At 43.0% G+C, this 57671-nt stretch carries 49 protein-coding genes and 5 pseudogenes (1 of these 54 running past the window's edge); 33 read left to right on the top strand and 21 right to left on the bottom strand.

The window, feature by feature from the left end; genetic code table 11:
* The 3 genes from HXY43_RS11860 to HXY43_RS11850 form a co-directional block, all read right to left on the bottom strand.
* Positions 1-29, bottom strand: the beginning of a protein-coding gene (locus tag HXY43_RS11860) for a hypothetical protein (protein ID WP_290883421.1). Its footprint begins 859 nt before the window's first position; 29 of the gene's 888 nt are visible here — the first part of the coding sequence; the start codon lies at positions 27-29; the stop codon falls past the left edge of the window.
* A 73-nt stretch (positions 30-102) separates the two neighbouring features.
* Positions 103-615, bottom strand: a complete 513-nt coding sequence (locus tag HXY43_RS11855; RefSeq protein WP_026731755.1) for a hypothetical protein — start codon at positions 613-615, stop codon at positions 103-105.
* Positions 616-823: 208 nt separating this feature from the next.
* Positions 824-1474, bottom strand: a complete 651-nt coding sequence (locus tag HXY43_RS11850) for a class I SAM-dependent methyltransferase (protein WP_290883420.1) — start codon at positions 1472-1474, stop codon at positions 824-826.
* 133 nt (positions 1475-1607) lie between these two features.
* On the opposite strand from HXY43_RS11850, the gene HXY43_RS11845 reads away from it, so the two are divergent.
* Entirely contained in the window at positions 1608-3275 is a 1668-nt protein-coding gene (locus HXY43_RS11845; RefSeq protein WP_290883429.1) for a glycosyltransferase family 39 protein, read from the top strand.
* A 334-nt stretch (positions 3276-3609) separates the two neighbouring features.
* On the opposite strand, the pseudogene HXY43_RS11840 reads toward HXY43_RS11845, so the two are convergent.
* Positions 3610-4026: pseudogene (locus HXY43_RS11840) on the bottom strand (catalase); the annotation flags it as partial.
* Between the two features lie 495 nt (positions 4027-4521).
* Here HXY43_RS11840 and HXY43_RS11835 point away from each other — a divergent pair.
* Complete coding sequence (locus tag HXY43_RS11835) at positions 4522-7035, top strand: tetratricopeptide repeat protein (RefSeq protein WP_290883419.1); 2514 nt, start codon at positions 4522-4524, stop codon at positions 7033-7035.
* Positions 7036-7390: 355 nt separating this feature from the next.
* Here HXY43_RS11835 and HXY43_RS11830 read toward each other — a convergent pair whose 3' ends face one another.
* The gene (locus tag HXY43_RS11830) at positions 7391-8779 is read right to left on the bottom strand and encodes a hypothetical protein (protein WP_290883417.1); all 1389 of its coding nucleotides are present in this window, start codon (positions 8777-8779) and stop codon (positions 7391-7393) included.
* Between the two features lie 231 nt (positions 8780-9010).
* Between HXY43_RS11830 and HXY43_RS11825 the strand changes: the two genes are divergently transcribed.
* The 4 genes from HXY43_RS11825 to HXY43_RS11810 all read left to right on the top strand — a co-directional run bounded on the left by HXY43_RS11825 (position 9011) and on the right by HXY43_RS11810 (position 13861).
* Positions 9011-10018 carry a zinc-dependent alcohol dehydrogenase family protein gene (locus HXY43_RS11825; protein WP_290883415.1) on the top strand — a complete coding sequence of 336 codons (1008 nt, stop codon included), beginning with the start codon at positions 9011-9013 and terminating at the stop codon, positions 10016-10018.
* A gap of 135 nt (positions 10019-10153) precedes the next feature.
* Positions 10154-12298 (top strand): pentapeptide repeat-containing protein, encoded by a 2145-nt coding sequence (locus HXY43_RS11820; RefSeq protein WP_290883413.1) that lies wholly within the window; start codon positions 10154-10156, stop codon positions 12296-12298.
* A 206-nt stretch (positions 12299-12504) separates the two neighbouring features.
* Positions 12505-13287 carry an ABC transporter permease gene (locus tag HXY43_RS11815; protein WP_290883412.1) on the top strand — a complete coding sequence of 261 codons (783 nt, stop codon included), beginning with the start codon at positions 12505-12507 and terminating at the stop codon, positions 13285-13287.
* Between the two features lie 211 nt (positions 13288-13498).
* Positions 13499-13861 carry a toll/interleukin-1 receptor domain-containing protein gene (locus HXY43_RS11810; protein WP_290883410.1) on the top strand — a complete coding sequence of 121 codons (363 nt, stop codon included), beginning with the start codon at positions 13499-13501 and terminating at the stop codon, positions 13859-13861.
* Here the strand turns inward: HXY43_RS11810 and HXY43_RS11805 are convergent.
* A complete protein-coding gene (locus tag HXY43_RS11805) occupies positions 13858-13992 on the bottom strand; it encodes a hypothetical protein (RefSeq protein ID WP_290883409.1) in 135 nt (44 codons plus the stop codon). The genes HXY43_RS11810 and HXY43_RS11805 overlap by 4 nt on opposite strands.
* 63 nt (positions 13993-14055) lie before the next feature.
* Here HXY43_RS11805 and HXY43_RS11800 point away from each other — a divergent pair, with 63 nt between their 5' ends.
* The 4 genes from HXY43_RS11800 to HXY43_RS11785 all read left to right on the top strand — a co-directional run bounded on the left by HXY43_RS11800 (position 14056) and on the right by HXY43_RS11785 (position 17173).
* Positions 14056-14778, top strand: a complete 723-nt coding sequence (locus HXY43_RS11800; protein WP_290883428.1) for a pyridoxine 5'-phosphate synthase — start codon at positions 14056-14058, stop codon at positions 14776-14778.
* A gap of 196 nt (positions 14779-14974) precedes the next feature.
* A complete protein-coding gene (locus HXY43_RS11795) occupies positions 14975-15766 on the top strand; it encodes an ester cyclase (RefSeq protein WP_290883407.1) in 792 nt (263 codons plus the stop codon).
* 81 nt (positions 15767-15847) lie between these two features.
* Complete coding sequence (locus tag HXY43_RS11790; RefSeq protein ID WP_290883406.1) at positions 15848-16177, top strand: MgPME-cyclase complex family protein; 330 nt, start codon at positions 15848-15850, stop codon at positions 16175-16177.
* A gap of 312 nt (positions 16178-16489) precedes the next feature.
* Positions 16490-17173 (top strand): hypothetical protein, encoded by a 684-nt coding sequence (locus HXY43_RS11785; protein WP_290883405.1) that lies wholly within the window; start codon positions 16490-16492, stop codon positions 17171-17173.
* A gap of 77 nt (positions 17174-17250) precedes the next feature.
* Here HXY43_RS11785 and HXY43_RS11780 read toward each other — a convergent pair whose 3' ends face one another.
* From HXY43_RS11780 to HXY43_RS11770, 3 genes are all read right to left on the bottom strand, one after another.
* On the bottom strand, positions 17251-17709 hold the full coding sequence (locus HXY43_RS11780; protein ID WP_026731738.1) for a divergent PAP2 family protein: 459 nt from the start codon (positions 17707-17709) through the stop codon (positions 17251-17253).
* Positions 17710-18160: 451 nt separating this feature from the next.
* Positions 18161-19087, bottom strand: a complete 927-nt coding sequence (crtE, locus tag HXY43_RS11775; RefSeq protein ID WP_290883404.1) for a geranylgeranyl diphosphate synthase CrtE — start codon at positions 19085-19087, stop codon at positions 18161-18163.
* Between the two features lie 109 nt (positions 19088-19196).
* Positions 19197-19406, bottom strand: a complete 210-nt coding sequence (locus HXY43_RS11770; protein ID WP_290883403.1) for a hypothetical protein — start codon at positions 19404-19406, stop codon at positions 19197-19199.
* 373 nt (positions 19407-19779) lie between these two features.
* Here HXY43_RS11770 and HXY43_RS11765 point away from each other — a divergent pair, with 373 nt between their 5' ends.
* The 3 genes from HXY43_RS11765 to HXY43_RS11755 all read left to right on the top strand — a co-directional run bounded on the left by HXY43_RS11765 (position 19780) and on the right by HXY43_RS11755 (position 21920).
* Positions 19780-20166 (top strand): hypothetical protein, encoded by a 387-nt coding sequence (locus HXY43_RS11765; RefSeq protein WP_051469935.1) that lies wholly within the window; start codon positions 19780-19782, stop codon positions 20164-20166.
* Between the two features lie 33 nt (positions 20167-20199).
* Entirely contained in the window at positions 20200-20670 is a 471-nt protein-coding gene (locus tag HXY43_RS11760; protein WP_290883402.1) for an NUDIX hydrolase, read from the top strand.
* 149 nt (positions 20671-20819) lie between these two features.
* Positions 20820-21920, top strand: a complete 1101-nt coding sequence (locus HXY43_RS11755) for an AI-2E family transporter (protein ID WP_026731734.1) — start codon at positions 20820-20822, stop codon at positions 21918-21920.
* Between the two features lie 248 nt (positions 21921-22168).
* Here the strand turns inward: HXY43_RS11755 and HXY43_RS11750 are convergent, their stop codons facing one another.
* Complete coding sequence (locus tag HXY43_RS11750; RefSeq protein ID WP_026731733.1) at positions 22169-23098, bottom strand: energy-coupling factor transporter transmembrane protein EcfT; 930 nt, start codon at positions 23096-23098, stop codon at positions 22169-22171.
* A 120-nt stretch (positions 23099-23218) separates the two neighbouring features.
* Positions 23219-24580, bottom strand: coding sequence for a ribosome biogenesis GTPase Der (gene der / locus HXY43_RS11745; protein ID WP_290883401.1), 1362 nt, complete (start codon positions 24578-24580; stop codon positions 23219-23221).
* 470 nt (positions 24581-25050) lie between these two features.
* On the opposite strand from der, the gene HXY43_RS11740 reads away from it, so the two are divergent.
* Complete coding sequence (locus tag HXY43_RS11740; protein ID WP_290883400.1) at positions 25051-25815, top strand: PIG-L deacetylase family protein; 765 nt, start codon at positions 25051-25053, stop codon at positions 25813-25815.
* Between the two features lie 95 nt (positions 25816-25910).
* Here HXY43_RS11740 and HXY43_RS11735 read toward each other — a convergent pair whose 3' ends face one another.
* The gene (locus HXY43_RS11735; RefSeq protein WP_026731729.1) at positions 25911-26195 is read right to left on the bottom strand and encodes a DUF427 domain-containing protein; all 285 of its coding nucleotides are present in this window, start codon (positions 26193-26195) and stop codon (positions 25911-25913) included.
* An 82-nt stretch (positions 26196-26277) separates the two neighbouring features.
* On the opposite strand from HXY43_RS11735, the gene HXY43_RS11730 reads away from it, so the two are divergent.
* From HXY43_RS11730 to lpdA, 6 genes and pseudogenes are all read left to right on the top strand, one after another.
* Positions 26278-26829: a HEAT repeat domain-containing protein gene (locus HXY43_RS11730; RefSeq protein ID WP_290883399.1), complete on the top strand. Its 552-nt coding sequence runs from the start codon at positions 26278-26280 to the stop codon at positions 26827-26829.
* A 485-nt stretch (positions 26830-27314) separates the two neighbouring features.
* Positions 27315-27554, top strand: coding sequence for a hypothetical protein (locus HXY43_RS11725; protein ID WP_290883397.1), 240 nt, complete (start codon positions 27315-27317; stop codon positions 27552-27554).
* Positions 27544-27792 (top strand): annotated as a pseudogene (locus HXY43_RS11720) (type II toxin-antitoxin system RelE/ParE family toxin); the annotation flags it as partial. The gene HXY43_RS11725 and the pseudogene HXY43_RS11720, both read left to right, overlap by 11 nt.
* 87 nt (positions 27793-27879) lie before the next feature.
* The gene (gene recQ / locus HXY43_RS11715) at positions 27880-30036 is read left to right on the top strand and encodes a DNA helicase RecQ (RefSeq protein WP_290883396.1); all 2157 of its coding nucleotides are present in this window, start codon (positions 27880-27882) and stop codon (positions 30034-30036) included.
* Positions 30037-30856: 820 nt separating this feature from the next.
* Positions 30857-30964, top strand: a pseudogene (locus tag HXY43_RS11710) (DUF1499 domain-containing protein); the annotation flags it as partial.
* Positions 30965-31029: 65 nt separating this feature from the next.
* Positions 31030-32589, top strand: a complete 1560-nt coding sequence (gene lpdA, locus HXY43_RS11705) for a dihydrolipoyl dehydrogenase (protein ID WP_290883395.1) — start codon at positions 31030-31032, stop codon at positions 32587-32589.
* Positions 32590-32681: 92 nt separating this feature from the next.
* Here lpdA and HXY43_RS11700 read toward each other — a convergent pair.
* Positions 32682-32801: pseudogene (locus HXY43_RS11700) on the bottom strand (gfo/Idh/MocA family oxidoreductase); the annotation flags it as partial.
* Between the two features lie 101 nt (positions 32802-32902).
* Positions 32903-33820 (bottom strand): tRNA (adenosine(37)-N6)-dimethylallyltransferase MiaA, encoded by a 918-nt coding sequence (miaA, locus tag HXY43_RS11695; RefSeq protein ID WP_290883394.1) that lies wholly within the window; start codon positions 33818-33820, stop codon positions 32903-32905.
* 210 nt (positions 33821-34030) lie between these two features.
* On the opposite strand from miaA, the gene gyrB reads away from it, so the two are divergent.
* The 4 genes from gyrB to rpoD all read left to right on the top strand — a co-directional run bounded on the left by gyrB (position 34031) and on the right by rpoD (position 39480).
* Positions 34031-35968, top strand: coding sequence for a DNA topoisomerase (ATP-hydrolyzing) subunit B (gene gyrB / locus HXY43_RS11690; RefSeq protein WP_290883393.1), 1938 nt, complete (start codon positions 34031-34033; stop codon positions 35966-35968).
* A gap of 947 nt (positions 35969-36915) precedes the next feature.
* On the top strand, positions 36916-37041 hold the full coding sequence (locus HXY43_RS11685) for a hypothetical protein (RefSeq protein ID WP_290883391.1): 126 nt from the start codon (positions 36916-36918) through the stop codon (positions 37039-37041).
* A 1050-nt stretch (positions 37042-38091) separates the two neighbouring features.
* Entirely contained in the window at positions 38092-38271 is a 180-nt protein-coding gene (locus tag HXY43_RS11680) for a hypothetical protein (RefSeq protein ID WP_290883389.1), read from the top strand.
* 27 nt (positions 38272-38298) lie between these two features.
* Complete coding sequence (gene rpoD, locus HXY43_RS11675; protein WP_290883388.1) at positions 38299-39480, top strand: RNA polymerase sigma factor RpoD; 1182 nt, start codon at positions 38299-38301, stop codon at positions 39478-39480.
* A gap of 161 nt (positions 39481-39641) precedes the next feature.
* Here rpoD and HXY43_RS11670 read toward each other — a convergent pair whose 3' ends face one another.
* Together HXY43_RS11670 and gyrA are read right to left on the bottom strand one after the other, a co-directional pair.
* Complete coding sequence (locus HXY43_RS11670; RefSeq protein WP_026732608.1) at positions 39642-39824, bottom strand: chlorophyll a/b-binding protein; 183 nt, start codon at positions 39822-39824, stop codon at positions 39642-39644.
* 735 nt (positions 39825-40559) lie between these two features.
* Positions 40560-43070: a DNA gyrase subunit A gene (gyrA, locus tag HXY43_RS11665; protein WP_290883386.1), complete on the bottom strand. Its 2511-nt coding sequence runs from the start codon at positions 43068-43070 to the stop codon at positions 40560-40562.
* A 449-nt stretch (positions 43071-43519) separates the two neighbouring features.
* Between gyrA and HXY43_RS11660 the strand changes: the two genes are divergently transcribed.
* Positions 43520-43927 (top strand): response regulator, encoded by a 408-nt coding sequence (locus tag HXY43_RS11660; RefSeq protein WP_290883384.1) that lies wholly within the window; start codon positions 43520-43522, stop codon positions 43925-43927.
* Positions 43928-44374: 447 nt separating this feature from the next.
* Here the strand turns inward: HXY43_RS11660 and HXY43_RS11655 are convergent, their stop codons facing one another.
* On the bottom strand, positions 44375-45262 hold the full coding sequence (locus HXY43_RS11655) for a tetratricopeptide repeat protein (protein WP_290883383.1): 888 nt from the start codon (positions 45260-45262) through the stop codon (positions 44375-44377).
* Positions 45263-45726: 464 nt separating this feature from the next.
* Between HXY43_RS11655 and HXY43_RS11650 the strand changes: the two genes are divergently transcribed.
* From HXY43_RS11650 to HXY43_RS11640, 3 genes are all read left to right on the top strand, one after another.
* Positions 45727-47193, top strand: coding sequence for an efflux RND transporter periplasmic adaptor subunit (locus HXY43_RS11650; RefSeq protein WP_290883381.1), 1467 nt, complete (start codon positions 45727-45729; stop codon positions 47191-47193).
* A complete protein-coding gene (locus tag HXY43_RS11645) occupies positions 47190-48407 on the top strand; it encodes an ABC transporter permease (protein WP_290883379.1) in 1218 nt (405 codons plus the stop codon). The genes HXY43_RS11650 and HXY43_RS11645 overlap by 4 nt, the downstream gene beginning before the upstream one ends.
* Positions 48408-48915: 508 nt before the next feature.
* Positions 48916-49281, top strand: a complete 366-nt coding sequence (locus HXY43_RS11640) for a M20/M25/M40 family metallo-hydrolase (protein ID WP_290883378.1) — start codon at positions 48916-48918, stop codon at positions 49279-49281.
* A 100-nt stretch (positions 49282-49381) separates the two neighbouring features.
* Here HXY43_RS11640 and HXY43_RS11635 read toward each other — a convergent pair whose 3' ends face one another.
* Together HXY43_RS11635 and HXY43_RS11630 are read right to left on the bottom strand one after the other, a co-directional pair.
* On the bottom strand, positions 49382-49735 hold the full coding sequence (locus HXY43_RS11635; protein ID WP_026736492.1) for a circadian clock KaiB family protein: 354 nt from the start codon (positions 49733-49735) through the stop codon (positions 49382-49384).
* An 810-nt stretch (positions 49736-50545) separates the two neighbouring features.
* Complete coding sequence (locus tag HXY43_RS11630; RefSeq protein ID WP_026736493.1) at positions 50546-51139, bottom strand: hypothetical protein; 594 nt, start codon at positions 51137-51139, stop codon at positions 50546-50548.
* A gap of 199 nt (positions 51140-51338) precedes the next feature.
* On the opposite strand from HXY43_RS11630, the gene HXY43_RS11625 reads away from it, so the two are divergent.
* The 4 genes from HXY43_RS11625 to HXY43_RS11610 all read left to right on the top strand — a co-directional run bounded on the left by HXY43_RS11625 (position 51339) and on the right by HXY43_RS11610 (position 54444).
* The gene (locus HXY43_RS11625) at positions 51339-51977 is read left to right on the top strand and encodes a hypothetical protein (RefSeq protein WP_026736494.1); all 639 of its coding nucleotides are present in this window, start codon (positions 51339-51341) and stop codon (positions 51975-51977) included.
* A gap of 88 nt (positions 51978-52065) precedes the next feature.
* Positions 52066-53139 (top strand): tetratricopeptide repeat protein, encoded by a 1074-nt coding sequence (locus HXY43_RS11620; protein WP_290883375.1) that lies wholly within the window; start codon positions 52066-52068, stop codon positions 53137-53139.
* 169 nt (positions 53140-53308) lie between these two features.
* On the top strand, positions 53309-54193 hold the full coding sequence (locus HXY43_RS11615; protein WP_290883373.1) for a prohibitin family protein: 885 nt from the start codon (positions 53309-53311) through the stop codon (positions 54191-54193).
* Between the two features lie 62 nt (positions 54194-54255).
* The gene (locus tag HXY43_RS11610) at positions 54256-54444 is read left to right on the top strand and encodes a DDE transposase family protein (protein WP_290883372.1); all 189 of its coding nucleotides are present in this window, start codon (positions 54256-54258) and stop codon (positions 54442-54444) included.
* An 84-nt stretch (positions 54445-54528) separates the two neighbouring features.
* Here HXY43_RS11610 and ctpC read toward each other — a convergent pair whose 3' ends face one another.
* Entirely contained in the window at positions 54529-55812 is a 1284-nt protein-coding gene (ctpC, locus tag HXY43_RS11605) for a carboxyl-terminal processing protease CtpC (protein WP_290883371.1), read from the bottom strand.
* A gap of 245 nt (positions 55813-56057) precedes the next feature.
* The gene (ispG, locus tag HXY43_RS11600; RefSeq protein WP_290883369.1) at positions 56058-57284 is read right to left on the bottom strand and encodes a (E)-4-hydroxy-3-methylbut-2-enyl-diphosphate synthase; all 1227 of its coding nucleotides are present in this window, start codon (positions 57282-57284) and stop codon (positions 56058-56060) included.
* A gap of 163 nt (positions 57285-57447) precedes the next feature.
* Here ispG and HXY43_RS11595 point away from each other — a divergent pair.
* Positions 57448-57671 (top strand): annotated as a pseudogene (locus HXY43_RS11595) (transposase); the annotation flags it as partial.

Here is a 57671-nt window from a genome sequence, read left to right as displayed (position 1 = left end):
TCAACCAACTCAAAAATCGGTTTGCTCACAAAAATCTCCTTATTTTATTTGTTGTTTGTTGCTTGAACTAACTATCAACTAACAACTAACAACCAACAACTTTTATTTCAGTTTGGCGAGTCCATCCAGGTTAAATTTTTTGAGCCAAGCTTCGCGATCGCTAGCTGTAAATGACGGTGAACGAGAAAGCACTTTCACTTGATAGCGATCGTTAACCAATATAGAAGTTTGAGTAGTGCCAACTTCTACTGCTGGATAACCGGCGATTTGTTTGGTGCTATTAGCATATTTTGCTGCTGATCCAGGTATGCTGGTGGTATCGGAAATAGCTAGCATAGCTAATTCTTTACCGTCTTTTTTCAACTTAGCTTCAGCAAAACCCTTTTTTTCTTGGGTATATACCCGTTCGTAGCCATCTTCAGCAGCAGGAAAAAATTTGTTAAATTCGCTACCCTGAGTCGCGTCTTTAGCAACGGCTTGACCACTTTTTTGACGGCTGCTTTCTTGTTGCACCTGGTCAAAACGTCCAGGTTGTTTGGGAGTACACGCTGTTGTCAGTAGCAATACTGATAACAGTACAACTGCTAAAATCCTGCGGACACGAGGGAAATTCATGTTTGATTCCTCATTTATCTAAAGGAATAAGGAAGAGAGAAGAAGGCTGCGATGCTGTAGAAGTATAACTTCGTACTCTACTGCATTCTTGAGATGGCCTTCAAGTTAATTATCTGTCCTTGTGCGGGCTTGTAGCAGAAAATTTAGTTTTTGGTCATGTTAAGTGTCTGGAATTACATCTTTATGTGCGTAGGATGAACAGCATTGCTCACCCTACTTCACGGTAAGCGATTACGGCGTAAAACGGATCTCCTCCCGCAGCACCCAACCACTGTAGAAAAGTCGGTATTGGTGACTGACGGGCTATGACTTCTGGAGTAGTAAATCCTGATACAGAAGAGAAATAGCTTTGGACTAATTCAACTCTGGTTGCTTCCGAAGCATCCCGCCATGCTTGAATAGCCTTTTGGAAAAACATGCGGTTAGAAAAGCTGATAATTGCCACACCACCCGGTTTGAGAACACGGTGAATTTCGGAAAATACTGCCTCTGGATATTGCAAATATTGCACCGACACACAGTTGAGAACGGCATCAAAATCTTGATCCGGAAGCGGTAAACGAGGATTTTCGTTGAGATCCTGCACGAAATAACGATCCAACCGGGGATTGCGTGCTAGTTCCTCAGCGTTGAGTCCGTGTCCCTCCACATGGGCAAACTGCATTTCTTCTGGTAGATGAGATACCCAACTACTCATCATGTCTAAAATACGCATGTTGGGTTGGAGGCGATCGCGGTATAAATCCGTTAATTGTTGAATAAAACCTTCGTCTACATGGGTGACAAAGCGCGGAAAGGAATAAAATTCCTTGTCGTCGGTTGCGTCTAGTTTATTACGTTGCTCTGGTCTCAGCGGCATAAAACCCTAATTAGGAGAAGTGTTGCCTAAATTTGTATATCACCATACATATATTAGAAACAGTCTGAAAAATAGGCGAGTCTATCAAACATCTACCAATCAACAACCACCAATCACCAACCAACCAACATCAATGTCATTCAAGCTACTACATTCTCAATCAACTTGGCAGCGTTTGCGCCTTTGGGCAGGTTTTCCCTATCTCAGTTTGTTATTTTGGATACTGCCATTATTGCTATTCAATTCTGGTGATAGTAGCTTGATGGCCCATGATGAAGGGCTTTACGCTTGGCGATCGCGCCGGATGTTTGAGTCTGGAGACTGGATTAATCCTTGGTCAGAACCCCATCATAAAACTCCAGGCCCTTATTGGTTAATTGCCAGTTCTTACAGGTTGTTTGGCATTAGTGAAACTAGCGTGCGCTTGCCAAGTATGATTTTGGGGATCTTCAGCGTCATACTTCTCTATGAAATCGGGAAAATTCTACTTAATCAAAAAATTGCTTGGCTAGCAGGTGCAATTCTGAGCTTGGAATTTCTCTGGTTACAATATTGTCGTTTAGGCACACCTGATGTACCAATGATTTTTTTGGTACTTTTAGCGATTTTTTGTTTATTAAAAGCAGAATTAAATCCTAAATCTCGCTATTTTTATAGCTTTATTGTCGGTGTTTGTTTCGGTTTAGGTTTCTTAGTTAGAAGCTTTATGATTTTTTTGCCAATGATGGCTTTGTCACCTTATCTAATTTGGGAACATCGCCGTCATCGTCATCTCACAAACCTTATGTTGTATATCGGGTTTTTAGTAGGTTTAATTCCCACCTTTGTCTGGCTTTGGCTGAACTTTTCGCGCTACGGCGATGATAGTGTTGCAGAATTACTCAATTTTGTATTTCGCTTAGGTTCTCACGATCGCGGTGACAAGGGAATTGTATTCTATTTATGGAATGTCCCAATCAAAGCCTTTCCTTGGTTTTTTTTCAGTCTTTTAGGTTTATTTTTAGCTTGCCGTCGTCCCATTCCTCGCTACCAGCTTATATTAGTTGGCTTTCCACTCATTTTATTTGTCGAACTTAGTCTTTTCTCGACTCGTTTACCTCACTACAGTCTTTTACTGTATCCCTTCATTGCCATGCTTGCAGCTGTGGGGTTAGATTGGCTGGGTAAAATTTTTAGGTGGGGAGGTGGGGAGGTAGGGAGGTGGGGAGATGGGGAGTTGGGAAGAACCATCACCCCATCACCCCATCTTAGGAAAATTCCTCGGAATCTCAGCTATATTTTTGGTCTGCTAGGTATTTTATTATTGCTAGCGGGTGCGATCGCTCTTATTTGGCCTAGTGGTGACATCCGCAGATATGCAACTCTAGCCTTGGCTTTAGGTAGTGGTTGGTTAATATTGCCTTTAGTGTGGATCGGTCGTTACCGCTTTGGTAAAAATTTTCTCACCTCTAATTATTGGTTAGCTGGTTGGTTGATCCCGGCATGGTTGGCTTTAGCTGTGGCTGGTAGTAACGGCTTGCTGAGTGACTACAATCCAGATGTCAGAACTTTTTTAGCACAGCCTGCGATTGCCCAAGTTTTGCAAAATAACCCTATCTACTTTGTCAAAGTTGGGGGCAAAACCGGAGTGTTACTTGATTTCTACACTCCTCACCACGGAAAGGACGTAGACACAATTTCCGAAGTGCCAGCTTCTAGCTACGCTTGGATCTCTGCAAAACAAGAAACTGATTTATCTAGACCCCATCGCGTTCTCGGTACAGTGCAAAAATACCAATTGATTCAAGTTTTGCCATACTAGCCTGCTAAATACAACATACATAAGTTCAGAACGAAATTTGGCGTTGCATAAATGCGGGATGAATTGGCGGTTGAAACCATTGAAAATTCGTCCCAAATTGGGCGAAATCATCCCATGATTCAGCAACGCCCGAAATTTTTGCACCAAGACTCTGGGCCCCTTTGCGCTTACCTCTGCGTTGGGGATCTTACATCAATAAACTGGGCGGGCGAGACGCCCACCCCACAAATTTATATCAAATCCGTTTGATTAGTGATCGTATTTACCCTCACCCCTGCCCCTCTCCCAACTTGGGAGAGGGGTGTCCGACAGGATGGGGTGAGGGTTGATATTACTAGACTTTTGTAGGTGCTTGTGTTTGCTTCGGTGAAAGACCGAGTGCCTTAGCAACGCCTTCACCATATGCGGGATCGGCTTTAGCAAAGTGTGCAAGTTGCAGCATCTTGTCTGGACTGAATGAAATTCCTGGTACAACATTGGAAGGAGCAAAGGCTGATTGCTCGATCTCTGCAAAATAGTTTTCTGGATTGCGATTGAGTTCGAGAATGCCTACCTCAATGAGTGGGTAATGTTTGTGCGGCCACACCTTGGTTAAATCGAAGGGATTGTAAGGTGTTTTCTCAGCATCTGCTTCCGGCATAATCTGAACCATGAAGCGCCACTTGGGATAGTCACCACCTTCAATTGCATAGAACAGATCGCGCTGGAAACTTTCGCGATCTTCACCCACGACTTTAGCACCTTCTTCATTTGCTCAGCTCGCTGCTTATTACAGTGTTGATTTTCAACAAAGGTTTTGACAAGGTGAAATAGATGAGTTTAACTGCAACTTAAGTTTTTTTTAAGATGTAAGAACTTTTTTGGCACAGATGGCGTGCGATCGCTCAAATTTTGTAACGAATATGTTTTAGCCAATATCAAGCAGTTATCTCGCTCTAATTTAGTTAATCTAAGTTAACTTTGTGTTCATTGAGTTATGGGATAATAGTTCTAGTAACTCGCTCAAATTTTAAAAAACAGAATGTAAATACGCCAATTGAATGTTGTTTGGCTTAGACCTTCAAGCCAAAGGGTGGGCGATTGAGAAATTCCATCAAGACCACGAGGAATTAATATTCTCTCGACGGTTCTCATGTCTTGAATTACTGCTGTTGTTAGACTCTTGTGGTGATACATGCAACAGAGGCGGATTAGGCAAGTTCCTCCTTCAACTTTTCCCTTTGAGGTCATAAAACCCAATGGAAACGTGCTGTCCGTAGTTTTCGGTACGGATGACAAAGATCCCCTAAAAGACTCATGCATTCCTTATCAGATGCGACAAGCTCATCGAAACATCCGGCGGGAATTAGAAAATAAATTAGAAGAATTCCGCTGGCTTTTAATTGTTGGGCGAACAGGATTGGGGAAGACACGAGAAGCAGCAGAATTAGTCCAAATTTATAACCGAGAAGGCTGGACAGTTCTGTGGCTAAAATCAGACGGATGGATAGATGAACCAACGAAAGAACAGCTGCAAAAGATTGGTACTAATCGCAAGTTGCTGTTTTTTCTTGACGATATTAATCAGAGGATGCATAGCCTATACCCAAGACTTGTGAAATCTGAATTAGCCCCTTTAATGCTACCCTTACAAGAACGACTGGGGCGAGTTTTAGAGGTTTATGAAAAGTTCTACGGTCAAGCAAAAGTGCGAGTCATTGCCACCGCGCGGAATGAAAGAGACTCAGAAATATTAGGAGAACCAAGCGAATGGGAAAAACTGGAATGGGAGAGATTCTATCAGCAGTGGTGGCAGCGCTTTGAGGTTTATGAATTACCAGAACCAGAAAAAGAAGCAATAGTTCAGTTATTGAGTGATACTGCCTCCCGATCCCAAATAGATGTTAAGGAAGAGGACTATTCACTCATCGCTGAGAAAAATGACAGCACATTTACAAATGTGGTTGAGAATCTGCGTCGATTGAGAAACAGAGGTTTGCCCTTAACATCTAGTAATTACATTGAATCTTGTAAGGGTATCTGGGAAAAGTGTTATGGAGATGCAGTCAAAAAATATTCTGCTAGCCGATATATTTACGACGCAGTAGACTTGCTGCAACAACTTCATATCTCGCTTGAGCGATTCATCCTAGAACCAACTACTCTATTGATGTTACAAGGGAACTCTTCACAGGAGTTGTGGCATCGCTGGCGAATTCCCAAAGCACTAAATTATTTGATTGAAACTGAACGCATTCTCAGTCCCCGCAAAGGGCAGATTGAAGCTAAAGGCAGGCAAGTAGAGACGGGTGAATATATCCGTCCTCTATCCTCTTTGGTTTTGGAAATTGCAGATAGATACCCTCAGAAAATTTTGGGTTCGCTCTTTGATTTTGGCAGGCAACTGTTAAATTTAAATTGCTCACAAGCAGCCTTAACTTGTTTCAACAAGCTCATCAATTTTTACCCTGAAATCTCTGAAATTTGGTTTTACAGAGGTGTCGCACTATACTTATTAGGACGCCACGCGGAAGCAGTTGCCTCCTATGAAAAAGCACTGGCAATCAAACCTGAGCTAGATCAAGCTTGGTATAACCGCAGCTTAGGGCTGTATTTTTTAGGACGCTACGAGGAAGCAGTTACCTCCTATGACAAAGCACTAGCAATTAAGCCTGACCAAGAGCCAGCCTACTACAACCGAGGTGTCGCGTTGTACGTTTTGGGACGCTATGAGGAAGCAATTGCCTCCTACAACAAAGGGCTGGTAATTAAGCCTGACTATTACCAAGCCTGGTATAGTCGGGGTCTAGCACTAGGAAACTTAGGACGCTACGAGGAAGCAGTTGCCTCCTATGACAAAGCGCTGGCAATCAAGCCTGACTATTACCAAGCTTGGTATAGTCGGGGTCTAGTACTGGCGAACTTAGGGTGCTATGAGAAAGCGGTTGCCTCCTATGACAAAGTTCTGCTGATCAAGCCTGACTATTACCAAGCCTGGTATAGCCGGGGTGTGGCACTTGGTAACTTGAAGCGTTACGAGGAAGTATTTGCTTCTTGCAACAAAGCACTGGCAATCAAACCCGACTATTACCAAGCTTGGTACAACCGGGGCAATGCGCTGTATTTTTTGGGGCGCTACGAGGAGACAGTTGCTTCCTATGACAAAGTTCTGCTGATCAAGCCTGACCTAGAGCAAGTTTGGTACAATCGCAGCGTAGCGCTGTACTTGTTAGGTCTTTATAAAGAGGCGATCGCATCTTGTGACAAAGCGCTGGCAATTAAGCCTGATTATCATCAAGTTTGGTACAACCGAGGCAATGCGCTGTACCTGTTGGGGTACTACAAGGAAGCTGTAGCCTCTTACGATCAAGCAGTGGCACTCAAGCCTGACTATTACCAAGCCTGGTATAATTGGGGTCTAGCACTGGCAAGCTTGGGGTGCTACGAGGAAGCAATTGCTTCCTACGACAAAGCACTGGCAATCAAACCTGACTATCATCAAGCTTGGTATAACCGAGGCAATGCACTGAATCAGTTAGGTTGTTATGAACAGGCACTTCTCAGCCTGAACAAAGCCATTGAACTTGCTCCTGATTCCTTTAGCGCTCATTACGACAAGGCTTGCTGCTATGCCTTGCAAGAAAATATTGACTTGACACTTGAGAACTTGAAACAAGCCATTAACCTCAATCCTGAATGCCGAGAGATGGCAAAAACCGACTCAGATTTTGAAAGAATTCTCCCAGATAAGCGGTTTCAGGCGTTGATTGCTAATGGATAGTTGCAGTTAGCTACAGCTATTCTTATGCCACAAATTTCGTTAAGTAGATGGACGTAATTAAACATAAAGTGCTTATTTTTTGACAAGGCGGGCAGGATGCTCCGAAGTTTGCCGGAAAGAACATCTCCCCGGCAACTTCTCTCCACCCTACAAGAGATTTGTTGTTCTTGTGGGGTGGGCGTCTCGCCCGCCCTATTTTTACTTTATTTATGTCTTGTCTATCTACTTATCTAGTTTTTAGTGTTTGCGATCTAACGACAGCTTGTTGCAATCGGGGTCAGGGATTAGATTTCATTTCGCCAACGAAACTTTTTTTATACCATCATTAGCATTTACCAGGTGGCTATGTCAACCGCTAGTTGGCGGGACTATGCCAGCCATACCAATGACGAACCGCTAACCAAATCGCTGAAAGCAAGCCTGCTAGGCTGAGAGTAAGGCCACTATACGGTACTAATAATCCGAAAACAGGTAGCACTGCCCCTGCAATCGTGCAGATAACAGCAGCAAGGGAAGCACAAACGTTTGATCCTAACCCCCACGTCAGCGCTAGTAAAACGAGTGAAATCAAAGTCCAAGCAAACTGGGCATTCATGACACGACTTATATAAGTCAAAGCCAACAAACATGCGAAGAATATACCGCCAGCAACAGCTATATTTTTCAGACTCATCGGTATGGATAAGTACAGTAACAATATCCACCACAGAAATAACGCTGGTGCTAGCAATAAAAGCCGGGGAAGAATGCCAGTGTGACGAATAGGGTTAGTGTTTGTAAACACTCCAAATGGATTTTTAACTGAAACATTGTCATCAAATACCCAAGTAAAACGGGTGCTTTGTCCTTCGCCTGCGATCTCATTTGGTACAATACCGCTAGCAAAATCCGCTCCTGGAAAGTTAGCATTTGCTACTAAGCGGAAATTTTGCAGTAACTGTCCATCTGCACTATAAACCCAGCGCGATCCCCCTTGAGCCTTGTAGGTGACTCGAAAGCTGGTTTCTTCCCCTGGTTGCAAGCGGAAGGGAAAACCGTAGTCACCTGGATTAGTTTGTTGTAGCCTAGTGCGATCGCGTTCTACTTTGTAGCTAGAAAGTAGTGAGTAGCCGTTAGGTGGTGGTACTTCAAAGAAAAACCTATCAATATCTTGAAGCTGATTGACAACTTTGTAGTCAGCCGCATAATCTACACGATACACTGCACGGCGATTTTGAACATCTGAGGTTTGGTCAATTTTTACCTGTATTTGCGAACCAGCCAGCGTCAGGTAGCGGTTTTCTTCTCGCGTCTCGTTGACATTGACAATCTTGCCATTAACTTGAGTGGTGTAGGTGTATGGTACTTTAACTACATAACGTACTTGCGGCGCAATTTGTTCTAGCCTGTCACCAGCAACACTTTCTGCCACTTGTGCCACCTTTGCCTGTTCCCAATGATGATATCTATTGGCTAAAGTTGAGCAAAGAAAAAATCCTCCCACCAACAGAATTAATATCAGAGCTACATGCTGCAATCCTGCTAATATTTGCGAGTAACGAATTGCCCATTCGTCAGTAAAAATGGCTTGTTCCGGCTGATGGCGACGTAGGGAAAAGTTGATGAGAGCGATCGCAATTCCCAAGGCTACGACTAAAAATACCAATAACAGCGATGCTTTGAGTGCATGAGTTCCAAATTGGACAAGTTCGGTAGGATGCGTAAGGTCAGGTATTCCTGGAATACCTTGATCTGGTTCAGACATAGGGGAATTCTCGTAGAATTATGCATAACCAGACAGATAAATTCTCTCAAAAGTTTCTTGTAAAGGTGTTTTGCTGGGATAGAAGCAAAATCACCTACATTGTCAAGAAGTTTAACTTAACATAGCTGGTTTTTTTGGTAGTTAGTTTTTCCAAACAACAAACAACACACAACAAACAACGAAACTCCTTTGCGGTAAATTGACAAATGCAAGCACGCAGAGGAATAAGTCATGAAAGCAGTATTAATGACAGCCGCTGGCAATCCTGATGTTCTGCAAGTGCAGGATGTACCAAATCCTGGTGTTCCCATTGGTGAAACTGAACTTTTGGTACGTTTAAAAGCAGCTGGTGTTAACCCGATTGATACCAAACTTCGCAAACGCGGTACTTTCTACCCCGATCGCATGCCTGCGATTTTAGGATGTGACGGTGCAGGGGTAGTTGAGGCAGTTGGTGCTGCTGTACAGAAATTTCACGTGGGCGATGAAGTATATTTTTGCAATGGTGGCTTGGGCGCACACCAAGGTAACTATGCTGAATACACAACCGTCGATGAAAGGTTTGTTGCCCGTAAGCCTAGATCTGTATCCTTTGCAGAAGCAGCAGCAGCACCTTTGGTGTTAATCACCGCTTGGGAAGCTTTATACGAACGCGGACGATTGGAACCAGGAGAAAGTGTATTAATTCATGCTGGTGCTGGTGGTGTTGGACATGTGGCGATTCAGCTAGCCAAACTCAAAGGTGCTAATGTCTGCACAACGGTAAGTTCTCAAGACAAGGCAAACTTTGTCAAACAACTCGGTGCTGATTATCCCATTTTGTACAAACAAACAGATTTTGTTCAAGCGGTGTTAGATTGGACGGGTGGGGAAGGTGTAGACTTAGCTTTTGATACTGTGGGTGGAGAAACTTTTCACAAAACTTTCCCAGGCGTGCGAGTATATGGCGATATTGTCACGATTTTAGAACCAGATGCCAATACAGTTTGGAAAGCTGCAAGAAACCGTAATCTCCGCATCGGCTTAGAGTTAATGCTTACACCGATGTTGCAAGGAATGGTGGAAGCACAGCAGCACCAAGCGGAAATTTTAGCAGAGTGCGCGAAATATATTGATGCAGGCAAGTTGAAGATTCATGTGAGTCATCAGTTTCTACTGGCAGAGGCGGCTAAAGCTCACCAGTTACTTGAAAGTGGCTCGATGATGGGTAAAATTGTTCTGCTGATTGGTGAGGAGTGATACACGGTAGGATTGAAGAGATTATTTTTGAAACGCGGAGGTACGCAGAGGTTAAACGCAGAGGCACGCAGAGTTTTTTCTTTGCGTTCCTCCGCGCTTTCCTTTGCGTTCCTTTGCGTTAAAGGTTTTTTATTAGTGAGTCTGTGTGTCCTGTTTATCTTTTTCTTTGCCTTACCTACGTCTGCACAACCAGAACGTACACCCTTGACTTTAGAATTGTTGCAAGAGCGAGTGCGTACGCCTACCCTGCGCGAAGGTAATTTGACCGTGGATTTACGGCAGATGGTGATAGATTTACGACCAGAAAATGCTGCTTTCCGCGATGCTTTTTACCAACTGTTGCGAAAAGAACTACAAAAAACTGGTTCTAAACCTTTGGGTTTGGATTTGAGCAATTCTCTCATTCAAGGCGATTTTATCGGTAGCGATTTGGGTTTAAGAACTCCCCTTTATGCCCAAGCGATCGCACCTATTTTCACTACTGCTGAACAAGAACAACTCGAACGCCTGCGGGTAGTTTGCTTGCGATCGCTTGCTGTCTCTTTACCGACTTCCAAAGACTGCCGATCGCTTTTAGCAACTCCAGCGACTGCATCCAGTGAAATCAGTGTTTTCCGTGGTTCGTTAGTTTTAGAGCAAACTCATTTTACTGGCGTTGTGCAGTTTGCCAATACATTTTTTCTGCAATCTGTAAATGCCCAAGGTACTATTTTTAACCAACAATCTAATTGGCATGAAACGCGATTTAGTCGTTCTGTTAGCTTTGCAAATACCACTTTTCGAGGTGAGAGTCAGTGGCAAGGTAGTATTTTCTTTGACAAGGCTAATTTTAAGCAAACACAGTTTCAGAAAAATGCATATTTTCAGGATAGTTTTTTTGCGGACGTTGCCAACTTTAACCAAGCAAATTTTAAACAGTTGGCTAAATTTAATCGCGTGCAGTGGCAAGAAAATGCTGATTTTTCTGGTGTGCGCTTTGTCGATCCTGCCCAGTTTACCAAAGCTATTTTTAATCAGTTTTTACTCCTGACAGAAGCGATTTTTGAGCAAGTCGTTACCTTCCGGGAAGCGCTGTTTAATCAACCTGTGAATCTGCGGGGTGCCAGCATTCTCAATCAAGCAGATTTTAGCGATGCTGGATTTACAAAGGAGGCTGATTTGAATGTAACTGGATTAAATTTTAACTCTAACCAAGCGAAAATATTAGGTAATTCCGGTCAAATTGGCAAAAAGCTGGTTGTGTCTACACTGCAAGGTAATCAAAACGTCTTGCGGAATTTGGGGCAAAATTTCCGGCAGTTGCAGCAAATTGCTGATGCCAATCAGTTGGAATATACAAAACAACAACTGCGACTAGCAGAGTTAAGCCACCGTCTGGTTGGTATAAATATCAATAGTGCTTCTCAAAAACGTTTGATTAATATTGGTTTTTCGCCAACTCAAGCAGAAGCGATCGCCCATCGCCGATTGATACAACCTTTTCGCAACACCAGCGAGTTACTCACTTTAGCAGACATTGATTTTGAAACTTATACTCAAGTGAGTTCACAGGTGGTGGTTGGCGAACCTCTGTTTTTGGGTGGGTGGTTGTTGCAGGCGTGGAAGTGGTTGACATTAAGTTTACTGCTGCTGCTTTCTGGATATGGTACAGATTTTTACTTAGTGTTTGGTGTGGGAACAATTGCGATCGCCTTTTTCGGCTTGCTATTTTGGCTAATTGATCGTTGCCGTCGTCTGTATCCAGTCGCGATTATTCCTACAACCGATGAAACCATGTGGATGCTGAGTAGTTTTAGCCTGTTGGTGTTGTTCGGTATCTTTGCTATTTTTCGCACTGCCGAACAGCCTTGGTTGACACTGGGATGTCTGGTGATAATTGTTGTTCCCGTACCAATAATTTTATTATTGCGACTATATCAGCAAGGGCGCTATCACGATTTGATGGATGTCTCTTACTTCACAGAAGACGGTAGTATGCGGCAGTTGAGATTGCTGATTGGGCGGTTGCCAGTGATACCAAGGTATGAAATATTTCGCGATCGCTATATGCCGCTATTGTGGAATCGTCGCTGGAATTGGCTTAACTACTACGACTTTAGCCTCAACAACCTCTTGAGATTAGGGTTTAATGATATCCGCCTGCGAGATCGACATCTCCCAGGAATTATTACCACATTGGCATGGTATCAGTGGAGTTTAGGCATACTTTACATCACCCTACTTTTATGGACTCTTTCCCGCACAATTCCGGGATTGAACTTGCTAATTTATTTGAAGTAGAAGGCCGAGAGACGGACGACTAACCACTGTACGGGCGGGTTTAGCCATGATACTTTTGAGCTTCGATGACAAAATGTCTATCAAAACCCGCCCCTACTAACCACTAACTACTAACCACTAACCACTAACCACTAACCACTAACCACCAACCACTAACCACTAACCACCAACCACTAACTACTAACCACTAACCACTAACAAATATAATGTCAAGATACTTGAAATTAATCAGATTGTTTTGGAGTACAGCCATAGCAGCTGAGATGGAGTATCGTGTCAACTTTCTGTTAGCCGCCCTCAGCAGTATAGGCAATTTAGCAGGTAGTCTTTTTGGATTATTTTTATTTTATGGAAAAGGTTACACTTTCGCTGGCTGGTCATGGGAAGCAGCTTTGCTAGTGTTGGGAATTTTTACTCTGTTGCAAGGTTTTTCAGCAACATTTCTCGCCCCTAATCTGAATCGCATTGTCCGTCATGTCCAGGAAGGAACACTAGACTTTGTTTTATTAAAACCTATCCGCAGCCAATTTTGGCTTTCTACCCATATTCTTTCACCTTGGGGACTGCCAGATTTAGTTTTTGGCGGAATACTTATTGGTTATGCAGGTACAAAACTCGGTTTAGGAATAGATGACTATTTGTTAAGTGCAATTCCCTTGGTTTTTGGTTTAGTAATACTTTACAGCCTGTGGTTTATGCTAGGAGCCACTAGCATTTGGTTTGTCAAAATTTACAACGTCACCGAGGTGTTAAGGGGTTTGTTGGAAGCTGGCAGATATCCGATGGTTGCTTATCCTGCTGCTTACAGATTTTTCTTCACCTTTGTAGTACCTGTGGCGTTTTTAACTACAATACCAGCGGAAGCAATGCTGGGTAGAAGTGAAATTACTTGGGTGTTAGGTGCGGGTGTGTTGGCACTGATGTTGTTTTTTGCTTCAACGTGGTTTTGGCGGTTTGCGTTGCGGTTTTATACTAGTGCTTCGAGTTAGGGTGAGGAGCGATCGCGATTTGGGTAACAATTTATAACTTTTTCCTGAAGTCAAGTGTAAAAATACATATTTACAATTAGCACATTACACATTGAAAATGAGGAATCCAAATTGCATAGTGAACTGAAATCGCTCACAAAGGGCTTGGAGCAATATGCCAATGCTGTGGCAACCATCACTGAAGTAAAGGAATAAAAGGAGAAACTCCTGTATGATCAATCAACCGGAGTTCGATGTTTTCCTAGCTCATAATAGTGAGGACAAGCCACAGGTTAGAGCGATCGCTCAGAAACTTAGGCAGCGTGGATTAAATCCGTGGTTAGACGAAGAGCAAATTCGACCAGGACGATCATTTCAGGATGAAATTCAACAGGTAATTCCAAAAGTCAAATCTGCCGCTATCTTCATCGGTCTAAAGGGATTAGGCAAGTGGCAGATGATGGAACTGCGAAGCTTCACCAGCCTATTAGTAGAAGCAAATATCCCTGTGATTCCCGTCTTGCTGCCAGGTGTGAACAAAATTCCAGAAGATTTGCGCTTTTTCAGCGAACTAAATTGGGCAATTTCATATTAATCCAAGTTAAACCAAGCACTCAAAATCCAACAGGCTATAGCTTTTTCTTGCTTTCTCCAGATAGTGCGATCGCACCTCCATTTAGAAATGGCGGCAACAGATAAAATGGTGGCGATCGCATTCTCACTCACCTTGCTACCAGTATTTCCGCTACAATCAACTCCTGTGGACTCGTGGATAGAGAGGGATTAGGGTTGCCTACACTTGGTGTAAATATTGACCATATCGCTACCATCCGGCAAGCGCGACGGACGGTAGAACCAGATCCGATAGCAGCGGCGGTACTGGCAGAATTAGGTGGTGCAGATGGTATTACCGTGCATCTGCGAGAAGATAGGCGGCATATTCAAGAACGGGATGTGCGTTTGTTGCGGCAGACGGTAAGGACGCACCTAAATTTAGAAATGGCAGCTACAGATGAAATGGTAGCGATCGCCCTCGATATTAAACCTGACTATGTGACTTTGGTTCCCGAACGACGGGAAGAAGTGACCACGGAAGGTGGATTGGATATCATGGGTCAAATTGCTAGAATCGGAGAGGTTGTTGATAAATTACAGAGCGCTGGCATTCCAGTAAGCTTGTTTATCGATGCGGAAGCAGCACAAATCAAAGCGTCTCAAACTGTGCAGGCGAAATTTATTGAACTGCACACCGGACGATATGCTGAAGCTAAAGATGAAACAAGTCGCCAGCAGGAATTAGACGTGTTAGCAGCTGGGTGCAAGCAAGCGATTCAAGCTGGATTGCGAGTCAATGCCGGTCATGGACTCACCTACTGGAATGTTTATCCCGTGGCTTGTCTTCCAGGTATGGAAGAACTCAATATAGGTCATACCATTGTTAGCCGGGCAGTCTTAGTAGGTATGGAAAGAGCAGTCCGGGAGATGAAACTAGCTATGCGCGGGGAATTTTAAAGGGTAATGGGTAATGGGTAGTGGTTAGTGGTTAGTGGTTATTAACCATCCTCGATCTCCAATGCCCGATCCCCAATGCCCAATGCCCAATGCCCCATGCCCCATGCCCAATACCCAGAGGGGAAGTCATCTGCGAAATCTAGAAATTTATTGGTAGTTGCTGATACTACAAGTCAAATCTGAAGCCAAAAATTCTATGAACGCAACACAATCTCAAGACCTTCCGCTTTGGGTACAAGATAGAGACAAAGTTCTTGAAAGTTTTACGGATGTCGAATGGCGCTATGGCAAGCCTCCTGATTATACCCTCTCAAAGGAAAACCTAGCAAAGGAAAGTATCTGCAAGCACGTTGAGGGTTCGCTAGAAGCAATAGTGCAAAATCTCGTGAGAACCTTTGATATTGAGGCTAACTTCAAAGTCAACCCGCAGCAGTGGGTGTCTGTTGTGCAGGACAAGTTTCGTATGAGTACCAATGGGGGTTCTGGCTACGAACTATCAAAATTGGTGGAGTCAGGAACTTACAAGTTATTGATAGGCGATACACAACATTACAAAGCTTCTGAGGAGAATTTTGAAACATCGACAAATCTCTTCCACACAGCATTTCCTAATGGGTTTTTGTGGGAGGTTTTAGAGGTTTTCTCTAGCCCACCAACTATTGCCTTTAAGTGGCGGCATTGGGGGCATTTTAACGGTTCGTACAAAGACTATACACCTACAGGAGAGACAGTGGAGATTATCGGTATGAGCGTTGTACGTGTAACCGATGACTTGAAAATTCTTTCCTTGGAACACTACTTTGACAACACTAAGTTTTTAGCAAAGCTGACAGCAGGCGGAAAACAAGGAACCAGTCAACGGCAAAGGACGTCTTTTTGGGGGATTGTTAAGCGACTTTGGAGTGGTGGCGGAAAACAAGAAACCGATGAACAGCAAGCAACTGGTTGTCCCTTCAAGAAAATTTTTGTCCCTTCTACTTCCAGATAAGGTACTTTAATTTTTGTTAGTTAGTGGGAACACAGTGAATAGTTCTGTGTTCTCATATTAGTCGTTTAGCAAAGGAAGAAAATGCAAACATACTACTATATTTTGGCAAGCCAACACTTTCTGTTGGAAGAGGAACCAATGGAAGAAGTGCTGCGGGAACGTACCCGTTACTACCACGAACAAGAAAAGGAAATTGATTTTTGGGTGGTGAAGCAACCAGCTTTCTTGGAAGCGCCCCAGATGGCACAGTTGAAGGCGAAGTGTCCACAACCAGCAGCGGCAATTATTTCCACGAATCAGCAATTTATTACTTGGTTAAAACTACGCTTGGAGTTTGTCTTCGCAGGAGAATTTCAAGCACCTTCTGAAGATATCCCCGATCCCCTGGCTTCTCTTGCGGCTGTGTCCTAAGTATAGCTTTGCATAAAAAAGTAGCGATTTAAAACGCAGAGGGACGCGGAGTAGGCGCAGAGGGGCGCAGAGTCTTTGTGTAAAAATTTCGCTATGAACTTACGAAATGCTGTACTAAGTCGTTGTGCATTTTTAATGTGCTGCAGGGTAAAGGGGAAAGGGTAAAAGGGACTGGGGCATGGGGCATGGGGCATCGGTAAGAAAACCAATGCCCAATTCCCAATGCCCAATGCCCAATCACCAATACCCTTTTCCCCAATCCCCAGTCCCTAATCCCTTTTACCCAAAAATAGCAGATCGTACGGGCAATTTATGTATAAACCTGTGGTGCTTCAACTTCCGAATTTACGTAACACTTTACGAAGTAGTTTAATACTAGCGATCGCTCCTTTAATAGCTGGTATAAATACTGCCTTTGCTCAACAACAAAATCTTCCGGTTTGTCAACCACCAAATCCTGGCGAATATCTTTTATTGATAATTAGTCCGAGTACCAATAGTCAAAAGCAATTGCGTCGCGCTTTACCGCCTGAACTTAAAACTACAACCTGTAGATATCTTAACGATACAGTCACGCGGATTGGCGGATTTAAAAAGATAGATGATGCCAATCGTTGGGCGAGGTATGTTAATAGTATTGTCGGCTTATCTGCTATTATCACTACTCGACCAACAGCTGTGGCTTCGACTCCCACAGCTAACAATCAGACTCCAACAGCTAATTATAAACCCCAACGTTTAGGAAGTGGTTTCGCTGTCTTGGTTGATTATTTTAATCGGCCGGAACTAGCCAATCAAGTTAAGCAAGTGGTAGGAGGTGACGTGGGTTTTGTTGCCTACGGACAACGCCCTTACTTGCTGGCAACTTACACGACTAATCAAAAGGATGCATATAAGATATTGCAGAAGCTCTCGGAAAAAGGTTTTTTTGCTGTAATTGTAGATAGTAGTAAGGTAATGTTATTGCGATCGGTGGTAAATTTACCATCAAATTAAGTTTTTGTTATTTGTTGTTTGATGGTAGTTGATTGGAAGCAACAAACAACCAACAACTAACAACTAACAACAGACTCTTAATTATAAGCATAACTAGCTAACCAAGAAATGGTGATACCCAAAGCCGATCCAGCTATCACCTGAAAGGGTGTATGTCCTAACAATTCCTTAAGGCGATCGCCAGAGAACTCTGGATGTTCGTGAAACAGTTCATCAATCATTTGATTGAGAATGCGAGCTTGCTTGCCAGCAGCCTGACGAACTCCAGCCGCATCATACATGACGATGATCGCAAAAACCGTAGCAAGCGCAAATTCAGCAGACGCCCAACCATGAGTTTGTCCCACACCAGCCGCTAAAGCTGTAACTAAAGCTGAATGGGCACTGGGCATACCTCCAGTGGTGACTAAAACACGCACATTCAGTTTACGATTTTTGACTAGTTCGATGATGAGCTTCAAAGCTTGAGCCATAAAACAAGCTACCAGAGCAACCACTAGCACCTGGTTATCTAAAATATTGCCTATGTCCTGCATGGTATTTTGGTTAGGTTAATAAAAATGAGTAGCGGTTGTTATGTGTGAGGAGGCAATAGATGCAACCCAAAACCAACCTAGTGCAGTGCAGCAGAAATAACTAGATAGTTAAAAATAAGTCAAAAAGCATTGGTGTAAGCATTATATTATTCCCTTGTGCCCTACTCTACGAGAAGCCGAGAGAGGGGGGTCTGCGCAGTCGCACCCTGCCTTAAGCCCTCCGGGTACTCTACCTTGAGCCGCCCACAAGGGGCGTCTACGCCAGTCCCCCATCCTGACGGAGACCGCCTTTGGTGGTGGGCTGGTCTCACCGCGCTGCGCGCGTCTACATGGGGTAAACCACGGCAGGTGTTCATGGGGGAACCCCCTATAAGTGCGCACTGCATCCCCTTTGGAGCGCGCTGTCTCACCAAAGCACTACTTCCCCAACGCACTGGCTTTTCTGCCTTTACTAGTGACTGCGACTGGTAATAAAGTGTGCTAATGCCACTAATGGTTCTGCCTCCTTGCCAAAAGGCTCTAATTCTGCACAAGCTTCCTCGATTAGCTGTTGAGCTTGTTTACGTGATTTTTCAATTCCCCAAAGGCTTGGATAAGTTACTTTCTGTGCTTTTTGGTCTTTGCCTGCACTTTTGCCCAATTGCTCTTGGGTAGCAGTGATATCTAGGATGTCATCAATAATCTGAAATGCCAGCCCAATATTCTTAGCATAGCGAGACAGCCGTTGTAAATCTTCCTCAGATGCCCCTGCTAAAACACCACCACAAACTACACAGGCTTCTAAAAGTGCACCGGTTTTGTGGTTGTGAATAAAATTTAACGTTTCCAAAGAAATATCTGACTTTCCTTCAGATTCTAAATCGAGTACTTGACCACCAACCAAGCCAGCAGCTCCCACTGCACGTCCCAGATGGGCAACAACTCGCAATACTCGTTCTGTTGGCACATCTTTGGTATTAAGGGCTACATATTCAAAAGCATAGGCTAATAAGCCATCCCCAGCCAAAATTGCGACATCTTCACCATAGACTTTGTGGTTCGTCAGCTTACCACGACGATAATCATCATTATCCATCGCAGGCAAGTCATCGTGAATCAAAGACATGGTGTGGATCATCTCCAAAGCACAGCCAGTTGGCATTGCCATGGCGATGGTGCCGCCGGTCATTTCACAAGTAGCCAAGCAAATTATGGGACGCAGACGCTTGCCTCCAGCTAAGAGCGAGTAGCGCATTGCTTCGTAAATCTTTTCTGGATAACGCACGGGAATAGCCTGCTCCAAGGCTGCTTCACAAAGCTTTTGTCGTTCTTTTAAATAGCTGATCAGGTCAAAAGTTGTTTTTTCTGGAGTTTGTTTCAGGTTATCCGCTGCTACCATCCTTGATTTCCTTAAATTTATGTTATTTACGTAACAATTTTAAAGGTCTTTGGAACTGAAAAAATCATGAACGATGAATGATGAATGATGAACGATGATTTACAACAATTCATAATTCATAATTTCTTTTGCGATTCATCCCCACATCTACCACAACAGCGCCTGTTTTAATCATTTGGGATGTAATTAGTTTTGAATGATCTACTGCTTTGGCGATCGCAGGAGCTAGCAGCGATCGCGAATATGTTCCTGTTACTGTTGAATCAGCTTCCAGCAGTAAGGCTTTACCATTGAGTCGCTTGGCAGTTTTTGTTTCCATCAAATTCACAGAAGTATACTAGCCTTGGTGTTGCTGCCTGATGCCGTAGCCTTTTTGAGGAGCATTCACCATATCCTATCTTCTCAGATTGGTTGCTTCAGTTGAGAGTGTATTTTTAGTTGCCCAGAACATAGTTATAAATGGGTTATAAATAGACCACTTGCAAAACAAAAAATACTTTTGCACTTTTGTAGGGGAAGGGCAAAGGCTAAAGGGGCAAGGTATTTTTCCTTTCTTTTCCCCTTACCCTTTACCCCTTTCCCCACCGAAGGCTTTCCCCCGACAACTTCTACGAAGTCTAATCGGAACCGATCCATTTTCAATTGCGACAAGCCAACCACTGATGCCAAAATTCTCTTAAAGTGTATCTATTATGCTACAGGTGAAAAAAATCTACCGTGTTTTTCCAGTGATGCACATGGGATTGACCTGTGTGTTGATGGCAGGATTAGTCAGTTGCAGTAACTTTAGTTTTTCGGGAATGAATGCGATTGGTGCAAATATTACTCCAATTCAGGAACTGCGATCGCAGCCAGACAGCAATACAACAGTATATATCCAAGGTAAGGTCGAAAAAAAAGCTCCTCTGCTCAAGCGCCAAGCTTATCTCATCAATGACGAAACTGGGCAAATATGGGCGATCGCCAATCAAACTAATTTGCAAGTCGGAGACCAAATAGTAATTAAGGGTAAAATTCGCTACCGCAGTATTCCTTTGGCTGGTAAAGAGTATGGGGAAGTATATCTAGAAGAAGAGTAATAATGAGAACGTAAAACTCCCTCATCATAGTTTATGAACAAGCAACCGGTGCATGTAGCGATCGCTATTCTCTACCAAGAAAACAAGTTTCTACTACAATTGCGGGACAATAACCCTAATATTCCTTACCCCGGTCACTGGGCGTTTTTTGGCGGACACATCGAACCCGGTGAGACTCCAGATGTAGCGGTAAAGCGAGAGATTTTAGAAGAAATTGGCTATAGTTTGCCACCAACAGTTTCTAAGTTTGGCTGTTATGGCGATGATAAGGTAGTACGTCACGTCTTCCATGCACCGCTGTTGGTGGAATTAAATCAACTGGTTCTCAACGAAGGTTGGGATCTGGGCTTGGTAACATCAGAAGACATTCGCTTAGGTGCGAGTTACTCAGCAGTAGCAGGCGAAGTCCGACCTTTGGGGCCAGTGCATCAGCGAATTTTGCTAGATTTTATGGAGAAGGGAATGGCAAATGGGGGAATTCTGGAGTGGGGGATGGGGAGATAGGGAATTGGGAATTGGGAATTGGGCATTGGGAATTGAAGTACTAATTTTTCCTATGCCCATTGCCCATTGCCCCTTGCCCACTAACTACTAACCACCAACCACTAACCACTAACAATCAACAACTAACAAATTCCTATCCCCGAATGATGATGGAATCAGCAAACAAACTGCCCAGATGGTTAACTTTAGCCTTAGCATTTCCCCTTACCATCCTCAATGGTTGGGTATTGCTTCAGGTAATTAATTATTTTCAACCTTTGGTAAGCATTTTTGTTGCCGCCGTCCTCTTAGCTTTTATTCTGGATTATCCCATCCGCTTTTTCCAGAAACAAGGCGTGCAACGTAACGTAGCTATTTCGGGAGTCTTGTTGTTAGCTGTATTAATATTGGCAGCTGTAGGTATCACCTTAGTACCGCTAATCATCCAACAACTCAATGAACTGGCTAACATTTTGCCCACATGGATTGATTCTGGCAGACAACAATTGCAAGCGTTCCAAAATTGGGCAACCACAGAACAGTTACCAGTTCATTTAAGTGGCTTAATACCTCAACTTCTCGATAGAATATCCAACCAAATTCAAAATTTCACCGGTCGGATACTAACTCTAGCTCTAGATACCATCGGTAGTCTAGTCAATGTCTTGCTGACAGTAGTGCTGACTTTCTACTTAGTTTTTAACGGAGAACGTCTCTGGGATGGTATGTTTCTGTGGTTGCCATCGCGTGTCGGATCACAAGTGCGCCAGTCATTGCAGGAAGATTTTCAAAATTATTTTATTGGTCAGGTGACATTGGCTACTATCCTGGCATCAGGAATTACACTAGCGTTTTTAGCGTTGCGGGTTCCTTTAAGCCTACTGTTTGGGCTAGTGATTGGTTTTTTTGCTTTGTTTCCCTTTGGTACGGGAATTGGTATCAGTATTGTGAGCTCGTTAGTGGCATTAAATAATTTTTGGTTGGGAGTAGAGGTTTTAGTTGTAGCGGTGGCGATCGACCAATTTAATTATAATTTTGTGGCTCCTCGTATTCTTAGTAATTTAACTGGTTTAAATCCCGTTTGGGTAGTGATTTCATTATTAATAGGGGCAAAATTGGGAGGATTACTAGGGCTATTAGTTGCTATACCTTTGGCGAGTTTTATTAAAAGTGTTGGCGATAATTGGCGTGAGGGGAGATTTAGTGAAGCACCTGAGGAGGAGAAGCAACAAGATAATATCAAGCTTGAAAAAAGCCAAATGTTATCGTAGAGCAATAATAGAATATACGAGTAGAGACGCGAAATTACCCTGCGGGAACGCCTGTGGCGTACGCGTCTCTACAAAGGATTGTGGGCTTATCACCAAGCGTATTGCTTTATATTCCCACTGCGATGCTCCGAAGGAGCGGTCTTTGACCATCGCAACTATTAGGTAATATCCCAATTACCAATTACCAATCACCAATTACCGACACAGGCGGATAATATAAGTGTTCAAGCGGACATGATAGGAGAGTGTCAAACTTCAGTACCTATTGCCAACCGCACTCCCCAAAATAATATTAAAGTTGCGATCGCCAACCAGTCACGTTTTTTGAGCCGTAAATCGTGCCACCTGACCTGATGTTCGCTAGGGCTGGTAAAACCCCGCACCATCATTGCATTTGCCATTTGTTCTGCCCTTAATAGCAGATTTTCTAATAGTCTCTCTGCTACTAGCAGCCAAACTTTAACTGCTCCTTTGAATCCTAACTTTTTCCAATTAATTGCTCTCGTCATAATCGAGCGAATTAAATTCTGTACTTCTTCTAAAACTAAAGGTATAAACCGCAAAGATAAAGTCAAAGTTAGTGTAAGTTCGGTGACAGGTAATTTAAACCTTCGCAAAGGTTGCATTAAGCTTTCGATCCCGGCTGTAATTTCTTCAGGTGCGGTTGTGAGCAGATATAAGTTAGTGCTGTAAATAACAGTAAATAATATCGTACTCAAACTGATCGCTAAATCTAGCGAACGGCGAGTAACTTTGACTGCCCCTTTTTCAAATAGTACGTAACTGTAGTTTTGTTGGTTTTTTGCTGGTAAAGGTGCAACAGTTTTTGAAGTATTTGGGTTTGATGTTGCTGTTAAGACTGCTTCATTAGCTGGCAATCTGGGTTGATATTTTATACCAAGCCCATCAGGGCTAATAGCGGCGATCGCTAACACAAAAAAGCACAGCATCAACAGCCAGCCCATCTGTTGTTGCCAAACTCGCTTGGGAATTCTGGCGACTAAGGTAGCAATAATCAACAGTACCACTAGCAGCACTCGCCACAAGTTGTTAGCAAAAACGTAGGTTGTCAGAAAACTCATCAACCAGATGAATTTGACTCGTGGATCGAGTTTATGCAACCAAGTTTGGGGTTGTTCTAAGTAAAGACCAATTGGTAGCGATCGCAGTAAATCCATGCTTCAATTTTAGATTTTAGATTTTAGATTTTGGATTATTGAGTTGCTTGTAACTCTCAAGGTTTTTGGTTTTAAATTGGTTTACTCCAATCTAAAATCCAAAATCCAAAATCCAAAATTTTAAACGCGGGCAGCTCTATTAACATTAGCATTTTCCACTTCCCGAGCTTTTTTACTCCGCCACAACAACCGGATAGGAGTACCCTTAAACCCTAGTTGTTGCCGGAATTGTCGCTCGATGTAGCGGCGGTAGTTGTCGTTAAAGCGTTTAGCTTCGTTGACAAATAATGCTATTGTAGGCGGCTGGGTGCTAACTTGCGTACCGTAATAAATTTTGCCCTGTTTTCCACTTCGACTGACTGGCGGCGAATGCCAACGAGTAGCTTCTTCTAAAACTTCGTTAATTACCGATGTGCTTACCCGACGTTTGTGTTCCTCTGCTGCCTGATTTACCAATTCCAAAATCTTTTCTACCCTTTGTCCAGTCAAGGCACTGACAAAGATTGTTTCTGCCCATTCAGTAAAATGCAGTCGTTCTTGCAGATGTTTTTCGTAATCGTAAATCGTGTAAGAGTCTTTTTCGACTGCATCCCATTTATTTACCACAAGAATGCAGGCTCGACCTTCTTCTATCACTCGTCCAGCTAATTTTTGGTCTTGTTCGGTGACACCATCAAGGGCATCTATCACTAATAAAACTACATCAGCGCGGCGAATTGCTTTGAAAGCCCGGTTGATACTAAAGAATTCGGGGCCATATTCCACATTTTTCTTTTTCCGAATTCCCGCTGTATCAATCAAGCGGTAAGTTTGCCCGTTGCGTTCAACAATTGTATCAATAGCATCGCGGGTAGTACCAGAAATTGGGCTAACTATCGCCCTCTCTTCGCCAACAAGAGCATTCAAGAGACTCGATTTCCCAACATTTGGGCGTCCCACAATTGCCACATTAATTTCATGAGTTTCTGGAACTTCTGTTACGGGTGGTAGGTAAGCAATCAGTGCGTCAAGTAATTCTCCTGTACCGCTACCATGAATGGCAGAGATGGGGAAAGGTTCGCTCAATCCTAAGTTCCAGAATTCGGCAGCTTGAATTAAACCTTGTTGTGGAGATTCACATTTATTTACAGCCAACAGCATAGGTACGGGTTGTTGTCGCAACCATGCAGCGATTTCTTCATCAGCTGCGGTTGGGCCTGTGGTACCATCGACTACAAAAATAGCAGCACTGGCTTCTGATAGGGCTGCCATTACCTGTTGGCGAATCAGTGGTAAAAATTCGGTGTCATCATTGAATACTAAACCACCAGTATCGACAACTAAAAATTCGCGATCGCCCCAGAAAGCAGGTAGATAAGTGCGATCGCGCGTTACTCCCGGTTCATCAAAAACAATAGCAGATTGCTCGCCCGCCAAACGATTGACGAGGGTAGATTTGCCCACATTTGGGCGACCAATAATAGCAACAATAGGAAGTTTCATCACTAGATGCAGAATACTGCAAATCTTTATTGTAGCGATTTGAGCTTACACTATTGTTTGCCTGCGAATAAAAGGTACTGGGGATTGGGTATCAGGGATCGGGGATTGGGAATTGGGAATTGGTTTTCTTACCTATGCCCGATGCCCATTGCCCATTGCCCATTGCCCATTGCCCATTGCCCCAGTCCCTATTCCCCAGTCCCTTGTGTGCATCTGTGGTCGTAATTCAACTACCTCTTACTTTCTGCCTCACCTTGTGCCAGATTAACCCAGCCACAATCAACCCCAAACCCACTTGCCAGATTGAGGACTCTACCCAGAAAGCCAAAAATAAACAAGATAAATATTTTTAATCTCCTCCTTTTGATTGCACCATTGATAAAAAAACTATTTAATATTTCCATTATTCAGGATTTAAGTTAAATCGAGGTAATGCCTCTCAAAGTCAAGCAATACATGCACGAGCAAACATGGGAAACAGAGAAATTATTAGTAAGTTAAGAGTGACTTTTGGAGCTAAACTTCGCTCTATAAATGCTGGTATTTTGTCTCGCTGGATTTTATATTTTAAAAGTCAACCACTAGCGGTTAGCCAAAAATCAGCAATGGTGTTTTCTCCCCACCAAGATGATGAAACTCTAGGCTGTGGTGGTACGATCGCCCTCAAACGGTCACAAGGAGTGCCTGTACAGGTGGTCTTTCTGACTGATGGACGCTATGGCAGACCTGAGTGGATTCAACCAGAAAGAATTACAGATATTCGCCAGCAAGAGGCTGTAGACGCCTTACAAATTTTGGGAGTTGCCAATTCAGAAATTCACTTTCTCAATCAAATAGATAACTCTTTGCAAAATCTGCCTAATGACCAACGCCAAGATTTAGTGACTCGGTTAGCTCAACACCTACAGTCTTTTATGCCAGAAGAGGTTTATGTTCCCCATAAAAAAGACTTTCACGACGATCATGAGGCTACTTACAAGTTGGTTCAGGAGGCGATCGCCCTATCGGGAATCCAGACCGAACTATTACAATATCCTATTTGGATGTTTTGGCAAAATCCACTGTCTTTTAGTCTCAAGTTTGAGGATGTAGCTGATGCTCGCCGATTAGCAATCTCTGCTGTTATAGATAGAAAAAAACGAGCGATTGAAACCTACCGTTCTCAACATCCTGGCTTACCTAGTGGTTTTCTAGAGCGTTTCTTTTTGCCCTATGAGATTTTTTTTAAGGATTGAATAAGAGTCAAGAGTTAACTATAAAATCCCCGACTTCCTCACCAGAAGTCGGGTATCTGTCTTTTTTTGGCTGGTGCGATCGCTTGAGAAGTATCCTAAGCTTCGACTTTTACACCTCTCCAAAAGGCAACATAACCCTCTATCTGCTTCGCCTTTTCTTTTGCACTGGGATAGTACCAAGCAGCGTCTTTGTTGGTTTGTCCATCTACTTCGATACTGTAGTAACTAGCAACACCTTTCCAAGGGCAAGTGGTGTGAGTGTCACTTTCCTTGAAGTACTGTTTGTTAATTGCATCAGGGGGAAAGTAATGATTACCTTCCACGACAACAGTATTGTCGCTTTCGGCTAAGACAGCACCATTCCAAGTTGCTTTCGGCATAACTAAGAGAATGTGAATAAACGTTACAAGTAATATTTTGACACTTCTGCGGTTTCAATACCTTGGGGCTTTAATGGTATGTGTGACAATTGAAAAGGAAGCTAAGTCAGCACTGCAACAGACAGACCGCAAAAAAGCAATTGCAGCCTTAGTGCAACTGCTACAGTCAGATGATGTGCCTGTCCACATCTGTTGGCAGGTAGAAAAAAGTTTAGTGAAAATAGGCACAGGCAATGAAATGGCGATCGCCGCCTTAGTGCAACTACTGCAATCAAATCATGTGGATGACTACACCCGTAGGCAGGTAGCATCTAGCTTAGGGAAAATCGACCCTGGCAATGAAAAAGCGATCGCCGCCTTAGTGCAACTACTGCAATCAAATCATGTGGATGACTACACCCTTGAGCGGGCAGCATCGAGCTTAGAGAAAATCATCCGAGATAATAACCATCGGTTTGCGTTAGTCAAAGCCTTAAGAGGTTATTGGCGATTAAATGAAGATTGCTACGATGTCATCTGGAAATGCTCTCAGAATATGCCTTACCCTGATTTCTATCAAGCTTGGCATCAACATAATTTTGCGACTCGTACAATGCAAAGCTTAAAGAAAATCCTCTTCACAAGAATAATTTGAGTACTTTTGCAGCAGCGACGTTACAAATTAAGTTTTCGTGGCAACTTCGTATTATCCATTCGTTACGAACACACAAGCGGACGTTACAAATGAAGTTGTTGTCGTAACGACAGCTTATTCGTTTATGGCAAACGCTTATGTTGTTGTTACCACCGCTTAAGCAAAACTTATGAATAAAGTTAGTGTCGTAACGACAGCTTGTCCATTTGTGGCAAATGCTTATGCTTTTGTTACCAACATTTAAGCAAAACTTATCAATCTAGAAACTGTCGTCACAAATGCTTGAATGTTAGTTACAACAGCTTGTTTATTTGTGGCAAATGCTTATGTCTTAGTTACCAACGCTTAAACAAAATCTATAAATCGCATTAAATACCAGAAGCTGAAACCATCGGTGCATTATGCCAAAGGCTAACATACCCTTGATTTTTCCTTCTCATGCCTAAATCCTATACTATATAACAGCAAAATTCACCTTCACGACAATGAAAGCAATTGAAGTTAAGGGAACTGTCGATGAATTCGGTCAACTTTCTTTAGACGAACCGCTGACTTTGGCAAAACACAGCCGCGTTCGAGTCATCGTACTCATAGCGGAAGAGAATGAAGAGGATGAGGAAATTGTCGAGTCTGCAAGCGAAAGTTTTCGTCAGGGTTGGCACGATGCTATGAGTGGAAATACTGTGCCTATCTCTCAACTGTGGGAAGGGATTGATGCAGAGTGAACCACCCTTAATTCAGGTCGAAGCAACTGCCAAATTTCAACGCAATTTGCGTCTTTTGGCAAAGAAGTATCGCAGCATTCGTAATGATATTCAACCAATTATTGAACAACTGCAATTAGGAGAATTACCAGGAGACCAAATACCTGGAATTGGATATACAATTTTTAAGCTACGGGTCAAAAATAGTGATATTCAAAAGGGCAAAAGTGGTGGATATCGAGTAATTTACTATGTGAAATACGATCGCGACTTCCTGCCGAGAGATTGTTAAAATCCTGATATCTTCATAACTACCCATGCAGAAAGCCCCAAAAAAGCGATCGCCATGTCTCAGTATCCCAATTTAGAAGCAGCGCTGAAATATCACTTCGGTTACGATAACTTTCGCCCCGGACAGCGGCAAGTGATCGAAAATGCGCTTTCTAATCGGGACTCACTGATTGTCATGCCCACCGGTGGGGGCAAGTCGCTGTGCTTTCAACTACCAGCACTGATCAAAAAAGGTTTAACAGTGGTGGTATCGCCTTTGATAGCCTTAATGCAAGATCAAGTAGAAGCACTGCGAAAAAATGGGATTGCGGCAACATTTCTCAATAGCAGTCTCAACTCTTATCAAACGCGATCGCGCGAACAATACATCATCCAAGGTAAAGTTAAACTACTCTACGTCGCCCCAGAACGTCTTGTCAGTGACAGATTTCTGCCATTTCTAGATTTAGTACATCACCAAGTTGGTATTTCTGCCTTTGCCATTGATGAAGCACACTGCGTTTCTGAGTGGGGACACGACTTTCGTCCAGAGTATCGCCAGTTGATATTACTGCGAAAACGTTACCCTGATGTTCCAACTTGGGCACTCACTGCCACCGCTACAGATCGCGTTCGTAGTGATATCATCCAACAACTGGGGCTAAAAGAACCCAGCATTCACATCGCCAGCTTCAACCGCCAAAATCTTTACTACGAAGTCCGCCCCAAAAAAAAGAATGCCTACGCAGAACTTCTAGAACTCATCCGCGAAACCCCAGGTTCTGGAATTGTTTATTGCTTGACACGCAAAAAAGTTGATGAAATTACCTTTAAACTACAACATGACAAAGTTTCCGCACTACCCTATCATGCAGGTTTAACAGACGAAGAACGCACTCAAAATCAAACTCGGTTTATTCGCGATGATGTGCGGGTGATGGTAGCAACTATCGCCTTTGGTATGGGCATTAATAAACCGGATGTGCGCTTTGTCATTCACTCTGACATACCCCGTAACTTAGAGAGTTACTATCAAGAATCAGGCAGGGCAGGCAGAGATGGAGAACCTTCGCGCTGTACACTTTTCTACAGCTATGGTGATGTCAAAATCATAGAGTATCTGATCAATCAAAAAAGCGATTCCCAAGAACAATTGATTGCCAAACAACAGCTGCGGCAGATGATAGACTACGCTGAAGGTACAGACTGCCGCCGCACAATTCAACTAAGTTACTTTGGGGAACGCTTTACAGGTAATTGTGGCAATTGTGATAACTGCCGCTATCCCAAACCAGTGCAAGACTGGACATTGGAAGCAATGAAATTTTTATCTTGTGTGGCACGCTGTAAAGAAAAATTTGGCATGGGCCATATTATTGATGTGTTGCGAGGAGCAAAAACTCAGAAAATTACCCAATACGAACACGACAAACTATCTACCTACGGTATTGGTAAAGATAAAAGTGCAGATGAGTGGCGGATGCTGGGACGTTCCCTGTTGCATCAAGGTTTGCTAGAACAAAGTACCGATGGTTACGCAGTTTTGAAATTGAACGCCCTGAGTTGGGAAATCATGCGGCGACAGCGCACCGTTTCTGTTGCTGTTTCCGTAGCACAAAAGATTACTTGGAACGAAGGAACCACCCAAGCAGCAGAGGCAGAATTGCTATTGCAGAGGTTGCGTTTTCTTCGGAAAAAACTTGCTGACGAACAGTCTGTACCACCTTACATGATCTTTGCCGATTCTACTCTCAAATTAATGGCTCAAGTCAAACCCCAAACGAAAGACGAATTCGCCAAACTTTCCGGCGTTGGTAGTCACAAACTCGCTCAATATGGTGAAAAATTTATTGCCGAAATTCGTGCTTACTGCCAAGAATTAGGTTTGCAAGAGCAAAAAACTAATCCTACTTCTTTTGTTAGTTTTCCTTCAAATACAGAATTACAAACTTTAGAGTTATATCAACAAGGCTTGAGCATCTCAGAAATTGCCAAAAAACGTAACCTGAGTCCGAAAACGATTACCGGTCATATTGCCAATTTAATTGAGAAGAATCAACTTGGAGATTTAAATCAGTTAGTGCCTGTAGAGAAGCAGCAAAAAATATTGCAAGTATTAAACACCCTTGGGGATGTTGCTCTTACCCCTATCAAAGAATATCTTGGTGATAGTTACAGCTTTGAAGAAATTCTGTTTGTCAGGAGTAAATGGCGACAGCAGAGTCGCAATTGATATCAAAGTCTATCCTAGAGTAGGCACGCTAGCTCAACATTCTCTTGGTGTCTTTGTGTCTTAGTGTTTCAGTATTTTCAAGATAGATATCAGAAAACGTATCCACAGAAGTAATTTTGGCGATCGCGGTTGTGTCCCTACTCTTTTGACCCTGCAAAATACAATTGTGCAATCAAAGATAGTACTTCCCTCACCCCGCCTGTCGGCACCCCTCTCCCAATTTGGAACAGGGGAGGGGGAGAGGGCACGAATTGCTATATCTGAACACAACTTGGTATGAAATCGTTAGAATGAGATTAGTATCAAATCCAAATTCATCAGCCCTTGTTACCTAGCGATTGGAACTAGGAGCATAGGTTTTGTAACGTCTGCATATGCAGGCTTGAGAAAGCATGGATATTTCAACTGGATTTGATATCACCTACACATTCAGAGTAGTTAAAAAGCCAAAAATTAAGGCTAAACTCTGATGGCTACTAGCGCTAGTAGTCAATATTTTGCTTATGAATCGGGAATAAAGATAACCTTTGGTTTTCGCCAAATGAGAAAGTCGGGAATATGACAATTTATGTCCTATTCTCCGCTCCATATATCCCATTTCTGCTCACACATTGATAACCAATTTTCAAATCACTGCTTATGAATCGTCTCACAAATTTGTTTCAGAACAGAGCTATTTTGTGGATCGGTGTTTTTTTGGTGCTTGTTGCTTACTGGGCAATAGTTAACCTAGCAATGTAATATCAAGTCCGGCTAATTCATGTTCATTAAAAACCCTCACCCCCCTCTCCCAAATTGAGAGAGGGGTGAGGGTAGATATAATGTTTGTTCGGCTTCGCGTTTGGGTCAAAGCGATCTAGGTGTGAATCGTAACCGCGTAGAGACAATTAGAACAAAGTTAAACCAGATACAACAAAACCACCGTTAGCTAGAGGAAAAGCGACGGCTGGCGCTTTAGGATAATAAGAGTTGTATCTCATGAAGTGGCTGGCCATGAGTCAAACAGTAATTCCACCCATACTCCAACCCATAACTGTTCCACCAATGGATCGGTTTAACCAGGAGTTAATTGAAAACCTCCATCCGCCGAATTGGGTTAACCCTGAACCTGCTCCTTGTTATAATTTGGTGATTATTGGTGCGGGTACTGCTGGATTAGTGACGGCAGCTGGTGCAGCTTTGTTAGGTGCAAAAGTGGCTTTGGTGGAAAAGCACCTGATGGGCGGTGATTGCACAAATGTGGGTTGTGTACCGTCGAAAACGATGATTCGTTCGGCGCGTGTGGTTGCAGATGTGAAGTATGCCGGAAAATTTGGTATTGGCACTCCTCACTACATTAATATTGATTTTCCGGCAGTGATGGAAAGACTGCGAAGGATACGGGCAGAAATTAGCCCCCATTATTCTGCTAAGCGGTTTCAGCAGGAGTTTGGAGTAGATGTATTTTTTGGCAAGGCACATTTTTCTAGCCTTGATACGGTAGAAGTTGCACAGAAAACTTTGCGATTTAAAAAGGCAGTAATTGCCACTGGTTCGCGTCCCAAACAACTACCGATTGAGGGATTAGAAGCAGCTAAATATCTTACTAATGAAACAGTATTTTCTCTGACACAACAACCGAAGCGACTTGCTGTCATCGGTGGAGGTTACATCGGTTGTGAATTAGCTCAAACCTTTCGCCGCTTAGGCTCAGAGGTGATCTTGCTGCAAAAAGGTTCCCATTTACTGAGTCGGGAAGATGCTGATGCGGCGGCAATCATCCAAAAAACTTTTGTGCGAGAGGGTATTCAGTTAATTCTGGGGTCGAACGTTCACCGCGTTGAACGTGAGGATGCAGACAAGGTTATTTACTACGAGGTGAATGGACAAGAGAACAAGCTGAAGGTGGATGAAATTTTGGTTGCGGTAGGGCGATCGCCTAATGTTGAAGATTTAAATCTAGAAACTGTAGGTGTTAAATGTGACCAAGACAAGGGGATAATTATCAACGATTACCTACAAACAACTAACCCACGTATATATGCAGTCGGGGATGTCTGCATGAAATGGAAATATACCCATGCAGCTGATGCGGCGGCGCGAATTGTCATCCAGAATGCCCTATTTTCGATTTTGGGACTGGGAAGAAAAAAACTAAGTTCGCTGATTATGCCTTGGTGTACCTATACCGATCCAGAGGTTGCCCATGTGGGTATGTATCCTCAACAAGCGAAAGAAAAAGGAATTGAAATTGATACCTTTTATATTCCTCTGAATGAAGTGGATCGGGCAAGAATTGATGGTGAAGCAGAAGGTTTTGTCAAGATCCATGTCAAAAAGGGAACTGACAAGATTCTCGGAGCAACTATTGTAGGGCGTCACGCCGGAGAGATGATTAACGAAATTACCTTGGCGATGACAAATAAATTGGGATTAGGGGCGATCGCCAAAACAATTCACCCTTATCCCACCCAGTCAGAAGCGATTCGCAAAGCAGCCGATGCTTATAATCGCACTCGTTTAACTCCCTTAGTGAAGAAAGTAACCTCTACCTGGTTGGCATTGAGACGTTAAATGTTTGTTGTTTGTTGTTTGTTGTTTGTTGTTTGGATTTAGAACCAACAACCACCAACCACCAACCACCAACAACTAAGATTTACCTGACGGAAACGCAGGATAGCACTAGTCATTTCGTCTACTTCTTCAAAGCGCTTTTCGCCGTTATTAGCACAGAAAGCAACAACTTCTGTTGGTTCGTCTTGGAACAGGTAACGAGTAGCATTAATAATGATTATAAATAAAACAATAACAAGACTAAGAATCCAAAAGGCAGTTGTAATTTGATTGTCCATAATGATGATTGGGTAAGAGTAATTTAAACATGGAGTTAGGAATTAATCATAAAGTATTGCACTCGCTGCCACACTTTTTTTAATAAATCTGGTTTTTCTGCATCAAACCATTCAATTTGTGGATAGGCGCGAAACCAGGTGCGTTGACGTTTGGCAAATTGCCGCGTGTGTAAAACTGTTAATTCTTTGGCTTGATCTAAAGAGATATCCCCAGCCAAATACTGTTTTATTTCTTGATATCCCAATGTATTTAGTAAAGGCAAGTCAGCACCATATTTATGGCAAAGATATTCCACCTCAGCTACCAAACCATCTGCGATCATCTGTTCAGTTCGCTGGGTAATGCGATGGGTGAGGTGAGTAGAATCACAATCTAAACCAATCTGCAAAATGGGATAGTTAGGGGGGTTTTCTCCTTGTTGCTCAGAAATCGGACGACCAGTGACGTAAAATACCTCTAATGCTCTTAAAGTCCGCACTGGATCGTTAGGGTGAATCTTTGCTGCTGCAACCGGATCAACTTGTTGTAGCATGGCGTAAAGTTGCATCTGACCAAGTGCTTCGAGTTGCGATCGCAATTCCTGTTGCGGTGCTACTCTGGGAATTTTCATACCCTGCACAATTGAGCGAATGTATAAGCCAGTACCACCCACGAGGAGGAGGGGAGGAGTGGGAGAGTGGGAGAAGTCCCCGTGTCTTGCTATTAGGGCTTGTGCTTGGTCTTGGTAATCTGCTACCGTCATGGTTTCTGTGGGATTGCATATATCTATCAAATAGTGCGGTACTAATTTTTGTTCAGCTGGGCTTGGTTTTGCTGTACCGATATCAAATTCCCTGTATACTTGACGGGAGTCTGCGCTCAGAATTACAGTACGTAATCGCATTGCTAATGCCAATGCTAAACCCGACTTACCTGTTGCCGTTGCACCACAAATCACAATTAATTTAGTCATTAGTCAAGAGTCAAGAGTCAAGTTTTAATGGTAGTCGCTATTTCCCCACCTCCCCCGCTCCTCTTCTAACCAGGGGACTGCAACCCCTATTTGAATTTCTCATCAAATTGCCCTACAGTCGCCTATAAGGCTTTTGTGTTAGAATTTTTGAGTGTTTTGGACTTTTTCGCTTTTTGGCGAATTTCACCCCCACTTATCAGGAGAATTTTCATGACGAGCAGTTACAGTGCCGAACAGATTCAAGTTCTGGAAGGTCTGGAACCCGTCCGCAAACGACCGGGGATGTATATTGGTTCCACTGGTCCGCGAGGACTTCACCATTTGGTGTACGAGGTGGTGGACAACTCGATTGATGAGGCTTTGGCGGGGCACTGCACCCATGTGGAGGTGGATCTGGAAGCCGATGGTTCTGTTACTGTAACAGATGATGGCCGAGGTATACCGACCGATATTCACCCGCAAACAGGAAAATCGGCATTGGAAACTGTGATGACCGTATTGCATGCCGGGGGTAAATTTGGTGGTGGCGGCTACAAAGTTTCTGGAGGACTGCACGGGGTTGGTATTTCCGTTGTCAACGCCTTATCTGAAAGAGTAGATGTGACGGTTTGGCGAGATAAAAAGGTTCATACTCAGCGTTACGAACGGGGTATTCCTGTTACCGAATTGCAAGTTAAGCCTTATAAAGAAAACCGCACTGGCACTTCTGTCAGTTTTAAACCAGATCCCCAAATCTTCACTACTGGCACTGAGTTTGACTACACTACTTTAGCAAGTCGTCTGCGGGAGTTGGCGTATCTAAATGCAGGTGTCAAAATTACCTTTACAGACCATCGCTTGGAATTACTCAAAAGCGATCAGCCGAAGGTAGAAACCTATGAGTACAAAGGTGGTATTCGCGAATACATCGCCTACATAAACGCCGACAAGCAGCCACTGCATGAAGAAGTCATTTTCGTGCAGGGAGAACGCAATAACGTTCAAGTGGAAGTCGCATTGCAGTGGTGTACTGATGCCTATACAGATAATGTTTTGGGCTTTGCTAATAATATTCGTACCGTTGATGGCGGTACACATTTAGAAGGTTTGAAGGCGGTTCTGACTCGGACGCTAAATGCGATCGCCCGCAAGCGTAATAAACTCAAAGACAGTGAACCTAACCTCAGCGGCGAACACGTCCGCGAAGGTTTGACAGGAGTAATTTCTGTCAAAGTTCCAGATCCAGAATTTGAAGGGCAAACGAAAACCAAACTCGGTAACACAGAAGTTCGAGGTATTGTCGATTCTTTGGTGGGAGAAACTCTCACCGAATACCTAGAATTTCGCCCCAGTGTAGCCGATGCAGTTTTAGATAAAGCCATTCAAGCTTTCAAAGCAGCAGAAGCAGCCCGTCATGCGCGGGAATTGGTGCGCCGCAAGTCGGTGTTGGAATCTTCGCCATTGCCTGGTAAATTGGCAGATTGCAGTACCCGCGATCCGAAAGAATCGGAAATTTACCTTGTAGAAGGCGACTCGGCAGGCGGAAGTGCTAAACAAGGACGCGATCGCCGGTTCCAAGCTATTCTTCCCCTACGCGGTAAAATCCTCAACATTGAAAAAACCGACGACGCCAAAATTTATAAAAATAATGAAATTCAGTCGTTAATTACCGCCCTTGGTTTAGGTGTCAAGGGAGAGGAATTCGATGAATCCCAACTGCGCTATCACCGTATAGTCATTATGACTGACGCTGACGTAGATGGCGCGCATATCCGCACACTGTTGTTGACCTTCTTCTATCGTTATCAACGGGCGCTCATAGAACAGGGCTACATCTATATCGCTTGCCCGCCATTATATAAAATAGAGCGGGGACGCAATCACTACTATTGTTATAGCGATCGCGAAAAAGACCAAATCATTAGTCAGTTTCCCGACAACGCTAACTATACGATCCAACGCTTCAAAGGTTTGGGTGAAATGATGCCCCAACAACTCTGGGATACCACCATGAACCCAGAAAGCCGCACCCTCAAACAAGTGGAAATTGAGGATGCAGCCGAAGCCGATCGCATTTTCACGATTTTAATGGGCGATCGCGTCGCACCCCGTCGTGAATTTATTGAAACCTATGGTTCTAAACTCGACCTCACCGATCTAGATATCTAAATTAGACAGGTCTGAGAATAGAGGTAGGCAACATTTGCAGATATGTGTCTTGATAAGTAGCCATCATGAACTGCGTACACCAGAATGAATGAAAAACCTCGCCCTGTCCTATCGGACACCCCTCTCATTGCTAAGAGAGGGGAAGGGGTGAGGTTTATTTTCAAGATAGTCAATCACGGTAAAATCCCACAACCAAAAATGAAAATCTCCTTCCCCTATACCCTTTACACCCTTACACCCCTAAATCCATTTTCAAGCTAGTGAGAATAAAATATCTTTAAAGTTGGGCATTGGACATCGGTAGAAAAGCAGTTTACACTTTTTTACATAGCTCATTTTATTCGTGCCTACTTAGCAAAAACTTTCTGACAGTCAAGACCTGACCATAAACCTTGCCCAGAGATTGAACCATTGGGACAACTCCTAAAATACGTAAATCCCTGCTCAAAATCCTGAGTAGGGATTCGCACTTTGAACTTTCAGGTCTCTCAAAGTATTTTTGTAAAATTTCCAGACAAAAATTCAACATTATCTGACAAACAGTAGTTGCAGAATATGTTTACGATTTCTTATGAATAGACAAAGATAACTTTACAAAAATTTAAGTATTATATGTAACAATACATGCGTATATTTAAGCTATGCGTATACTCGCAAACTAGTGTTATATTTTACTCTTTATTTAAAACAGTAAATAAATGTAGCCCAAGCAAAGTCTCACAATAAATAGTTATTTTTAATAGATTTTGCATAGTATTTATATCTATATTGAGACTGCGGGAACCGATGCAATTATTAATACAAATTTTAAAATTACCAACAACGATAATTAATGGGAAATTCAGGTTATGGTAAGTAACTTAAAAAGCTAAGTATCTCTGTCAGCAGTAGACGATATTGTCATTTGCATCATTTTTTTGTTTTTTTGTCAAGGCTATTGCTAGTCTATGCCTGACTATGAGTGGAGGCAATGCTTTGGGCTGTATTTAAGTGACAGGATTTTGATTGTTGTCTCCAATCTTTCTACTTTGGCTTTGCCGACTAGCGAAGGCGATCGCCTGTTATCAAGCTAGACCCCCACGGGCAATAGCCGACAACTAGGCAATGAAAATCCCTTCCCCTTTCCCCCTTACCCGAACCGTATTGCCATAGCAACCTTTGCCAAGACTACTTATACTTAAACGTTTATTTGCGTGCTGATTGCAATCGTCCAAACCACTAGTCTTCTATTAAACTTATTTATCTAACTCCTGGGCTAATGTAGTGTATATTTTACATTCTTCCTATGCAATTTTGCTCTCAGTAAGTTAATATCGGAGGTCTTGGCTGTCAAATCCTTTTTGAATTGATTAAAATATCGGTGTATACAATAAAAAGAGTTTGTCAAGTTGCAAAGGGTTGAATTTTGAGCAGTGCGCTAGCTTGTGATTAAGACCGTATTAGCTATATCTAGAAATTTTCGGCCTTCTGGCTGATTCTGCCAAAGCCTCAACTCCTCAGTTCAGGAAATTGGCTTTTTGTCGGTCGAGTGTCTTCATAGAAGCGCCACGACTCCTAAAATTGGGAAATATAGTGTCTGTAGCACCTCTATTCAAAAACTATGAGAGCAACAACAGCTAAAAGACAAATGTAAATCCCAAGTCAGTAATTTATAAAGGAAATGTAAAAATGAATGCACTTTAGCTTGCCACTGGAGTTAACATAAAGTGTGCTGTTTCCAGGAATGTTGTAGATAACACATTGAGTCTGATACAGGTGGGTTTACCTAATTTTTAAGGTAATGATAATGCTACGAAAATTCCAAAAAGTTTTGGAGAAAATTCATGGGTATTAGTGTCATTTTCAACTTCTTTTTGGTACAACAGGCTTTACATTCCTTGGCTTTACCTTACTTTATTAGTTCATGGATACCACACAAAGACAGTGCAAATTCTGTGAAACAGGCTACAATCGGAACAGCATTTACAAAAAAATCTTCCAACAGTCATATTCTTTTGTATGGAGTGGTAAATTTTTTTTAGCAAGATGAGTCTTTTTTAGACCAATCAGTAAACAATTGTGTTGCCCTGTGACACAAATAGCGTTTACTTAAAGATAAGGAATTTGCCTTCGAGGATACTACTGTGGCAGAAGAAAACACAGAATTTAGACCTTCAGACTTTAACTGGGGATCAACACCAGTATCCTCCCGAAAATGGGTAAAACTTCCAAAAAATATCTTAGCTAAATTAGCTAAAGACCCTCTAAACGAGAATGCAAATAGCTCACTAAACAAGAGCGGCATAACATTTTTGAGTAATTGATTCTGCAAGGAGCATGAGGAACGCGGCATGAACCAGGCTAACAACGTACTCGATACCATTGATTATCAGCCTGACCTAGAAATTGAAATTAATCAGCCTGACCTTGAGTTAGAAGAACTCTTAATGGAAGATGAAGAGGACTTACTGATCAACGATGAAGGCGAACTCGATGAAGAATTTTTAGAACCTCAGTCTGATGAGGACGACGCAAAGTCTGGAAAAGCCGCAAAATCGCGTCGTCGGTCTCAAACGAAGAAAAAGCATTACACCGAGGATTCGATTCGCCTCTACTTGCAAGAAATAGGTCGAATTCGTCTCCTTAGAGCCGACGAAGAAATTGAATTGGCACGAAAGATTGCAGACTTGCTGGAATTAGAGCGAGTCTATGATAGACTGCAACAGCAGTTGGAGCGCGACCCTGAATACAACGAATGGGCAGAAGCAGTACAATTGCCCTTGCCGCAATTTCGTCATCGCCTGCATGTTGGTCGTCGGGCAAAAGACAAAATGGTGCAATCTAACTTGCGTCTTGTAGTTTCAATTGCCAAAAAATACATGAATCGTGGCTTGTCTTTCCAAGATTTAATTCAGGAAGGTAGCCTTGGTTTGATTCGCGCCGCTGAAAAGTTTGACCACGAAAAAGGTTATAAGTTTTCTACATACGCTACATGGTGGATTCGTCAGGCAATTACCCGGGCGATCGCCGATCAATCTCGCACAATTCGCCTTCCTGTTCACCTCTACGAAACCATCTCTCGCATTAAGAAGACCACCAAACTACTTTCTCAAGAAATGGGTCGCAAACCCACTGAGGAAGAAATTGCCACGAGAATGGAAATGACCATCGAGAAGCTGAGATTTATTGCTAAGTCTGCCCAGCTGCCTATTTCTTTAGAAACACCCATTGGTAAAGAAGAAGATTCCCGACTGGGTGATTTTATTGAATCTGATGGCGAAACTCCAGAAGACCAAGTTTCCAAAAATCTGCTGCGGGAAGACTTAGAAAAAGTCCTCGACAGTCTCAGTCCTCGCGAACGGGATGTTCTGCGACTGCGCTATGGTTTGGATGATGGTCGAATGAAGACTCTAGAAGAGATTGGACAAATTTTCAACGTCACCCGCGAACGCATTCGTCAAATTGAGGCGAAAGCACTCCGCAAGTTACGTCACCCCAATCGTAACAGTGTTCTGAAAGAGTATATTCGTTAGTCATTAGTCATTAGTCATTGGTCATCAGCCTTGTACAAATGACAAAGGACAAATGACTACTGACAAAAGACAATAAAAACCTGGGAGTGTTGATTCACCCCCAGGTTTTTTGCTTATCTATCTAACTAGTGATGTCTGTAAAAAACTTCTGGTTTTAATATTTACAGAATGCCCCAGAAGTGTAAAAAGCCTTGACCAGAAAATAATTCAATCAGAGCAGCAGCCAAGAAGCCGATCATTGCTAAACGACCGTTCCAGATTTCTGCCTGCGGAGTAAAGCCCCAACGCCATGCATTGCGGTCATCTGTGACAATGGGTGTAGTTACTTTTGTTGTGTCTTGCATAATTGGCACTCCAAACTGAACTTATTAAGGTGTGTTACCTTTTGTTAACTAATATAACAAGTATTTCAAGAAATGCAACTTTTCTTAGAGTTTTTTGTATTACATTGACTGATAGGCACTTTTGATGGATTTAGCAGCTTCAATTTGCTGCTATGTGAGATAATTTTGCACTAAACTTGGCATTTGAAAACAGCTTTATTGACAAGAATTATAGCATATTTTCGATAGCCTGTGTTCTGTCTACCTAATTACGTAACTATAATCTCAGTTCCATCTCGTTTTTAGTGCCGATCAAACCTACCTTTTCGTAAAGTATTCTTGCCTTTTTGGGTGGGTGAAGCCAGATACACCTGATTTATATTTAACTAATATAGTTAATAATTTATTGCAATAGTTATTTAGCACTTCCCTGACCGCGTCATATTGGAATCGTGTAGATATTCATCACCTCGGCTACCCAAGCCAAAAACTCTCCCTTGGGCAGCTTTTCCCTGAGATATTGCGCGATCGCTTTTACCAAAGTAGTAACAGTATCTTCTTAAAGTTCACTAACTTCACGTAGTAAATCGAGGCACAGTTGGACAAGCGCCTCTAAATCATCTAGAGTTGCTTGCCTTAGTACAGCGTTTCATTAATTCGTAGCGAAATTATTTATGAAAAGACTCTGCTACAGGCGTGCGTTTAAAAAAGCTACGATTTTGCGCAAAGCTGTACTTAGCTTGAACATCATCTACTTTATATTCCCAATTCAGCAACAGTGATAATTTTTTCATCTCGATTGAGTTGGAGAACGCTTTCACCCGCAGTATTTCTATCCAAGTTTGGCACTGTATCTACTTGTAGGCGCACCACTCGGTGATGATTGGTCACTAGCGCCACTTCAGCCCCTGGCTTTGCCAACATCATAGCAGTTAGGTAATCATTTTTATTGGCAAATTTAAAGACCTGAGTACCAATGTCACCTCGATTGCCTAGTCGCAAAGCACTTGTCGGAAAGCGTTTAGCATATCCTAATTGTGTCACCAGTAATAGATTTGCCTCTGTGTTGAAAGCTACACAACCAACCATCATTTCTTGCAGGCGCAGGCGTAGTGCTTGCAAACCCATAGCAGTACGACCCATAACAGGCAGTTGTTCGTCATTAACTTTAAACCGCAACAGTCGCCCACCAGAACTAGCTAAAATCGCTTGTTGACCTGTAGTAGTGAACTGGGTTAATAGCAATTCATCATCGTCTTTGAGTTTCAAAATGGTGATTCCGCGCCGCGTTAGGTTAGTAAATTCCGTCAGAGATAGACGCTTAATTCGTCCCTGCTTTGTCAACAGAATCATGTCAGTAGTTTCTGAATTTTCTGGGAGCAAAAAGCGGCTAACAACAGCTTCAGAAGCTTCTTGAGCAGTATTGGTAAGCAAAGTGATCAGGGGTGTTCCCCGTGGCGATCGCCCAGTCGTGGGGGGAATATCTCCCACTCTCACCGGATAAACTTTGCCACTACTAGTTAGTACCAATAAATCTTTATCTGTGTCTGTCAACGCTGTTTGAATGACAAAATCATTATCAGACAGACCGTTGTCAGTTTTTGGCTTTTTGCCTGAAGGTTGATAGCGGCGCACATACCCGCGTTGGGTTAATTCCAAAACTGCTTCTTCTGGCGGCGTTTCCGGTTTTAGATTTTGGATTTGGGATTTGGGGTTTTCTTTGTCTTCTGTTCCTTGTTTCCCTTGTCCCCCGATCTCCTCAACAGTTGCAGCCATTATTTTCGTGCGGCGTTCGTCACCATATTTACGCTTAAGAGTACGCAAATCTTTTTTCAAAGCCTTCAGCAATTCTCGGCGATCGCCCAATAACCGCTGCAACGTGGCAATTTCTTCCTGTAACTGTTCGTACTCATGCTGTAGATTCTGCTGTTCTAAACTTGTCAAGCGTCGCAATGGCATCGCCAAAATCGCATCTGCTTGTACCTCGCTCAACTCCAAGCGGCTTTGTATGTGAATTTTTGCCGTACTGCCATCAGCAGCTTGTCGCAAAATTTCAATTACTTCATCTAGTTGAGACAGTGCTTTCAGTAAGCCTTCTACCAAATGCAGTCGATTTTCTGCCTTAGCAAGCTCATAAGTGTAGCGGCGTGAGAGTGTCTGCTCCCGAAATTTCAGGAATTCCTGCAATAATTGGCGTAATGTGAGTTGGCGCGGTTGCCCATCCACCAATGCCAACAGAATCGCCCCAAAATTCGTTTGTAAAGCAGTTAGGTGATATAGCTGTTGGAGAACATCTTGAGGATTGGTATCGCGTTTGAGTTCTATGACTACGCGCATTCCCTGGCGATCGCTCTCATCTCGGAGATCGGCAATTCCTTGCAAGCGTCCTTGATTCACGAGTTCTGCGACTTTCTCAATCCAACCCGCCTTATTGACTTGAAAAGGCAATTCCGTTACCACAATTGCCGTCCGCCGTTTGCTTCCTCTGCTAGCGGCAACTTCTTCTATCTGGGCTACTCCTCGTAGGACAATACCGCCTTTACCTGTGGTGTAGGCTTCGCGAATTCCCGTATCGCCAACAATCTCCCCACCTGTAGGAAAATCCGGGCCTGGAATTAACTCAAATAACTTCTCATCTGCTAAGTCGGGATTGTCGATTAAAGCAATTAACCCATCGATCACTTCTCCTAAATTGTGCGGTGGGATATTTGTTGCCATACCCACAGCGATACCAGCACAACCATTCAGCAACAAAAACGGTAACTGCGCTGGCAGTACAGTCGGTTCTTGCTGGGAATTATCGAAGTTACCGATAAATTCCACCGTTTCATCACCGATTTCAGTCAGCATTCCCTCGTGACTGATGGATGCTAGACGTGTCTCCGTGTAGCGCATCGCTGCTGGTGGGTCATTATCCACACTACCAAAGTTGCCATGGCCTGCCAATAGAGGATAGCGGCTAGAAAAGTCCTGCACCAGCCTCACCAATGCATCGTAAACCGCTTGATCGCCGTGAGGGTGGTATTTACCTAGCACATCTCCCACAACACGGGCACACTTCCGATAAGGGCGGTCAGGCGTAAGACCAAGTTCGTGCATTGCGTATAAAATCCGGCGATGCACTGGCTTTAAACCATCACGCACATCTGGCAACGCTCGCCCGACGATCACACTCATGGCATATTCAAGGTAAGACCGTTGCATCTCGGTGTGCAAGGCTGTGGTAATTACCTGTCCCCTGGAGAGAAGGTTTAACTGTTTTGCCATGAGTTTTTCCCTAAATTTTCACTACACAAAATATGCCGTTACTGAACATTACAGCAACCACAGCATAGCGGATGTAACGCCCATCCTTACAAAATCTTGATAGTTATAGGATAAAAAACAGTAGTATTATCCTTGATGATCGGGGATACACATTGATTATCTAAAAGGAGACACATACGATTTTGGAATTACAATTTTAGATTTGGGATTGACCCCTCCCTCACATGGAAGGGGCTTGGAGATTTTAGATTTCAGATTAATGAAAAACAATTCACTATACAAGTGGATGAGCATTAAACCCAATGTAATAATCAAAAATCCGTCTTGAAAAGCTTTGAAGTTCCCTCCGGGACGCTGCGCGAACGGAGGAAACCTCCGCTCAAACTTTTCGCAAAATCAAAAATCTAAAATTCTCGGTTATCCCCCTCACCCCTAAAAGTCAAATTCTCATGAAAACCGTTTTGATTGTCGAAGACGATCTGATTAATGCTCGCGTTTTTTCCAAAATTTTGACCAAACGCGGTGGACTGGAAGTAAAACACACTGAAAATGTGGAAGAGGTAATGAGAATTGCCCAAGCGGGAGAGGCAGACATTATTTTAATGGATGTTTCTCTCTCAAGAAGTGTTTACCAAGGTAAGTCCGTTGATGGTATCAAAATTACACAAATGTTGAAAGCCGATCCGCAAACTGCTTGCTTACCGATAATTCTCGTGACAGCACACGCCATGGAGGGCGATCGCGAGAACTTTCTCAAGCAAAGTGGCGCTGATGGCTATATATCTAAGCCGGTGGTTGATCATCAACAGTTTGTTGACCAAATCATAGCCATGCTACCCAAAGACGGTCAGCAATGATGCACTCTCCTATAGGACAAGGTGTATGAGTGTCGGGATTTGGATGTGTAGGGACTTTTTTGAATATCTTTCCAAACAATTGGTTTGATGCACCCGAATTAATTTATGGAAATAAGAAGTTTGTAACTTGTTTGAGTTCCCCTCTTTTTAAAGATGGGGTTCCCTACACCCTTATACTCTTACATCTTTTAGTGAACTTTAAGCCAGGAAAGATCGCCCATCTAGTAATGTTGGACTACCGCTTCTGGCAGTAATTAATATATATGTACTATTAGATAGTACTTTTGAGCAAGTGGCAACAGAAAAAGTTAGTAGTTAGTGGTTAGTAGTTAGTAGGGGCGAACGGCCGTACTCTACGAGAAGCCACTCTCTGGGCGTCTACGCACGTACATTAGTTGGTTGTGAGTATTACCACTAACCACTAACCTCTAACCTCTAACCTCTCTCCTACTGAGTCGGCTGTGGCATAGGGGATAGTGTACTTTCCCCTCTTTGCTGTAGGGTTGCTTGAATGCGGGGCAATTCTAGGAATTTTTTGGCATCGGCAAGTAAGCGATCGCCCCAGAGATTTTCTTTGAGGAATTCTAGATCGGCATAGCGGTCATCAATGCGAATTGCGGTTTCGCCCATTGCCAAACCTTGTTGGCGATCGCCCTTATTATATAGTGCCACTGCTAGAGCCAATAAAGGTTCTGCGGCTTGCTTGTCAATCGCGATAGCGGCTTGCCATTGCTGAATAGCCCCTGGGATATCACCCTGTTCGTACTTGATTAAACCAATGTTGTTAATTGCAGGCCAGAATTTTTTATCTTGAGTAACCGCTTGATTGTACTGGGCGATCGCATCTGGGAATCGACCCAGCATATAGTAAGCGTTGCCCAAATCAAACAACCCTTCTGGGTTATTAGGTTTTAACTTTAAACCCTCTTGGAAATAACTAGCAGCAACTTGATACTTCTTCTGTTGGAAGTTAGCCGAACCTAAAGCAAACAGAACATCGCCATTTTTGGGATTAAGAGATTGTGCTTTTTTCAGAGCAGCGATCGCAGAATCTATTTCCTTGGTTTGCAGATACAAGCCGCCTAAAAGAAACCAAACTTTATCACTTTTGGGAGCTAATTGAGATGCCAGTCTCGCTCTAGGCATAGCCATTTCATACTGTTGAAACTGCGCTAGTTGCGCTGCTTCTTGTGCCAGACTCAACCCCTGTCGCTCCAACTTGGCTGTATCCAGTTGCAATGTATGGGGTACCAATGCCTGTGCATCAGCAGCTTTGGGCATACTCCACAAACTACAGACAACAACAAGAGAAATCAAACCAATTCGTTTAGGCACGCTACCGCCTCTTAGCCAAAAATTAAGGAATCTTTCAGATAGCTTAAACGATCTCCGTTGGGAGTGAAAGGAAAAGTTTACAGTCATTAGTTCTGAGTCAAGAGTCATTAGTCATTAGTCAAAAGTTAACATTCATGACTCTTGAGTGTGGATTTTTGATTCTTAACTACGTAAAAGGGACGCTTGGACTGGGGATTGGGCGAGCAAACGAAAAATTATAACCATATTTGTTTATCCATCTAAGCTTAAATCCTTACTTTTGTCAGTAGCAAAGTCACCCAGTTAGGTGAAGCCAGACACGATCGCCGATAGATAACATGAAAAAAAGATAAGTAATTTTAAGTCATTTGTACTTTGTCACTACATACAAACATTCGTCTACAAGTTGCTGACGAAGCAAAATTGTCCCCTGGCGCTACCAGGTTCACTCTACCCAACAAAAGCACTTTTTAAAGGCTGCTATTATGACTACGCATATAGAAATTCCCGTAATTGGCAAAGTTAAGCATCCCCAACGCTGGTTAATTGGGCTGGTGGCAGCTGGTGTTTTGGTTGTTGGCAGCGCTACAACCTATACATTTGTAAATCGAGGGACAAGCAGAGAAGATATTGCAGCACTGACTGTGCCAGTAGAAGCGAATGATGTCACCCTGCGGATTAATGCTAGTGGGAAGGTAGTACCAGTTCAGAGTGTGAATATTAGCCCTAAACAGCCTGGAGTTGTCTCACAGTTAAAAGTTGAACAGGGAGATCGCGTTAATCAAGGGCAGATTATTGCGGTAATGGATAGTGCAGATGTGAATGCACAAATCCTCCAAAACCAAGCTAACTTAGAGCAAGCCAAAGCACAGCTTGCCGAAGCTCAAGCTGGAAGCCGTCCCCAGGAGATTGCCCAAGCCAGAGCGCGTTTAGCACAAGCTCAAGCGCAGTTAACCCAAGCCCGTGCTGGCAATCGCTCCCAGGAGATTCAAGAAGCTCAAGCTCAAGTAGAAGAAGCTAAAGCACAGGTAAATTTAACGCAGTCACGAGTGACACGTTACCAGGAATTAGCTCGACAGGGAGCTATTTCTCAAGACCAATTAGATCAATACATTAGCGAAGACAGAAGAGCAAAGGCCACTTTAGAACAAGCTCAACGTCGATTATCGCTACTAAAAAGTGGTTCTCGCTCCGAAGAAATTGCTCAGAAAGAAGCTGCTGTTGCCGAAGCACGGGCAGCATTACAACTGGCGGAAAATGGCACTCGTCCCGAGGTAATTGCCCAACGCAAAGCTGCTGTAGCTGTAGCTGAGGCACAGTTAAAGGCAGCCCAAGTTGACTTACAAGATACCGTCATCCGCGCTCCTTTTACGGGAATCGTGACGCAGAAATATGCTAGCGACGGCGCGTATGTAGCTCCAACAACTTCTGCTTCTTCGAGCGCCTCAGCTACTTCTAGTTCTATTGTTGCCTTAGCAAAGGGTTTAGAAGTGCTAGCGCAAGTTCCAGAAGCTGATATTGGCAGAATTAAAGATGGACAACAAGTAGAAATTGTTACCGATGCCTATCCCGATCAAGTGTTTAAAGGCCATGTGCGCCTGATTGCTCCTGAAGCCGTGAAGGAAGAAGGTGTGACATTATTTGAAGTGCGGGTAGCTATTGATACTGGACAAGAACAACTGCGTTCTGGCTTGAATGTCGATTTGACATTTTTAGGTGATAACGTAGACAATGCCTTACTCATACCAACTGTAGCTATTGTTACTGAAAAAGGCGAAACTGGTGTTCTAGTGCCGGATGCTAAAAATAAACCTCTATTTCGTCCGGTGACAGTTGGAGCGCAAATTAAAGACCAAACTCAGATTATAGAAGGAGTGAAAGAGGGCGATCGCGTATTTATCAACCCACCCCAAGACTATAAACGCGAACAGCAAGCGAAAGAACAAAAATGAACTTAGTAGAAAGTATGCAAATGGCAGGAAAAACCCTGCTGTCTAATAGGTTACGTAGCACCCTCACCATGCTGGGTATTGTCATCGGCAATGCTTCGGTAATTGCTATGGTTGGCATTGGTGAAGCTGGACAAAAATACGTGAATCAACAGTTGGAGTCCTTAGGGCCAAATGTACTGTTTGTAATTCCTGGTAATCGAGAAACTCAACGTATCTCTCGCGAAACACCAAAAACTCTAGTACTAGCAGATGCGGAAGCAATTGTTACTCAGGTGCCAACGGTAGCAGGAGTTGCTCCGGAGTTGAACAGCAGACAGGTGGTAACTTACCGTAACCGCAACACCGATGTCAACATCATTGGTACAACTCCTAGTTTCTTGAAAGTACGAGACTTTGAAACAACAAAAGGGCGCTTTTTCACAGACATAGACATCAAACGCAATAATCAAGTTGTTGTGTTGGGTGCTGAGTTGGCAGAAAGATTTTTTGGTAGCAGTAATCCTATAGGGGCGCAACTGCGAATTAAAAATGGCAGCTTTCAAGTTATCGGTGTGCTTGAAGCCAAAGGTTCTAGTCTGGGTGCTGACTATGACGAAGCAGCATTAGTACCACTAACAACCTCAGCTAATCGACTTGTGGGAGAAAATTCTCCCTATGGCATCGCCTTAGATTACATCGTTGCTTCGGCACGTGATGCCAATAGCGTAGATGCAGCAGAGTTTCAAATTACCAATTTGCTGCGCTTACGGCACAAAATTAACGGCGAAGATGATTTTACTATCCGTACTCAGAAAGAAGCACTGCAAACTGTCGGTCAAATCACAAGTGCATTGACGATCATGCTGGCAGCGATCGCGGCAATCTCTCTAATTGTAGGCGGCATTGGCATCATGAATATCATGCTCGTCTCTGTCACCGAACGCACCCAAGAAATTGGACTGCGCAAAGCCATCGGTGCAACCCAGCAAGATATCCTGCTACAGTTCATGATTGAAGCAGTAATTCTTTCAGCAGCAGGTGGTTTAATCGGTACTGCGATCGGTGTGGGCGGTATTGTCTTAGTGGGAGCCTTGACACCATTAGATGCAGGAATTTCGGTTGTGGCAATTGCTCTGACAGTTGGTGTTTCTGGCGCTATTGGTTTATTCTTTGGCGTTGTTCCTGCCCGTCGTGCTGCGAAACTCGACCCAATTGTAGCGCTAAGAAGCGCTTAATTTTGTGAAAGGTTTGTAGCGTAGCAGTTGCAGCAGTTGCGATCGCTGATATCTTCAAAACTGATGGGGGCGTTGCTGAATGCAGGAATGAATGAATTTATATAGGTATAACTTCATACCTTTGAGTATTTCAGGATTTCTTCTGAAATCGTGTTTGAGAAATCTACCACAGATGGAATTGGGAATTGGTAATAGGTAATTATATTCTCTATTACTGATTACCGACTGTCTCAAATAATCCTCTAGAGGGAGAAATTTAAGAAGTAAAAAGTAAAAAGATAATCCCCATAAATAAATTGAGGGGAAATAATCACGGACGTATTATTTCTCATGCTACGCATCTCGATTGGGAATGTTTTCCCGATCGTTCCATAAATAAATAATGGTGAAGCGTGACCATTTTTCTTATTCTTTATGAGTGACTTTTAACTTTTAACTTTTAACTTTTAACGGTGGTGTTCGTCCGAATGTAGTTGCACCTGAAAGCCAAGCAACAGCGGAGGTACGGGTGTTATGCCAAGAGGATGCCCAACAGATTGAAGCTGCTATTTTGGCGTTGCAACCAACTACCCCTGGTACTCACTTCATCATCGAAGGTCGCATCGGTCGTCCGCCAATGGAAAAAACTTCAGGTAGCCAAAAGCTGTGGCAGCTTGCTCAAGCAACAGCTGGTGAGTTGGGAATTGAACTAGAGGAGGGAACAGCTGGCGGCGCTTCTGATGGTAATACGACCAGCCTCTACACCCCCACCTTAGATGGTTTGGGTGCAGTTGGCGATAATGCCCATGCTCTCGACGAGTTTGTCTATCTCGATCAGATGGTTCAACGTTCGGCCCTGTTGGCACAGCTTTTGTTAGAGCCTCAACTGATATAGAAAGTCTTGAGTATGTCTGTTGCCGCATCAAAAAATGCAAAAAATTATGAATTATAAAAATCCATAATTTTCTACTGACATATATTGTAGTAATTGTTTTTCACAGAGCTAAAGACGTGATAATTTTTTTGGTATCTGTCATGTCTCCAACTAGCTTCTTGAATGGCAGTGGAAATTCCTTGATGAGCGTAGGAACAGCAAAAACTTGATCTGCTTCTAAACGTTCAGGTTGCTGATAAATATCAACAACTTCTAGTTCATAACGTCCTTGCAAGTGCTCTTCGCAAAGTTTTTGAATTTGTTTAATAGCGCGTAAAGATTTAATACTCTTGCTGGCAACATACAACCGCAAGATGTATTTTTCTAAATCCAGAGCGGAAAGTGACTCAAATGCATCTTGAGAGTTATCCAAAAAGTTATTTGAGTCATTGTTAGCTTGTAAAGAATAATCCATAAAAGTCCTTATTGAATTTTTTCAAAACAGTAGAATAGTTGCTAAATTGCGACACGAACTTTGACATACATTTTGCCTTCGATGCGAGTTAGGTAATCTACTTTAATTGTTTTAATTTTTATAAAAACCTCGCACAAGTGTGGAAAGAATGTAGATGGATGCCCACAGAGGAAAGATGCAGCGGAAATTTAACTATCTCTATGGCATATTTGTCTATGCTTTTTGGAACATAAGAATCTAAATTAAATTTTAAGCTACTCAAATACAAACTATATTTTTCAAACGCAAGTCGATATTATCACTTAAATTGCAGAAAGAGATTGATTAAACAGTCAGAAACTCATATTTGCAGAAAAACTATAGAATTTGACTCTCTAATTCCTAATCGGTAACTCTCGCTAACGTTACCTGAGGAGGTTGTACCTTTGCGTGTCAAGTCTCATTGATATTTTGTAACAATATTGTTATATTTATTTTTATAAATTAACACTTATTGTCATTCGTACTTCTCTGCCTTGCCTCGGTTGGTTTCACCGAGGCTTTTTGTTGCTGTGGAGTGCGATCGCGCGTATTTTGACCAGATCGGGCTGTACAGAGTAGACTTCTTGCAGAAGTCGGGATGCATGTGAAAGGAGAAAGGTGAAAGGCATGGAATTTTCCTTTGCCCCTTGCCCTTTACCCTTTCCCCTACCTCTTGCAAAAGCTATTTTTGCAAGAGGTCTAGTATAAATTCCCAAAATAAGCGAGGGGTATCCTTGCAGATACCCCCCAAGATTGTTCTATTAGACTATCAACAGAATTTTCAAAATATTAATTTGCCACTTCAGCCATCTCAATAATTCGCCCTTCATAGTCTTTGACCAAGAAGTTCAGCGGTTTTCTGCTGCGAATCTTAAACTTCAAGCCGCGCACTTCCACACGCATTAAAATCATTTCCAAGCAGTCGTGGTCAAAGCAAACATGGCGTTGCTGATTTTTGCTACCCAAACTAGCTCCCGTTATGACGTGTAGCTGAGTGTTTTTCTTTAGCTGATACCAAAGCCCCTCACTAGCATTCGTCATTTTGCTAGAAAACGAAGGACTGCTCCCTAAGTAAAGCGGATCGACGCCAGTTGCACCTATAGTTTGCTCGTAGTTGTAGTAGTAGTGCAAAGGCACCTCTGCTGCTGGTAAATCTAGCAGTCCTTCATACAACTGTCTGGCAATTTCCAAATCCGACACCATGACTGTATATACTTTCGGCGCACTGCTAAGGAACATCCACATCGCACCAGCATAAGCCGCTAGCAGCATCACCATTATGCCTTGGGTAGAGAAAAGGCTATCCAAGGGTAAGGAAGGTAAAAAAGACGCGAAAGTATAAGGACTGAGCAGGAATGGTGCCACACTAACTGCTATAACCATGAACAGAATCGGGAATTATATAAGGGAGCCGCTTTTGTTTTGTAAATTATGACTTAAATTTAAGTCTTTGTTTATAGTGTATCAACTACTAAACCATCTTGGTGTTAGCCCTAAACGGACTAGTGCCAAGATAGGATGCGATTAACTCTAGAGATTGCCATTATCAGGTTAATTTTAGCAACATAGGCTGATTCGGACTGTGCAAATTCCTCATTTTTCTGAAGCTAATCACCCGCTTGTTAAGTCACTGTTCCATCACACTGACCAAGAACTTGTTAGTTTGTTCCAGCAGCATCCTGAGTCAGGAAGATACTTTACGGCGATTTTTTGCCGCTATAGCCCGATCGTTTATACATTGATTCGTCATTCAGCGCGATCGCCAGTGCAAGCAGATTATCTGTTTGCCCTGACTTGGCGACATATTTATTACGAACTTGGCGGATTTAATTTCAATAACAGTAAACCCGGTAAAGAAAGTCTTACCCTACAAAATTGGTTGATCGATCAGACTGGTTACTGTATCAACGAAATTGAACTTCCTCCGACAGAAGCAATTCATTATTCTCTCAAAGCGACTTCTCCCCCACTGTGGTGTTATGTAGAACAGGCATTGGATCAAATAACACCAATTTTACGCTTGATGGTCTTGATGGCTCAAACCTTCCACTGGAGCGAAACTAGAATTGCTGCCTACCTACAAGCCGAAGGAGAAGCGATCGCTCCTAGCAATGTAGCCAATTTTCTCCAAGAAGGTTATCGTATGCTAGAGGAAAAATTACCGGCAGATATCAGAATTATCTACTTGGGTGAAAATTTACTTCCACATCATGTAGCGTAATAGTACTTAATTTATTGTTAATGCTGGTAATATTTTATAAAGAACTGCGAAATTCCTACTTAAAGCAGCAATTTCACGGGCAAAGTTTATGAAACGATGGCATTTAATATCAGTAATTAACCGTGCTTTTATTGGTGGATCGAAGCCCACCTTTTTACTTATTACTTTTTTACTTACTCCCATAGCAGCGACTGCTGCTGATATTACCGAACAACTCCATCGCCCGATCGACAAATCTGTAGTCCGAGAATCAAGAGACGAAGCAGATACCTTGCTGCGGATTGGCGAACAGCAACACACCTCTGGTAATTCTGAAAAAGCGATTGAGTCTTGGTTACAAGCACTGGAGATTTATCACTCGATTGGCGATTTCAAGGCTCAAGGTTTAGTTTACGACTATCTTGGCAGAGGCTACGTGCAGTTGAGCCGTTACAAAGAAGCAGAAGATGCAATGCGGCGACGGTTGGCGATCGCTCGCGATGTCCAAGACTTTCAAGGTCAGATATTTGCTCTAAATAACATTGGCACGTTGCTAATGCAATATGGAGAACCCATCGCTAGTTTGCAAACATTTGCAGAAGCGCTAGAAATTGCTCGCCACGTCAAAAATATTGAAGGTCAAGGACTGTCTCTGAGTAATTTGGGACTAGCAAATGCGAGGCTGGGAAATTACAACAAGGCTATTAAATTTTATGAAAATGCTCTAGGTTTCCGGCGTCAAGCTCGCGATCCCATCGGTGAAGCTAATACCTTCAATAATTTGGGCGATGCCTACCTAGCGGCAAGAGACTATCAAGGTACAATTGGTACTTATGGAGTAGCACTGCGAATAGCAAAAGCAACTCGCGATCGCGTTAACGAGTTACGGGCGATAGATGGTTTAGTTACCGCCCACAGTACTGTAGGACGCTATGAACGCGCCTTCGATTTACTACAACAGCGATTAACACTTGCTCAAGACTTACAAAATCTGCGAGAAGAATTGAAATCTTTTGAGTCCTATGCTCAGTTGTACGAGCAATTAGGAAACTTTCCAACAGCTCGCAATTTTTATGAAAGGGCGATTACCGTAGCGCAGATGCTAAAAGACAGCAAGCAGGAAGTGCGATTGCTCGATCAACTCACTCAAATGATGCGGAAGGCTAACTTGAGCAAACATTAATCTTTGCTAGTGCTGTCATAGATTTAGGGAACCACTAAGACGCCAAGACACCAAGTATAATCACAATGACATCGAGGATACGAATTCATTCTTGATGACACCTCTTTGAACTGGTGCCTATACTGTGTGGTTAAGTATGTATTGCATCTTAACCATACAGGTAATATTTATGGGCTTCATATTCTCCCTGCTGACAAGCCTAATTGCAATTTTTATCTATCTCAACTCTGGCAAGATATCCAGTGAACGCTCTCGCTGGGCAATTCGCGGAATTACCGTACTGATTGGGGCGATCGCTTTACTTGCCTCTATTTCCAGACTTCTGGTAATGGTTCCACCAGGCAATGTTGGAGTGATTCACTTGTTTGGTCAAGTCTCAGATAATACCCTTAATCCAGGTGTTCATGTGATGAATCCTTTTGCCAAAGTTCTCAATTTTTCCACGCGGCTAAAGGATGTGAAGGAAAATGTAGACGCAACTTCTCAGGAAGGGTTAAGCCTAAATCTTGATGTCAGCCTTCAGTACAAGCTCGATCCCCAAAAAGCTGCGACAGTATATAAAACTATTGGTATGGACGAAAAAGAACTAGTGATTTCTCGATTTCGCTCAACCATACGTGCCATTACTGCGAACTACCCAGCAGCAGCTGTTTATTCTACCAAACGTCAACAGATAGTACAGCAACTCGACCAACAGCTGATTCAACAGTTACTACCCTTGGGTTTCGTTGTTGAAGAAGCCTTATTAAGAAATGTCAAAATGCCTGATAGTCTGCAAGCTGCGATTCAAGAGAAACTAAAGGCAGAGCAAGAAAATCAGCAAATGAAATTTGTTTTAGAAAAAGAACGTCAAGAAGCAGAACGCAAACGCATTGAAGCCAAAGGTATAGCTGATTCCCAAAAGATTATTTCTGGTGGACTGAGCAATTCTGTGCTGCAATTACGAGCAATAGAAGCGACAGAAAAACTGGCAGAGTCTCCCAACTCTAAGATTGTCGTGTTTGGCTCAGAAAAAGGGACTTTGCCAATTCTAGTTCAACCAGAGGCGAAATAAACAAGAGGGGGAGACGAGCCGTAAAATTTTGTTTAAGTACAAGATTGCTTTTGGTATCAAACATGAGCGATTCACAAAGCTGGTATATTATCAAACGCCCTGCTGGAAACTGTGAAATAATCCCCAGTAATGAAGTGACTGGGCATGAGACTCCAGAGGTAATCGAAAAGTGGGGGCCTTTTGATTCACAAGCAGATGCGATCGCCCGTCGTGTCGGATTAATTAGGGCTGGCAAGTGCCAACCCGTTTAAACTTAAAAGTAAAAAGTAAAGCTTAAGTTTGTAGGGTGCGTTAGAGCGAAGCATAACGCACCATTCACCTGTTATCCCTTGCGTTTAATTATTTCCTGCTCTTGTGCCCTTAGCAGCAATTTCTTTGCTTAATACTTCCACCGCTTTAGCAAATTGGGGATCTGCTAGGGTACCGACTTTTTCTCGCTCTTTAATCCACAATTCCTGTCGTTGCTTGTCGTTCAAATTTACTACAATATTTGGATCGATGCCGTGCTTATTAATATCTCTACCACTGGGGGTATGGTATTTAGCAATTGTTACTGCTAATCCCGAACCATCGTCTAGAGGACGCACTGATTGCACCAAACCCTTACCAAAGGTTTGACTACCTACCACAACGGCACGCTTGTTATCTTGCAAAGCACCTGAGAGAATTTCACTGGCACTGGCACTACCTTTATCCACCAATACCACTAAAGGTTTATTTGTCAAAGCACGTCCGTTTGCCATTTCTCGTTCGACTTCACCTCGACGGTCAATGGTGGAAACAATCGCGCCTCTATCCATTAACATCCGGGCAATTTCCACACTGGAGTATAGTAAACCGCCAGGATTATTCCGTAAATCTAGGACGTATCCCGATACCTGTTTACTTTCTAAATTTTTAATTGCATCCCGCATTTCTTTTGCAGCATTGGCACTGAATTGCTTGAGACGAACGTAGCCAATGTTACCTGCTGGAGTCTGTTTTTGGGAATATTCGACTGGATGAATTTCTATTCGCGCCCGCGTGATTGTAAATTGCTTTTGTTGACCGTTCCGTAAGATTGTGAGGTTAACTTTAGTCCCTGGCTCACCTCGGATCAGGGATACTGCTTGATTAGTATCCATCCCCTCTGTGCTTTTACCATTAATGCTGGTGATAACGTCTTTTGCTAGAATACCAGCTTTAAACGCGGGCGTATCGTCAATTGGGGCAATTACAGTCAGCTTTTTGGTTTTCTCGTCCAAACCAATTTGGATTCCGATACCTGTCAATTCACCAGAAGTGTCCACTTGCATATTCTTGAACTCCTCTGGGTCCATAAACCGGGTATAGGGGTCATCCAGCTTCTTCAGCATTTCCCGAATGGACTTATAAGCTTCTTGGTTATTGGTGTAGGACTTATTCAAGTACTGACGGCGAACTGCTTTCCAATCTACCTGATTAAAAGTACCGTCTACATATTGTCTATCAATAATTTGCCAAACTTCATCTACTAATTCCTTGGGGCTATCTTTAAAAATAGCCTGTCCTTGCGAGTGAATGCCGAGGCTTGTAACTGCAATTGTGGATAGCGTCACCGCCGTAGCACCCAAAACAAGTCCATTTTTTGTAATTACCATAATGACAGCTGTGCCAGAGGGACAAAAGATGATGTATCAATATGCTCAATCTAACACAGGCAACTACTGTGCAAGATGAACATACTTTGTTATTTCCGCAAAGATATTTAGCAATCCGGTGAACTCGGTAGTCGCTTAAACAAAAGTTTAGGGATTAGGCTAGGGAATAAAAATTATGAATTATGAATTATAAATTATGAAGTTTTCATCATTCATAATTTTCACCTAGCCTAATCCCCAATTTTTCACGGTTCTACCCAGCGTCCGTCTGCCTTGATCAGGTTAATTAACTCCTCAACACCTTTTTGTTCTGGAACTTTTTTAATTTCTTCTCTACCACGATAGAGAGAAATATAGCCTGGGGTTTTGCCAACATAACCATAGTCAGCATCCGCCATTTCTCCAGGCCCATTGACAATGCAACCCATGACTGCTATGTCAAGCCCTGTTAGATGCTTTGTCGCTTCTCTGACTTTGTGCAGCACTTCTTCTAGATTAAACAAAGTACGCCCACAAGAAGGACAAGCAACATACTCAACCATCGTTTTCCGCAATCCCAAGGCTTGCAAAATGCTGTAGCAAACGGGAATTTCTTTTTCTGGAGATTCAGTTAGCGACACCCTAATAGTATCGCCAATCCCATCAGCTAGCAAGGTAGCAATACCAGCAGTAGATTTGATTCGTCCGTATTCGCCATCCCCAGCTTCCGTAACACCCAAGTGCAGGGGGTAATCCATACCCAACTCATCCATCCGCTGTACCATGAGGCGATAGGCTGCTACCATCACTGGCACTCGCGAGCCTTTCAGGGATATTACTAAGTTGTGGAAGTCTAAAGATTCACAAATACGAATGAATTCTAGTGCAGATTGCACCATGCCTTCTGGAGTGTCACCATAAGTGAACAGCATCCTTTCAGCAAGAGAACCGTGATTTACCCCGATTCGCATGGCTTTGCCTTGATCGCGCAAGGAAATCACCAATGGTTCTAGAGTTTCGCGGATTTTTTCACCAATTTCGTCAAATTCGGCTTTGGTGTATTCGGTTCTGTTCTGATTTGGTTTTTCAAACACATACAGTCCCGGATTTATCCGTACTTTCTCTATATGCTTAGCAACTTCCAAGGCAATTTTCATACCATTGTGGTGCACATCAGCAACAATGGGCACATCTTGATAAGTTTTGATTAATTTTTGTTTAATTTCTGCCAAGGCTTTGGCATGAGCCATACTTGGGACAGTGACACGAACAATTTCACAGCCTATTTCATGTAGGCGACGAATTGCTGTAACAGATCCATCTATATCAAGAGTATCCTCGTTAATCATGGACTGCACCACCACAGGATGACCTCCCCCAATGGTGACATTTCCTACTTGTACAGGACGGGTTTTCCGCCGTCTGATAGTTGTGTCAAAAGTAGGTTGACTTGATACTGTATTTGCAGTAATGGGTGTAGGCAGAGTTTGCATAACCTTTTAGGTAATTTTGCTGTAGCGAAAATATCAGATTTGAAAACGCTCTGTTTCCCAGATTGCCACAGTTGGTGCTTTTTTGGGCAAAGAACTAGCAAAAAAATGATATGGGCAAATAATAAAAGAGAAGGGGAGATAACGACAGGTTTTTCTCAATGGTAAGAATATATATTTTTGATGCTTTTCCTTGAAACAGTTTAAACGGGTACGAGTTGTACGTCGTGCAGATGGCTATTATTGCCAGTTTTGCATCGACCAAGAGCGAATTGAAAAGCGAGAGCCAACGGGTAAAACCATCGGGCTTGATGTTGGATTGAACCACTTGTTGACTGATAGCGAAGGTAATCAAGTTGAGAACCCGCGCCATCTCCGCGCGAGAAGTCT

This window comes from Fischerella sp., assembly GCF_013388695.1.
In the GTDB taxonomy this organism is placed as follows: Bacteria; Cyanobacteriota; Cyanobacteriia; order Cyanobacteriales; family Nostocaceae; genus PCC9605.
This window is presented reverse-complemented; position numbering and strand designations above follow the sequence as displayed.

What these genes read in the sequence shown, in the direction of transcription:
- HXY43_RS11855 (WP_026731755.1), bottom strand. Translation starts at nt 615, where the DNA reads ATGAATTTCCCTCGTGTCCGCAGGATTTTAGCAGTTGTACTGTTATCA.
- HXY43_RS11850 (WP_290883420.1), bottom strand. Translation starts at nt 1,474, where the DNA reads ATGCCGCTGAGACCAGAGCAACGTAATAAACTAGACGCAACCGACGAC.
- HXY43_RS11845 (WP_290883429.1), top strand. Translation starts at nt 1,608, where the DNA reads ATGTCATTCAAGCTACTACATTCTCAATCAACTTGGCAGCGTTTGCGC.
- HXY43_RS11830 (WP_290883417.1), bottom strand. Translation starts at nt 8,779, where the DNA reads ATGTCTGAACCAGATCAAGGTATTCCAGGAATACCTGACCTTACGCAT.
- HXY43_RS11825 (WP_290883415.1), top strand. Translation starts at nt 9,011, where the DNA reads ATGAAAGCAGTATTAATGACAGCCGCTGGCAATCCTGATGTTCTGCAA.
- HXY43_RS11815 (WP_290883412.1), top strand. Translation starts at nt 12,505, where the DNA reads ATGTCAAGATACTTGAAATTAATCAGATTGTTTTGGAGTACAGCCATA.
- HXY43_RS11810 (WP_290883410.1), top strand. Translation starts at nt 13,499, where the DNA reads ATGATCAATCAACCGGAGTTCGATGTTTTCCTAGCTCATAATAGTGAG.
- HXY43_RS11795 (WP_290883407.1), top strand. Translation starts at nt 14,975, where the DNA reads ATGAACGCAACACAATCTCAAGACCTTCCGCTTTGGGTACAAGATAGA.
- HXY43_RS11790 (WP_290883406.1), top strand. Translation starts at nt 15,848, where the DNA reads ATGCAAACATACTACTATATTTTGGCAAGCCAACACTTTCTGTTGGAA.
- HXY43_RS11785 (WP_290883405.1), top strand. Translation starts at nt 16,490, where the DNA reads ATGTATAAACCTGTGGTGCTTCAACTTCCGAATTTACGTAACACTTTA.
- HXY43_RS11780 (WP_026731738.1), bottom strand. Translation starts at nt 17,709, where the DNA reads ATGCAGGACATAGGCAATATTTTAGATAACCAGGTGCTAGTGGTTGCT.
- crtE (WP_290883404.1), bottom strand. Translation starts at nt 19,087, where the DNA reads ATGGTAGCAGCGGATAACCTGAAACAAACTCCAGAAAAAACAACTTTT.
- HXY43_RS11770 (WP_290883403.1), bottom strand. Translation starts at nt 19,406, where the DNA reads ATGGAAACAAAAACTGCCAAGCGACTCAATGGTAAAGCCTTACTGCTG.
- HXY43_RS11765 (WP_051469935.1), top strand. Translation starts at nt 19,780, where the DNA reads ATGCTACAGGTGAAAAAAATCTACCGTGTTTTTCCAGTGATGCACATG.
- HXY43_RS11760 (WP_290883402.1), top strand. Translation starts at nt 20,200, where the DNA reads ATGAACAAGCAACCGGTGCATGTAGCGATCGCTATTCTCTACCAAGAA.
- HXY43_RS11755 (WP_026731734.1), top strand. Translation starts at nt 20,820, where the DNA reads ATGGAATCAGCAAACAAACTGCCCAGATGGTTAACTTTAGCCTTAGCA.
- HXY43_RS11750 (WP_026731733.1), bottom strand. Translation starts at nt 23,098, where the DNA reads ATGGATTTACTGCGATCGCTACCAATTGGTCTTTACTTAGAACAACCC.
- der (WP_290883401.1), bottom strand. Translation starts at nt 24,580, where the DNA reads ATGAAACTTCCTATTGTTGCTATTATTGGTCGCCCAAATGTGGGCAAA.
- HXY43_RS11740 (WP_290883400.1), top strand. Translation starts at nt 25,051, where the DNA reads ATGGGAAACAGAGAAATTATTAGTAAGTTAAGAGTGACTTTTGGAGCT.
- HXY43_RS11735 (WP_026731729.1), bottom strand. Translation starts at nt 26,195, where the DNA reads ATGCCGAAAGCAACTTGGAATGGTGCTGTCTTAGCCGAAAGCGACAAT.
- HXY43_RS11725 (WP_290883397.1), top strand. Translation starts at nt 27,315, where the DNA reads ATGAAAGCAATTGAAGTTAAGGGAACTGTCGATGAATTCGGTCAACTT.
- recQ (WP_290883396.1), top strand. Translation starts at nt 27,880, where the DNA reads ATGTCTCAGTATCCCAATTTAGAAGCAGCGCTGAAATATCACTTCGGT.
- lpdA (WP_290883395.1), top strand. Translation starts at nt 31,030, where the DNA reads ATGAGTCAAACAGTAATTCCACCCATACTCCAACCCATAACTGTTCCA.
- miaA (WP_290883394.1), bottom strand. Translation starts at nt 33,820, where the DNA reads ATGACTAAATTAATTGTGATTTGTGGTGCAACGGCAACAGGTAAGTCG.
- gyrB (WP_290883393.1), top strand. Translation starts at nt 34,031, where the DNA reads ATGACGAGCAGTTACAGTGCCGAACAGATTCAAGTTCTGGAAGGTCTG.
- HXY43_RS11685 (WP_290883391.1), top strand. Translation starts at nt 36,916, where the DNA reads ATGCCTGACTATGAGTGGAGGCAATGCTTTGGGCTGTATTTAAGTGAC.
- rpoD (WP_290883388.1), top strand. Translation starts at nt 38,299, where the DNA reads ATGAACCAGGCTAACAACGTACTCGATACCATTGATTATCAGCCTGAC.
- HXY43_RS11670 (WP_026732608.1), bottom strand. Translation starts at nt 39,824, where the DNA reads ATGCAAGACACAACAAAAGTAACTACACCCATTGTCACAGATGACCGC.
- gyrA (WP_290883386.1), bottom strand. Translation starts at nt 43,070, where the DNA reads ATGGCAAAACAGTTAAACCTTCTCTCCAGGGGACAGGTAATTACCACA.
- HXY43_RS11660 (WP_290883384.1), top strand. Translation starts at nt 43,520, where the DNA reads ATGAAAACCGTTTTGATTGTCGAAGACGATCTGATTAATGCTCGCGTT.
- HXY43_RS11650 (WP_290883381.1), top strand. Translation starts at nt 45,727, where the DNA reads ATGACTACGCATATAGAAATTCCCGTAATTGGCAAAGTTAAGCATCCC.
- HXY43_RS11645 (WP_290883379.1), top strand. Translation starts at nt 47,190, where the DNA reads ATGAACTTAGTAGAAAGTATGCAAATGGCAGGAAAAACCCTGCTGTCT.
- HXY43_RS11635 (WP_026736492.1), bottom strand. Translation starts at nt 49,735, where the DNA reads ATGGATTATTCTTTACAAGCTAACAATGACTCAAATAACTTTTTGGAT.
- HXY43_RS11630 (WP_026736493.1), bottom strand. Translation starts at nt 51,139, where the DNA reads ATGGTTATAGCAGTTAGTGTGGCACCATTCCTGCTCAGTCCTTATACT.
- HXY43_RS11620 (WP_290883375.1), top strand. Translation starts at nt 52,066, where the DNA reads ATGAAACGATGGCATTTAATATCAGTAATTAACCGTGCTTTTATTGGT.
- HXY43_RS11615 (WP_290883373.1), top strand. Translation starts at nt 53,309, where the DNA reads ATGGGCTTCATATTCTCCCTGCTGACAAGCCTAATTGCAATTTTTATC.
- HXY43_RS11610 (WP_290883372.1), top strand. Translation starts at nt 54,256, where the DNA reads ATGAGCGATTCACAAAGCTGGTATATTATCAAACGCCCTGCTGGAAAC.
- ctpC (WP_290883371.1), bottom strand. Translation starts at nt 55,812, where the DNA reads ATGGTAATTACAAAAAATGGACTTGTTTTGGGTGCTACGGCGGTGACG.
- ispG (WP_290883369.1), bottom strand. Translation starts at nt 57,284, where the DNA reads ATGCAAACTCTGCCTACACCCATTACTGCAAATACAGTATCAAGTCAA.